Consider the following 57671-nt stretch of genomic DNA (forward strand, 5'->3'; position numbering starts at 1 on the left):
GACGCCGATCAACCAGCTGGCTTCGTTCTCCGTGCCGGAGCCGCGCATGGCGGTCGTGACCCCGTTCGACAAGAGCGCGCTGCGCAACATCGAGCAGGCGATCCGCGACTCCGACCTGGGCGTCAACCCGAGCAACGACGGCAACATCATCCGGGTGGTGTTCCCCGAGCTCACCGAGGAGCGCCGCCGCGACTACATCAAGGTCGCCAAGGGCAAGGGCGAGGACGCCAAGGTGTCCATCCGCGCGGTCCGCCGCAAGGCCAAGGACGCGATCGACAAGCTCATCAAGGACGGCGAGGTCGGCGAGGACGAGGGCCGTCGTGCGGAGAAGGAGCTCGACGACACCACCGCGAAGTACGTCACTCAGGTGGACGAGCTCCTGAAGCACAAGGAATCGGAGCTGCTCGAGGTCTGATGAACGACTCTTCCTGGGGCTCACCGCCACACACCGGGTCGCGGGCCGGGTACTGGGGGCCCGTCGACCAGGGGCCTGTCCAGGGCGCTGCCCCGGCGGGTTCCGCGTACGATGCGCCTGAGGCGCAGCAGACTCGCCCCATGCCCGTCGTCCCCGACGTATCCACACACGGCGGTCACCAGGATGACGACCGGGGGGCCGCTCGGCTGGGCGGCCCCTTGTTCCGAGACGAGACCTACGGCGGCGCCCACGCCGGCGCCGCCCATGGTGACGACACCCCGTCGGCACGGCCCCCTGCGGCAGTGCCGCAGAATCCGGAGCCCATGCCCGACGCCCCTCACCCGGCGCCCGCACCGAAGAAGAGTGCGGGCCGAGACCTGGGCGCGGCCATAGGGGTCGGGGTCGGGCTCGGTGTGGTGATCGTCGCGTCGCTGTTCGTCGTCAAGGCCGTGTTCGTCGGGGTGATAGCGGTCGCCGTCGTCGTGGGTCTGTGGGAGCTGACCAGCAGACTGCAGGAGCGCAAGGGCATCAAGGCGCCGCTCGTGCCGCTCGCGGTCGGCGGCGCGGCGATGGTCGTCGCCGGCTACGTCCGGGGGCCCGAGGGCGCCTGGGTCGCCATGGCCCTCACCGCGCTCGCCGTGCTGGTCTGGCGGATGACGGAACCGCCCGAGGGCTACCTCAAGGACGTCACGGCCGGCGTCTTCGCCGCGTTCTACGTCCCGTTCCTGGCCACCTTCGTCGCCCTGATGCTCACCGCCGACGACGGGGCGTTCCGCGTCATGACGTTCCTGCTGCTGACGGTCGTCAGCGACACGGGCGCGTACGCCGTCGGCTGGCGCTTCGGCAGGACCAAGCTCGCCCCGCGCATCAGCCCCGGCAAGACCCGCGAGGGTCTGCTCGGCGCGGTGTCGTTCGCGATGGTCGCCGGCGCGCTGCTCATGCAGTTCGTGATCGACGACGGGACCTGGTGGCAGGGTCTGCTGCTCGGCTTCGCCGTCGCGGCCAGCGCCACGCTCGGCGACCTCGGCGAGTCCATGATCAAGCGGGACCTGGGCATCAAGGACATGGGCACACTGCTCCCGGGCCACGGCGGCATCATGGACCGGCTGGACTCGCTGCTGCCCACGGCTCCGGTCGTATGGCTGCTGCTCGTGCTGTTCGTGGGTTCCGGCTGATTCAGACTGATCCGGGCTGATCCGGGCTGATCCGGGCTGATCCGGGCTGATCCGGGCTGATCCGGGCTGATCCAGGCTGATTCCGGCTGACCCGGCGCGTTCTTCGGCTTGTGCGGGCCCCCGTCCTGACCTCAGGGCGGGGGCCCACTGCCGTGGCCGCGGGGGCGGTCGAGTGGGACGATTTCTGGTGAGGGCCCTCAGGGGGGATTTCCCTGGAAGGGGGCGGGCTTCATGTCCGACTTCCGTGATTCGATCGACGTCGACCGCAGCCCCGAGGACGTCTGGGCGTATGTCATCGACCCGTCCCATCTGCCCGAGTGGCAGCAGAGCGCCGTCTCGGCGGAGCCGCTCGACCCCGGGCCGCTGGGAGTGGGCTCCCGGCTGCGGATCACCCGTCACGTCGGCCGCCGGGACGTGCCGATGACCATGGAGTACACCGAGTACGACCCACCGCGCGCCTGGGGTCTGCAGGGCGTCGACGGCCCCATCCGCGGCCATGTCCACGGCGAGATCACTCCGCTCGACGACGGCCGCCGCTCCCGGGTCACCATGGAGCTCGACTTCGAGGGCAAGGGCGTCGGCAGGGTCCTCGTGCCCCTCGTCGTCCGCCACCAGGTCCGCAAGGAGCTCCCGCACAACGAACAGCTGCTGAAGGACCGGCTGGAGCACGGGATGGCGTAGCCCCGCCGCGATCAATGGAACTCCCGGCTGTGTGTCCCCCTCTCACTGTGTGAAGGGGGACACACATGAAGTCGATGACTCGGTACGCATCCGTCGCCGTGGTGCTTGCCTTCTGCTGCCTGCCGCTGACCGCCTGCGGTACGCAGCACGCCGGGGAGCGAACGGCTGTCACATCCGGACCGGGATCGTCCGCGACGGACGAAACGAGCGACGACGGCCAAGGCAGCCTTCCGGACGAGACCAGCGACGACCAGGGCAGTCTTCCGGACGAGACCACCGACGACGGCCAGAGCAGTCTTCCCGACGAGACCAGCGACGACCAGGGCAGCCTGCCCGACACCACCAGCGACGACCAGGGCGGTCTTCCGGACGAGACCAGCGACGACCAGGACACCGACGACCCTGCGAGCGGTCCGCACCGCTGGTTCCCGATGCTCCGCGAATTCCGTGCCTACCTCACGACGGACGCCCCGAAAGCGGATGCCTCCCTCGCCTCCCACGTGACGAGCGTCCACATCCGGGTGCCCGCGGACAGCGCCCGCAGCGTGGCCGTGGTCCGGGTCGACTTCGGGGTGGGAGAGCAGGAGAGCGCGGACCGCACCGCGAAGGTGTTCGGCGACTGGCGGCGCGCCCGGTACGGCGATCACGGCCACGTGGAGGTCCTCGGCCCGGCGAAGACCACCGCCGAACGGAACTGGTAGCCGCCCCGCACCCGGATCCGGGCGGCCCGGGCCACCCGATTCGATCTGCGACACTGGTATGGCCATGCCTAAGCCCGGAGAACTCACTTTCGTCGCCCCCCGCGGAGCCAAGAAGCCGCCGCGGCACCTCGCCGACCTCTCGCCCGCCGAGCGGAAGGAGGTCGTGGCGGAGATCGGTGAGAAGCCGTTCCGTGCCAAGCAGTTGTCGCAGCACTACTTCGCGCGCTACGCGCACGACCCGGCGGAGTGGACGGACATCCCCGCCGGTGCGCGCGAGAAGCTGCGGGAGGCGCTGCTGCCGGACCTGATGTCGGTCGTCCGGCATCTGTCGACGGACCAGGGGACCACGCGCAAGACCCTGTGGCGGCTGTTCGACGGCACGCTCGTGGAGTCGGTGCTGATGCGCTACCCGGACCGGGTGACCATGTGCATCAGCTCGCAGGCGGGGTGTGGGATGAACTGCCCGTTCTGCGCCACCGGGCAGGCGGGGCTCGACCGGAATCTGTCCACCGCCGAGATCGTGCACCAGATCGTCGACGGGATGCGGGCGCTGCGGGACGGGGACGTGCCCGGGGGGCCGGCCCGGCTGTCCAACATCGTCTTCATGGGGATGGGTGAGCCGCTCGCCAACTACAAGCGGGTCGTCGGCGCCATCCGCGCGCTCACCGACCCGGCGCCGGACGGGCTCGGGATTTCGCAGCGGGGCATCACCGTGTCGACGGTCGGGCTGGTGCCCGCCATCCACCGGTTCTCCGACGAGGGCTTCAAGTGCCGGCTCGCGATCTCCCTGCACGCGCCCGACGACGAGCTGCGCGACACCCTCGTCCCCGTGAACACGCGGTGGAAGGTGCGGGAGGTGCTGGACGCCGGGTTCGAGTACACCGAGCGCTCTGGGCGTCGGCTGTCCATCGAGTACGCGCTGATCCGCGACATCAACGACCAGGCCTGGCGCGGTGACCGGCTCGGGCGGCTGCTGCGCGGCAAGCCCGTGCACGTCAACCTCATCCCGCTGAACCCGACCCCGGGCTCGAAGTGGACGGCCTCCCGGCCGGAGGACGAGAAGGCGTTCGTCGAGGCGATCGCCGCGCACGGCGTCCCGGTGACCGTCCGGGACACCCGTGGTCAGGAGATCGACGGGGCGTGCGGTCAGCTCGCGGCCACCGAGCGGTAGTCTTTAGGCCGTACACATATCTTCATATTCCGACAGGGGAGCGCCACAGCGCTGAGAGTGCGGCATCCAGGCCCGCAGACCCTCTGAACCTCGCCCAGGTCATTCTGGGTAGGAAGTTCGGTCATCACTCGAGCTGTTGCGCCCTGCCCGGCGTCCGTTCCGTGCGGACCCGGGCAGGGCCGCGTCTCTTCCTGGTCACCCCCAGGAGGAAGTCCAGTGCAGAACAAGACCATCGTGGCCGTGGCCGTCGGGCTCGGCCTGCTCACGCTGTCCGCGTGCGGGTCGACGGACGGCGGCGGGGGAGCGACGGAGTCCAAGACCGTGACCCTCGTCAGCCACGACTCGTGGGCCGTCTCCAAGAGCGTGCTCGCCGACTTCGAGAAGCAGTCTGGCTACAAGGTGAAGGTCCTCAAGGACGGCGACGCCGGGCAGGCCGTCAACAAGGCCATCCTCACCAAGGACAACCCGCAGGGCGACGTCTTCTTCGGAGTCGACAACACTCTCCTGTCCCGCGCCCTCGACAACGGGCTGTTCCAGCCGTACGAGGCGAAGGGGCTCGCCCAGGTCGACGCCCGCTTCCAGCTGGACGCCGACAAACACCGGGTCACGCCCGTCGACTACGGCGACATCTGCGTCAACTACGACAAGAAGTACTTCGCCGAGCACAAGCTGAACCCGCCCGCCTCCTTCGACGACCTGGTGAAGCCCGCCTACAAGAACCTCCTCGTCACCGAGAACGCCTCCACCTCCTCGCCCGGCCTCGGCTTCCTGCTCGGCTCGGCCGCGAAGTACGGCGACGAAGGCTGGGAGGGCTACTGGAAGAAGCTCAAGGCGAACGGTGTGAAGGTCGTCGACGGCTGGGAGCAGGCCTACAACGAGGAGTTCTCCGGTTCGGCCGGTGGCAGGAAGGCGGGAGCGGACCGGCCGCTCGTCGTGTCGTACGCCTCCTCGCCGCCCGCCGAGGTGATCTTCGGCGATCCGAAGCCGACCACCGCTCCGACGGGCGTCGCGACCGGCACCTGCTTCCGCCAGGTCGAGTTCGCGGGGCTGCTGGACAACGCGGCCAACGGCAAGGGCGGCAAGGCGCTGATCGACTTCCTGATCAGCAAGAAGTTCCAGGAGGACATGCCGCTCAACATGTTCGTCTACCCGGTGGTGAAGGGCGCGGCCGTGCCCGCCGAGTTCACCCGGTACGGTCCCGCCGCCAAGGACCCCGAGACCATGGACCCGGCGAAGATCGCCGACCGCCGCGACCAGTGGGTCAAGTCATGGACCTCGCTCGTACTGAAGTAGCCCTGGAGAAGGGGCCCCCGGGGAAGCGCGCTCCCGGGAAGCGCGCCCCCGGGAAGGGCGCCAAGGGGAGCGCGGCGGCGCGGCTCGGTCTGATGACCGTGCCCGTCGCGTTCTTCGCGGTCTTCTTCGCCTACCCGGTCGCCGCGATCGTCGCGCGCGGCCTGAAGACGGACGGAGGCTGGCAGTTCGGGCGGTTGTGGGACGTGCTCGCGCAGTCCGACATCCGGCATGTGCTGTGGTTCACCACCTGGCAGGCGCTCGCGTCCACCGCGCTCACGCTCCTGGTCGCGCTGCCGGGCGCGTATGTGTTCGCGCGGCTGGACTTTCCGGGCAAGCAGGTGCTGCGAGCCGTCGTCACCGTCCCGTTCGTGCTGCCGACGGTCGTCGTCGGCACGGCGTTCCTCGCGCTCGTCGGGCGCGGCGGACTGCTCGACGAGCTGTGGGGCGTACGGCTGGACACCACCGTGTGGGCGATCCTGCTCGCGCATGTCTTCTTCAACTACGCGGTCGTCGTACGGACCGTGGGCGGGCTGTGGGCGCAACTCGACCCGCGGCAGGAGGAGGCGGCGCGGATGCTGGGCGCGTCCCGGCTGCGGGCCTGGCGCACGGTCACGCTGCCGGCCCTCGGGCCCGCTGTCGCCGCCGCCGCACTGATGGTCTTCCTCTTCACCTTCACCTCCTTCGGTGTGGTGCAGATCCTCGGCGGCCCCACCTTCTCCACCCTCGAGGTGGAGATCTACCGGCAGACCTCCGAGATCTTCGATCTGTCGACGGCCGCCGTCCTCACGATCGTCCAGTTCGTGGCCGTCGGCGCGATCCTCGCCGTGCACGCCGCCGCCGTACGACGGCGGGAGACCGCGCTGCGGCTCGTGGACGCCTCCGTGACGGCGCGCCGGCCGCGTGGGGCCGGGCAACGGGCGCTGCTGGCCGGGGTGCTCGCCACGATCGCCGTGCTGCTGGTGCTGCCGCTGGCGGTGCTGGTGCAGCGCTCGCTCGACGCGCCCGACTTCGCCTACTACCGGGCGCTGACCAGCGACGACGGCAATGTCTTCCTGGTCCCCCCGATCGAGGCGATCGGCAACTCCCTGCAGTACGCCGTCGCCGCGACCGCCATCGCGGTGCTGATCGGCGGGCTGGCTGCCGCGGCCCTCACCCGCCGGGACGCCGGGCGGCTGGTCCGTGGCTTCGACGCGCTGCTGATGCTGCCGCTCGGCGTCTCCGCCGTGACCGTCGGCTTCGGGTTCCTGATCGCGCTGGACGAGCCTCCGCTGGACCTGCGCGGTACGTGGATCCTGGTGCCGCTGGCGCAGGCGCTGGTCGGCGTGCCCTTCGTCGTACGGACCATGCTGCCGGTGCTGCGGGCGGTGGACCAGCGGCTGCGGGAGGCGGCGGCCGTGCTCGGGGCGTCGCCGTGGCGGGTGTGGCGGGAGGTGGACCTGCCGATGGTGCGACGGGCGCTGCTGGTCGCGGCCGGGTTCGCCTTCGCGGTGTCGCTGGGGGAGTTCGGGGCGACCGTGTTCATCGCACGGCCCGACAACCCGACGCTGCCGGTCGCCGTGGCACGGCTGCTCGGGCGGGCCGGTGAGCTCAACTACGGCCAGGCGATGGCCCTTTCGACGATTCTGATGATCGTGTGCGCGGTGGCCCTGCTGGTGCTGGAGCGGCTGCGGACCGACCGGACGGGGGAGTTCTGATGCGGCTGCTCGAACTGGAGCGTGCCACCGTGCGGTTCGGCGGACGGGCGGTGCTGGACGCCGTCGATCTCGCCGTCGCCGAGCATGAGGTGGTGTGTGTGCTCGGGCCCAGCGGCAGCGGCAAGTCGACGTTGCTGCGGGGGGTGGCCGGACTGCAACCCCTGGACTCCGGGCGGGTGCTGCTCGACGGACGCGACCAGGCGGGCGTGCCCGCGCACCGGCGGGAGCTCGGGCTGATGTTCCAGGACCATCAGCTGTTCCCGCAGCGGGACGTGGGCGGCAATGTGGCCTTCGGGCTGCGGATGCGGGCGGCCTCCCGGCAGGAACAGGCCGACCGGGTGAAGGAGTTGCTCGACCTCGTGGGGCTGCCCGGCGCCGCTCGGCGGGCGGTCGCCGCGCTGTCCGGCGGGGAGCAGCAGCGGGTCGCGCTGGCCCGGGCGCTCGCGCCCCGGCCCCGGCTGCTGATGCTGGACGAGCCGCTCGGCCAGCTCGACCGGTCGCTGCGGGAGCGGCTGGTCGTCGAACTGAGGGAACTCTTCGGCCGGTTGGGGACCACGGTCCTCGCGGTGACGCACGACCAGGGCGAGGCGTTCGCGCTCGCCGACCGGGTCGTGGTGATGCGGGACGGGCGGATCGCCCAGTCCGGTACGCCTCTTGAGGTGTGGCAGCGTCCGGCGGATACGTTCGTGGCCCGCTTCCTCGGCTTCGACAACGTGGTGGAGGCGACCGTCGCCGGGGAGGTCGCGGTCACGCCGTGGGGCAAGGTGCCGGTGCCGGCCGGGTCCGGGCAGGGGGCGCGCACGCTGCTCGTCCGGCCCGCCGGGGTGCGCCTGGTGGGTGCGGAGGAGGGCCTGCGCTGCACGGTCGCCGCCCGCACCTTCCGGGGCACCCATGTCGCCGTGCACCTCCAGCCGGAGGGCGCACCGAGGCTGGAGGCGGCGTGCGCGCTGCGGGACGCGCCGGAGGTCGGGGGCGCCGTGGGGGTGTCCTTCGACTCGGCCGAAATCGTCGTGCTGGACTGACCGGCCGACCCCTAGGGTGTTACGTATGACCCTTCTCGCACATGACCGCTACTGCGACGAAATCGCCCACCAGGTCGGCCTGTTGAGGGCCGTGGTGACCTCCGGGGCGGACCTCTCGGCCACCGTGCCGACCTGCCCCGACTGGTCGCTGGAGCAACTCGTGCGGCATATGGGCGGCGCCCTGCGCTGGGTGGACGCGCTGGTGCGGACACGGGCGCAGGAGGAGATCCCGGCGGAGTCGGTGCCGCTGTGCGGCGGTCCGGAAGGCGAGGGCGACCCGGCCGCGCTGGACGCCTGGCTCGCCGAGACCGGCGAGCTGGTCGTCGACGCGTTGCGGGAGGCCGGTCCCGACGCGAAGGTGTGGGGCTGGGCCGGGACGCTCGACTCCGGCTTCTGGGCGCGCCGGATGACCCACGAGATCACCGTGCACCGCGCGGACGCCGCCCTCGCCGCCGCACTGCCCTACGAGGTCGCGCCCGACGTGGCAGCCGACGCGCTGGACGAGTGGCTGCAACTCGTGGAGTGGGTGCAGCGGAACATGCCGCAGGCGGTGGACGACGAACTGCTCGTCCCGGGCCGCAGCATCCACCTGCACGCCACCGACACGACTGCTGACCTGAACGCCGAGTGGCTGATCGAGCTCACCGAGCGCGGGATCGTCTGGCGTCGCGGTCACGAGAAGGCGACGGTGGCCCTGCGCGGCCCGCTCACCTCCGTGCTGCTCGCCTTCTACCGCCGACTGCCCCTGGACAGCCCGGGGTTGGAGGTGCTCGGCGAGCGCGAGGTGCTGGAGCTCTGGCTGGAGAAGGCGAAGTTCGGCTGAGGGAGCCGGGCGCGGGCGGGCCGGCGGCCGAACATGCGGGTGGCCCGCCCCGGCGAAGGGACGGGCCACACAACGCGTGCTGTTCGTCGTGCGGGTCAGCGGTTGCTGGACCCACGGCGACGCATGCCGAAGAACACCGCGCCACCGCCGACGGCGACCAGTGCGGCCGCTATGCCGACGATCAGACCGGTGTTGGAGTTGGCGCCGGTCTCGGCGAGGTTGGACTCCTGGACGGCGGCCGACGGGGCGTTGCTCGCGGAGGGCGCGGGCGCGGCGCTGTCACTCGCCGAGTCGGACGGGCTCGGGCCGGCGGTGTCGGCCGGCGGCGAAGCGGTGTCCGACGGGGTCGAGGACGGAGTGCCGGAGGGGGTGCCGGACGGGGTGGTCGACGGCGTGGAGGTGTCGTCGGCCTTGCAGGCCTTGGCCGGGACGGACAGGTTCGGCGTGATGTCGGCGTTGACCTCCTTGCCGTTCTTGGGGGTGGCCTCGATGTGGACGCGGTAGACCGCACCCGGCTGCCAGTCCTCGGCGAAGGTGATGTCCGTGCCCTTGGCGGAGCCGGCCACGGTCTGGGCGGTGCCGACCTGCCGGACGTCGGCGTTGTTGTTCTCGAGGAAGACGGTGACCTTGGCCTCGACGCCGGTGGCGTCCTTGTCGGTCACGGTGATGACGCCCTTGGCGCCGTCACAGCCGGCGGCGGCGGAGAAGTCGCCGATCTTGCAGGCCATTGCGTTGCCCGCTGCGCTGAACGCGAGGGCGGCGGCGGCGGTGGTGACACCGAGCATGCGCACCGAACGGGCGGCGGTACGGCGGGAAAGGGACACGTTTGTCCTTTACGGGATGCGCAACTGCGGGGGGTGGAGGGGGAGATGGCGCCCCCGGTGAGCCGAGTGCGTCACCATCCCCAGCAGGCTCACAGGTCTATAAGCGTTTCATAAGCAGTGTCAATGCGGGGACGCTTCTGAGCGGCCGACTTTGCCCGCTTATTAAGCATCGAGACGTTTCAACGCCTCCGGCGCCTCCTCGATCCGGTCAACGAGGGCGATACGGGACTCCATCGACCGCTCCCGGGCGAGTGACCGCAAGAGCGGCCAGGCGGGCAGGCGTTCGGTCCAGTGCTCCCGGTTCACGAGCACCATCGGCGTCGGCTCGCCCCGCGACCCGTAGTAGTTGGGCGTCGCGTTGTCGAAGATCTCCTGGACGGTCCCGGCGGCGCCCGGCAAAAACACCACTCCGGCGTTGCAGCGGGCCAGCAGGCCGTCCTCGCGGGTGGCGTTGGAGAAGTACTTGGCGAGGTGCGCGGCGAAGGGGTTGGGCGGCTCGTGGCCGTAGAACCAGGTGGGGATGCCCACCGAGGGGCCGCCGCCGGGCCAGTTGGCGCGCACCTCGAAGGCGGCTCGCGCCCATTCGGTGATCGAGGGGGTGAACTTCGGCGCCTTGGCGAGGAGTCGCAGCGCGTCGGTCAGCATCTCGCCGTCGAAGGGGGCGGCGTACGCGCCGAGGTTCGCGGCCTCCATCGCGCCGGGGCCGCCGCCGGTCGCCACCGTGAGCCCGGTGCGGGCGAGTTCACGGCCGAGGCGGGCGGCGCCGGCGTACTCCTATGTGCCGCGCGCCATGGCGTGACCACCCATGACTCCCACCACCCGGGCGCCGACGAGGAGTTCGTCGAGCGCGTCCGAGACGGCGTCGTCGTGGATCGAGCGGAGCATCGAGCCGAATATGTCGCCGTCTGCCTTGGTCCGCTGGAACCAGGCGTACGTACGGGCGTCCGGGGTCGCCTCGTAGCCCTCGTCGAGGGACTCGAACAACTCGTCCGGCGTGTAGACGAAGCCGCGGTACGGGTCGAAGGACAGGCCCGGTACGGGCGGGAAGACCAGGGCGCCGGAGGCGCGGGACTTCGCGGCCGCCTCCGGGGCCATGGGGCAGCCGAGGAAGACGGCGCCAGAGGTGTCCAGGGCGAGCAGGGTGTCTGTACGGTCCGTCAGATCGACGGCTTGGACGCGGAAATGGGAGAGCGTGCCGTGAGTCCGGGTGACCTCGTCGAACTCGGCGAGGGACTCGATCTCACGGTCGTGGGAACCGTCGAACGGCTGGGCGGGTGTCGTCGGATGCACCCGCCCATGCTAGGCACTGCCGTGCGGCGGACCGGCCGGTTCCGGCATCGGCGCCGGTACCGGCCCGGGCATCGGCTTCGGTCAGCCCTGGACGGCCGACGGGTCCATCCAGATGACCTCCCAGGTGTGGCCGTCGAGGTCGTCGAAGGAGCGGCCGTACATGAAGCCCATGTCCTGCGTCCGACCGCTGGGCGAGCCGCCGAGGGCGAGCGCCTTGTCGACCAGTTCGTCGACCTTCTCGCGGCTCTGGGCGCTCAGGGCGATCAGGACCTCGCTGCTCTTCGTGGAGTCCGCGATCTCCTTGTCGGTGAAGGTCGAGTAGAACGGCTTGGTGAGGAGCATCGCGATGATCGTGTCGCTGATCACCACCGAGGCCGCCTTGTCGTCGCTGAACTGCGGGTTGATCGTGTAGCCGAGCTCCGTGAAGAACTTCTTCGAGGCGTCGAGGTCGCTCACGGGCAGGTTCACGAAGATCATCTGCTGGTAGGCCGGGGCGGTCATCTGGTCTCTCCCATCGGGTGGTGTGCTGTACGGCGGGGTAGACCGGGGGGTCGCGCGGAACTCATCGGTGAGCCGAGATCTTTTTTGGCGATGATCCGCCGAGGGTCGGTCAAGGGTCCGGCGGCGGGGCTCAGCCGGTCAGGGGGAGCGACGCGAGTTCGGCCACGACCAGGGTGAGCGGGACGAACAGGGCGAGGAGGGCGCCGGTGCGCAGGGCGGCGGCGCTGCGCAGCGTCTTGGCCGGGGCGCCCAGGCGGAGGAGGGCGGCGGTGGTGTCGGCGCGGGCCTGCCTCGCCTCCACGGCCGCCGTCAGCAGCGTGGCGACGGTGCAGCCCGCCACGACCAGCGCGCCCAGGGTGCTGAGCGGGCCGAAGGACGCGTCGGCCGGGTCGTACAGCGCGGCCATCGTGTACGCGCCGGAGGCCACCGCGCAGACCACGCCCAGCGGACGGCCGATGCGGGACGCCTCCTGCATCAGGCCGCGGCCGGCGAGGAGGCGGAGGGCGCCGGGGCGGGCCGACTGGAGCAGACGGCCGCAGAGAAGGGTGAGGCCGGGGCCGGCCAGGGCGAGGCCGACGGCGGTCAGGGTCCAGCCGAGGAGGACCGCGGCGGGGCCGGTGGGGAGGCCGCCGGGGAGGGGGAAGGTGCTCGGGTTCGCCGAGCGGTTCGCGTACGCCTCCACGGCCAGGCCGGCGGCGAGGACGGCTGCGCCCCAGGGGAGGGCGGTGGGGTTGGGGGGTGCGGTGAGGGCGGGGGGCGCGGTGAGGCCGGGGAGGTGGTCCGGCGTTTCCTGAGTGTCGCCGGTCGCTGCTGGTGCTGGTGCTGGTGCGGGTGCCGGTGCCGGGGGGTTGGCCGTGCCGTCCGGCGTTTGCGGGGTGCTGTCCTGCGTGGGCCGGGAGCCGCCCGAGGCGGTACGACTGCCCGCGGGCTGCGCCTGGAGGCGTGCGCCGAACCTGCCGTACTCGCCGAATCTCTCCCCTGTGCCCCTCCTTCCGTTCGCCCCGAAGCGGCCCAGCATTCTTGGGGTCGCCGGCGCTGCCACCCGGGTGTCTCTCGGGCGCAGTGTCCATGCGACGGCCAGGGACGAGGTGACCGGTACCAGGGAGAGCAGGGTCAGGGCTGCCGGGAGGGGGAGGGGCTGGTTCGCGGCCAGGAAGTCCCGTGCGGCTCCGTCGAACGGCATGCCGGTGAGGTCGCCGCGCAGGTGGAGGAAGAGGAGGAGGGCCAGCATCGAGCCGAGAAGGGTGGACAGGGCTGTCGTCGTCGCCGAGACGGCCATCAGACGGGTCGGGCCCAGGCCGATCGCCGCCAGGCCGGGGCGGGGGCGGGTGCCGGGGTCGGTGCGGGCGACGGCGAGGGCGAAGTAGACCGTCGCCGTCAGGGGAACCGTGCACCAGGCGAGGCGGAGCAGGGAGGTGGCCGAAGGCTCGGGGTGGGCGAGGGCCTGGCCGAGGGTGCTGAGCAGGAGGAAGCCGGTGCCCGCGGAGGCCGTCGCCACCAGGAGGCGGCGCAGCTGCACCGCGGGGTGGGCGCTGCGGGTCAGACGGAGAGCGAGCACGCGGCCCCCCGGCCTTCCTGCTCCGTGACCGGCGGCAGATGGACCGTCTTCACCCGGCGCCCGTCCAGCAGCGGCACCGTGCGGTCGGCGAGGGCCGCGGTCTCCGGATCGTGGGTGGCCAGCACCACGGTGATGCCGTGGGAGCGGGCCGCCGTCGTCAGGGTGCGCAGGACATGGGCCCGGTCCGCGCGGTGCAGGGGGGCCGTCGGCTCGTCCGCGAACAGAACGGAGGGCGCGGGGGCCAGGGCGCGGGTGATGCAGACGCGCTGGCGCTCGGCCTGGGTGAGTTCCAGCGGGCGGCTGTGGGACTTGTCGCCGATGTCGAGGCGCTCCAGCCACTCCAGGGCGGCGACCTTGGCCCGGCGGCGGCTGGTGCCGCGCAGCATCAGGGGGAGGGCCGCGTTCTCCCAGACGTTGAGTTCGGGGACGAGGACCGGCACCGGGTCGATCCAGCCGAAGCGGTCGCGGCGCAGCCGCTCGCGGGCCATCGGACCCATCGTGTGCACGGCGACGCTGTTGAACCAGACCTCGCCGCGCTGGGCGGGCACCAGGCCGGACAGACAGTGCAGCAGGGTCGTCTTGCCGCTGCCGCGCGGGCCGCTGACGGCGAGGATCTCGCCCTCCCGTACCTCCAGCGAGACCCCGCCGAGGCCGGGTGAGCCGTCGCGGTGCGTGAAGTGCAGGGAGCGTGCCCAGAGCACGTCGTTGTCCGGCGGGGCCTCCATGGGCGTACACCTCGGTTCAGATCTGTGGTTCCCGTGCCAATCCCCCGTGCGGGGGAACGAAGGCAGGGCCGATCGGTCACTGGCACGCTAAGGAGGCGAGAGCGGGCATCCGGACAGCACGCGGCCCCGGGTCGCCGTTTCTCACTCCGACGGCGGACACCGGGGCCGGTGTTGATCAGCTGATCAGGCTGACGTCACAGCTTCGTCCACGCCTCCGTCAGCGTGGCGCGCAGGATCTGCTCGATCTCGTCGAACGTCTCCTGGTTGGAGATCAGCGGCGGGGCGAGCTGGACGACCGGGTCGCCGCGGTCGTCGGCACGGCAGTACAGGCCGTTGTCGAACAGGGCCTTGGACAGGAAGCCGTACAGGACGCGCTCGGTCTCCTCCTCGTTGAAGGACTCCTTCGTCGCCTTGTCCTTGACCAGCTCGATGCCGTAGAAGAAGCCGTTGCCGCGGACGTCGCCGACGATCGGCAGGTCGTGCAGCTTCTCCAGCGTCGCGCGGAACGCGCCCTCGTTGTCCAGCACATGCTGGTTCAGGCCCTCGCGCTCGAACAGGTCGAGGTTGGCGAGGCCGACCGCCGCGGAGACCGGGTGGCCGCCGAAGGTGTAGCCGTGCAGGAAGACGTTGTCCTCCTTGTAGAACGGCTCGGCCAGCCGGTCGCTGACGATGCAGGCGCCGATGGGGGAGTAGCCCGAGGTCATGCCCTTGGCGCAGGTGATCATGTCCGGGACGTAGCCGAACTTGTCGCAGGCGAACATCGTGCCGAGGCGGCCGAAGGCGCAGATGACCTCGTCGGAGACGAGCAGCACGTCGTACTGGTCGCAGATCTCGCGGACCCGCTGGAAGTAGCCGGGCGGGGGCGGGAAGCAGCCGCCCGCGTTCTGGACGGGCTCCAGGAAGACGGCCGCGACCGTCTCCGGGCCCTCGAAGAGGATCTGCTGCTCGATCTGGTCGGCGGCCCAGCGGCCGAAGGCCTCCGGGTCGTCGCCGAAGATCGGGGCGCGGTAGATGTTGGTGTTCGGGACCTTGTGCGCGCCCGGGACGAGCGGCTCGAAGGGGGCCTTCAGGGCCGGCAGGCCGGTGATGGACAGGGCGCCCTGCGGGGTGCCGTGGTAGGCGACCGCGCGGGAGATGACCTTGTACTTGGTGGGCTTGCCGGTGAGCTTGAAGTACTGCTTGGCGAGCTTCCAGGCGGTCTCGACGGCCTCGCCGCCGCCGGTGGTGAAGAAGACCTTGTTGAGGTCGCCGGGCGCGTGGTGGGCGAGACGCTCCGCCAGCTCCACGGCCTTGGGGTGGGCGTAGGACCACACCGGGAAGAACGCGAGCTCCTGCGCCTGCTTGAAGGCGGTCTCGGCCAGCTCGGTGCGACCGTGACCGGCCTGGACCACGAACAGACCCGCGAGACCGTCGAGGTAGCGCCTGCCCCTGTCGTCGTAGATGTAGGTGCCCTCGCCCCGGACGATCGTCGGGACCGGGGAGTTCTCGTACGAGGACATGCGGGTGAAGTGCATCCACAGGTGGTCGTACGCGGTGCGGCTGAGGTCCTTGGTGCTCACGGTTATCGGGTCCTCACGGTTATCGGGTTCCCCACATGTAGGTCTGCTTCTTCAGCTTCAGATAGACGAAGCTCTCGGTGGAGCGCACACCGGGCAGGGCACGGATGCGTTTGTTGATGACGTCCAGCAGATGGTCGTCGTCCTCGCAGACGATCTCGGCGAGGATGTCGAACGAGCCCGCCGTCATCACCACGTACTCGACTTCCGGCATGTCGGTCAGCGCATCCGCGATGGACTCGACGTCGCCCTCGACGTTGATCCCGACCATCGCCTGCCGGCGGAAGCCCACGGTGAGCGGGTCCGTGACGGCGACGATCTGCATCACGCCCTGGTCGAGCAGCTTCTGGACGCGCTGACGCACCGCCGCCTCGGAGAGGCCGACGGCCTTGCCGATCGCGGCGTACGGCCGGCGGCCGTCCTCCTGGAGCTGCTCGATGATGGCGAGGCTGACGGCATCGAGGTGAGGGGTGCTGCCGTTCCTGGACTCGCGGGAGTCCCTGTGCTCTGCGCTTCGACTGGCCACGGCCTCACTGTGCACGACGTCTCGACAGTTCCGCAAGGCCGATGCGATGAAATTCGTTGTTTACGTGAGCGAGATCTGCGGATTCCGCAGTCGACGCGGCGGCGGGGGTGTTGAAAACGTGGGCGGGCGGATTAGGGTGGGTGTCTCAGTCCATGGACACCCCCAGCAGTCAAGAAACCGACAGGAGGCCGGCAGTGAGCACCGAGCTGCGTCGTCTGCGCAACTACATCGACGGTGAGTTCCGCGACGCCGCCGACGGACGGACCACCGAGGTGGTCAACCCCGCGACGGGCGAGGCGTACGCGACCGCGCCGCTGTCCGGCCAGGCGGACGTCGACGCCGCGATGGCGGCCGCGGCCCAGGCCTTCCCGGGCTGGCGCGACACCACCCCGTCCGAGCGCCAGAAGGCCCTGCTGAAGATCGCGGACGCGTTCGAGGAGCGCGCCGAGGAACTCATCGCGGCCGAGGTGGAGAACACGGGCAAGCCGATCGGGCTCACGCGGTCCGAGGAGATCCCTCCGATGGTCGACCAGATCCGCTTCTTCGCGGGCGCGGCCCGGATGCTGGAGGGGCGCTCGGCCGGCGAGTACATGGACGGGATGACGTCGATCGTCCGCCGTGAGCCGGTCGGCGTCTGCGCGCAGGTCGCGCCGTGGAACTACCCGATGATGATGGCCGTGTGGAAGTTCGCCCCGGCGATCGCCGCGGGCAACACGGTGGTGCTCAAGCCGTCGGACACGACGCCCGCCTCCACCGTCCTGATCGCCGACATCGTCGGCTCGATCCTGCCCAAGGGCGTCTTCAACGTCGTCACCGGCGACCGTGACACCGGCCGGCTGATGGTCGAGCACCCGACCCCGGCGATGGCCTCCATCACCGGCTCGGTCCGCGCCGGCATGTCCGTCGCCGAGTCCGCGGCCAAGGACGTCAAGCGCGTCCACCTGGAGCTGGGCGGCAAGGCGCCGGTCGTCGTCTTCGAGGACACCGACATCGCCAAGGCCGTCGAGGACATCTCCGTGGCGGGCTACTTCAACGCCGGCCAGGACTGTACGGCGGCCACCCGCGTCCTCGTCCAGGAGTCGATCCACGACGAGTTCGTCGCCGCGCTCGCCAAGGCCGCGTCGGAGACGAAGACCGGGCAGCCGGACGACGAGGACGTGCTCTACGGCCCGCTGAACAACCCCAACCAGCTCAAGCAGGTCTCCGGCTTCATCGAGCGGCTGCCCGCCCACGCCAAGGTCGAGGCGGGCGGTCAGCGGGTCGGCGACAAGGGCTACTTCTACGCCGCGACCGTCGTGTCCGGGCTGAAGCAGGACGACGAGATCATCCAGAACGAGGTCTTCGGACCGGTCATCACCGTCCAGTCCTTCACCGACGAGGACCAGGCGGTTCAGTGGGCCAACGGCGTCGAGTACGCCCTCGCCTCCTCCGTGTGGACCAAGGACCACGGGCGGGCGATGCGCATGTCCAAGAAGCTGGACTTCGGCTGCGTGTGGATCAACACCCACATCCCGCTGGTCGCCGAGATGCCCCACGGCGGCTTCAAGAAGTCCGGCTACGGCAAGGACCTGTCGGCCTACGGCTTCGACGACTACACGCGCATCAAGCACGTGATGACGTCCCTGGACGTGTAGGAGGCGGGCCAGCGCAGCGAGGGGCGGGCCACCGCAGCGAGGGGCGTGCCGCGCGCACGCCCCTCGCCTTTCGACGCTCCCTTCTGGGCCGATCGGCTCAGACGCGGCGCGCCTCGGCCACGAGGGCGGCCGCCGGTGGACGATCGGTGGACGATCGGTGCGGAGGCGGCCTCGGGACCGCCGTCCCCCGGCACCGTCCCAGCGCGCGAGAGGCCCGGCCATGAAACCGTTCGACGACGACACCCTCGGCGTCGCACCGACGGCGACGTGAGCGCCGCTCCACCCGGGGGCGCACCGGGCGACGGCCGTTACGGCGAAACCGTCTTCGGCCCCGAACGTGCGGGTGAGGGCGAGCGCATCGACTTCGGCGCCCTCGCCTACGACGACTTCACCATGACGCGGCTGCGGGCCCTCGGGGCCGGCCCGGGATGGCGGTGCCTCGACGTGGGCGCCGGTACGGGCACGGTCTCCCGCCGACTGCTGGACGAGGCCGGGGTGGCGAGCGTCCTCGCCGTGGACCGCGACGTACGTTTCCTCACCGAGCGGGCCGTGCCCGGGCTCGACGTGCTGAAGGCCGACATCACCGCCCCGCACTTCGCCCCCGGCCGGTTCCGGCTCGTTCACGCGCGCTTCGTGCTGATGCATCTGCCCGAGCACGGCCGTCTGATCACGCACCTCGCCGAACTCGTCGCGCCCGGCGGTGTGCTGGTGCTCAGCGACGCGGTCGACCTGACGAGCGAGGGGACGCCCGGCACGCCGTACACCGCGGTGATGCGGGCGATGTGGCAGGGGCTGGGGGCCGCCATCGGCACCGATGTCTCCTGGGTGCCGTCGTACCCGCACCTGCTGCGCGGGGCGGGGCTCGCGTCAGTCGCCGCCGAGATCCATGTGCCGCCGTTGCTGCCGGGCAGTCCCATCAGCCGTTTCTGGGCGGACACCTGGGAGCGGAGCAGAGCGGCGATCCTCGCCACCGGCCTGGTCGACGAGCCGGCCGTCGAGGAGGCGATCCGGTACCTGGACTCCGACGAATGCGCCGCGCTGTCGGCCGGCATGCTCACCGCCTGGGGAAGGAAGCCCGAGTAGGCCGCCTGGCGCCGATCCGCCTGCGCCCCTCTCCCGGCCGGGACCCCCGAATTTCCCGGCCGGGACCCCCGAAAGGGCTTTGCCATCTCTTTACAACCTGCTCCCGGGCTGCCTCGTCTCTTCGCTCGATCCGTCAACGGACCGATGAAAGAGAGCGATTCATGCGACTCATGCCCCGAACGGGCTTCGCCGCCCTGGCAGTTGCCGGCGCCGCCCTGCTGGTGGGCGCGGCCCCCGCACTCGCCGACGGCACGCCGACCCCCGTCCCCAGCGCCGCCACCCCGGCGGCGAGCGAGGCTCCGGCCGACCCCTCCACCGCCCCGAGCGCCGAGCCCGCGGCTAGCACGGCCCCGAGCGCCGTGCCGAGCCAGGTGAGCGTCGTGCCCAGGGGAGCGGCCGACACCGGTGTCGCGGAGCCCTCCGAGAGCCACACCGGAGTGATCGGCGGCAGCGCGGCCGCGGCGCTCGCGACGGCCGGCGCGGCCTTCTACGTCGTACGGCGCCGGAGGGCGACCGGCGCATGAGGGCGCTCTCCAGGCGCGCCCCGGCCCTGACGGCCCTGGCGGTGCTGCTGCTCACGGGCTGCGCCGGCCACGTGGCCGACGACGACCCGGCCGCCTCCGCCGACCCGGTCGCCACGACCGCCGCACGGACCCCGGGGGCGTCCTCGACCCCCTCCGGCCGGGCGGCGCGTCCCCTCGCCCGCTCGGCGCCGGTCGGGCTGCGGATTGCGGCCATCGGGGTCGACACCCGGGTCATGCGGCTGGGGCTGGCCGGCGACGGCAGCGTGCAGGTGCCTCCCGTCGAGAAACACGACCGGGCGGGATGGTACGAGCACTCGCCGACACCGGGGCAGACCGGACCGTCGGTGATCCTCGCCCATGTCACGGTCGGCCGGTACGGCGACGGAGTCTTCCGGCACCTCGACCGGCTGCACCGGGGCGACCGGATCGAGGCGCGCCTGGAGAACGGCACGACGGCCGCGTTCGCCGTCACCGAGGTACGGACCGTCGACAAGGCGCGGTTCCCGACCGACGAGGTCTACGGGAACGTGGACCGGCCCGAACTGCGTCTCATCACGTGCGGCGGGCCCCGTACCGGCGACGGATACCGCGACAACGTGATCGTCTTCGCCGCGCTGAGCACCGATTCCGGTGCCGCGTCGAGTTCCGCGGGAGAACGTTGAAACGGTCACGCGCGAGCGAGAGGGCGGCGTCCGAGCTGTTCGCCGCCCTCTACCCACGCCTCGCCGGCTGGTGCCGCCGTCTCGTCGACGACGACGAGACGGCGCACGAGATCGCCTCGGAGGCGTTCACCCGGCTCTGGGCCCGCTGGACGAGCGTGGCCGAGCCCCAGGGCTTCCTCTTCGTCACCGCTGCCAACCTGGTCCGCGACCACTGGCGCAAGCTCGAACGGGAGCGCCGGGCCATGCGCCGGGCCACCTTCGAGGCCGCCGTCGCCCCGCCCGCCGAACCGGCCGACCCGTCGGTGCGGCTGCTCGTGCAGTCGCTGCCCGACCGGCTGCGCGTCCCGATCCTGCTGCACTACTACGCTGACATGCCGATCAGGGAGGTGTCCGTGCTGACCGGGCGCAAGGAAGGAACCGTCAAGGCAGACCTGCACGCGGCCCGCGAACTGCTCCGCGCCCACCTGAGGAGAAGCCTTGATCACACCCGCTGACGACTTCGACGACGGCCCGGACCTCGACCCCGACGACCCGCTCACCGTCATCCTGCGCCCCACCCCCGGCCACCTCGGCCCGCCGCCCGGCCGGTACGAGGAGATCCGTCGCGGCGCGGCCCGCCGCCGGGTGCTGCGCGCTGCGGCAGGCGTCGGCGCGACCTGCGCCGTCGCCGCGCTCGCCGTCCTGCTCCCGCTGCGCCTGACCGCGTCCGACACGCCCGCCCGCCCGACGGTCCCGCTCGCCCCGCCCCCGATGAGCAGCCCCCCGACGGCGCCCACGCCATCAGCCTCCGTGCAGTCGTCGTCCATGCCCTCGCCGCCCACGCCCTCGCCGTCCGCCGTGCCCGGCACCGAGCGCCCTACGCAGGGGGCCGCCACCCCCGCCCCGGGCCCCCTGCCCTCGACTGCCCCCGTCGGCACCGCTGTCCCGGATACCGCTGACACCCCCGTGGGCCGGCCGAGCCCGTCCGTGCAGCAGGCGACCCCGTCCGACCCGAGCACGCCGTCACTCTCGCCGTGAAAGGGGCTCCGGCTGTGGCGGTGGTGGCGCCGACGGTGGTGGCGTCGGCTACTTGAGTGCCGCCAGGGCGATGCGCTTGGCCACCGGGTTCATGTCCTCGCCCTTGGCGTCCGTGGAGTTGACCGAGTAGACGAGGGTCCGGCTCAGGTCCCGCGTCCCGGCGAGCACCGCGTTGTAGCCGTACCGGCCGCCCGACTTGAGCCAGTACACCTTCCCCTCCAGCTCGAAGCGCTGCAGGCCCGCACTGTAGGTGGCGCCCTTGATGCCCGCCGGGACCGTGAACATCTCCTCCAGCTGCGGCCCGGGCACGATCCGGCCCCGGAAGAGGGCGGTGAGCAGCCGCTCCAGATCGGCGGTCGTGGAGATCATGTCGCCGGCCGCGAACCGGTCCGCCTGGTTCCACTCGGTCACGTCCACGAACTCCGTCGTCCCGTCGGCCTTCTTCACCGCCTGGTAGCCGCGGTTGTGCGGGCCGAGGATGCGCGGGTCGGCGCCCGGGAAGTACGTGTCCCGCATCCCGGCCGGCGCCAGCACCAGCCGGGTGGCCTCGGAGGCGTACGAGCGTCCGGTCACCTTCTCGATCAGCAGGCCGAGGAACGTGTAGTTGATGTTGAGGTAGTGCTGCTTCTCCCCCGGGCAGAACTCCGGCTTCTTCGCCCCCGCCGAGGCGGCGACCTGCCGCGGGGGCAGCGTGTCGAAGCGGTGCGCGTACACCTCCTCGAAGGAGTCGCCGAGGCCCACGCCCTCCGGGATGCCGCTGGTGTGGTTGAGCAGCTGCCGTACGGTGATCGGCCGGAACTGCCTGCCGAGGAGCCCGGGCAGATAGTGCTGGATCGGCGTGTCGAGGCCGACCCGCCCCTCGGCCGCGAGACGGAGCACGGCCGCCGCCGTCACCACCTTCGTCGTCGAACCGGCCCGGAAGCGGGCGTCGGGGTCGGCCGCCGCGCCGCTCGCCAGATCGTGCACGCCCGCGCTGCCGCGCCAGACGCCGTCGATGCCGCCGACCCGGACGAGCGCGGCGGTCGCGTCGGCGTCCGGGAGCCCGGCGAGCGCGGCGGTGAGGGCCTGGGTGTCGAGGCCGTCCGTGTGCTGTGCGGCTGCCGTCGCGTCAGCGGCGGCGGGCGTGGCGAAGGCCGGCGCGGCCAGCGGGCCGGCCGCCGTGAGGGCGAGGACGAGGGAGGCGGCCAGGACGGTGGTACGGCGGCGAAGAGGCATGCTGAGGACTCCTGGGAAACCGGCGAGGGCGAGGGCGAGGGCGAAGAGGGACGAGGGACGAGGGACGAGGGAAGAGGGACGGGGGACGAGGACGGGGGCGTCGGAAGAATCGTGATGATCGTCCGACGGGGCGGGATCGTTCCGGATCGTCGGCGGGGAGGGTGCCGGCCCCTGAAAGAACCCCGAGCAAGTCCCGTGCAGGATGGGGGAGTTGTGCGGGGCCTCCCCTACGGGTGCCGAAAAAGTGTTATCCCGGGGCCGTTCCGTTCGTCCCCACGGGTGTGATCTCCGACATTGCCAACAGCGGGGGCCCGGCTGAGAGGGTGCGGGCATGAGGACGTACGCCGACGCCGAGGCCGCGCACTGGCGTGCCACCATCGCCGACGCGCAGGCCGGAGACCGGCAGGCGCTCGACGAACTGGTCGCGGGCTGGCTGCCGCTCGTCTACAACATCGTCGGCCGCGCCCTGAACGGCCACGCCGACGTCGACGACGTCGTCCAGGAGACCATGCTGCGCGCCGTCGGCAACCTCGGCTCGCTGCGCGACCCCGACAGCTTCCGCTCCTGGCTGGTCGCGATCGCCATGCGGCAGATCCGGGACCGCGCGCGCCGCAGGACGACACAGCGCCTCGACGAGAGCGTGCCGCAGGACGGGGCCGCCGACTTCGCCGAACTCACCGTTCTCCGGCTCCAGTTGGAAGGCCAGCGGCGCGAGGTCGCGGAGGCGGTGCGCTGGCTGGACGACGAGGACCGGCAACTGCTGTCCCTGTGGTGGCTGGAGGTCGCCGGCGAACTCACCCGCCGTGAGCTGGCCGCCGCCGTCGGCATCAGCCGCCAGCACGCCGCGGTGCGCGTGCAGCGGGTGAAGGAGCGCCTGGAGGTGTCGCGGGGCATCGTGCGCGCCCTCGACGGGGCCTGCCCCGACCTGCGCGAGGTGACCGCCCGCTGGAACGGCCGCCCGGACTCCGTATGGCGCAAGCGACTGGCCCGGCACATTCGCGGCTGCGGCTACTGCGGCGACACCAGCGAGTCCGTCGTCCCGGCGGAACGGCTGCTCGTCGGGATCGCGCTGGTGCCGATCCCGGCCGGCTTCACGATTTCCCTGGCCCTCGGCGGCAAGACGGCCGCGGCGGCCACCGGCACGGCCTCCGTCGGCTGGTCCGCGAAGGTGCTGACCGCGCTGACCAAGCCGGCCGTCGCGGTCACGGCCGGCGCGACCCTCGCCGCGGGCGGCGCCTACGTCGTCGTACAGACCCCCGACGACCCGCCCCGGCGCGCGGCGGTCGTCCCCACGGCGGCGAGCACACCCGCCCCCGCGCCGCCCGCCGCTTCCCCCACCCCTTCCCCTTCCGCCTCGCCGTCGCCGTCCCCCTCGCCGTCGGTGACACAGGAGAAGACCGCGGTCTACGGCAGTGTCGTCGACGCCGTCGACGGCGCGCCCGCCCCGGACACCCCGCCCGCCGCCCTGCCGCAGCGGCCCGCGTCCGGTGTCACCAGCAGCGGCGGGGCGCACGCGACCATGAACCATCGCGGGGACGGCGTGACGCTCAGCGGGCAGGGCTATGTCCTCGTGCGCTGGCAGATACTGCCCCAGTACCGCCCCGGCAGCCTGGTCATGCCGAGCTGGACCGGCCTCAGGGGCAAGCTCTTCCACGTGGCCTCGGGCGGCGGCCACCGCATGGACGACCCCGTCGGCGACACGGACAGCACGGACACCGGCATGGGCAACAAGACCACCGGGTACACCGTGCTGCCGGCCGGCGCCCAGCAGATGTGGCAGAACGAGTACTTCTACCTCACCGGCAGTGTCACCCTCACCGTGAACGAGCGGGGCGCCGACTACAACCTCAACGTCTTCCCGACGACGTGGGACGCCGTGGAGAAGGACGTGACGACCGGCCCCGCCCAGGGCGTCCGGCGCTACGGCCTGGTCCGTGACACCGGCGGGGACGACACACCCGTCCCGCAGTACGTCACCCGCTCGACCCCGGCCGACCCGGCGACCGTGGCGCAGCGCTCACGCGTCTAGCCAGGACCTGTCCTGGCGGCCCGGGTCACCCCTGCTCGCGCAGGGCGGTCAGGACGTCGATGCGGTTGGTGGTGATGGAGTCGACGCCCAGGTCGATGAGCCGGCGCAGCGAACGACGGGTGTCGGGGGTCCAGACGGAGAGCAGGTAGCCGTCGTGGTGGACGCGCGCGGCCAGCTCTCGGTCGACCAGGGAGAAGCGGTAGTTGAGCCAGCGCGGCTTGACCGCGGTGAGCAGCGCCGGGCGCGGGGGCGCCAGGCTGGTGTGGGTCAGGGCGATCTCGGCGGACGGGTCGGCGGCGCGCACGGCGAGCATGGCGGTGGCGTCGGCGCAGTAGTACGCGCGGTCGGCCGCCCCCGCCTCCCGTACGACGTCCACGATCCGGCGGGCGGTCCGCGCCTCCCGGGTGCCCGGCAGGTCCAGCATCACCCGGCTGCCGTCGGTCGCCGCGAGGGCCTCCGCGAGCGTCGGCACCGCGCCCGCCGTCAGCCCGCGCACCTCGGCCGCCGACAGCGACCGCAGCGGCCTCTCCAGTTCCCACAGCCGCTTCAGCGTCTCGTCGTGCAGCAGCACGGGCACGCCGTCCCGGGTGAGGCGGACGTCGAACTCGACGGCGTCCGCGCCCCGGTCGAGCGCGGAACGCAGCGAGTCGAGCGTGTTCTCACGGAAGCGGTACGGGTCGCCGCGATGGGCCACGGCAGTGAGCGTCTGCATGGGCCCATTGTGACGTCAGGGGGCGAGCCATTCCGCCGTGTAGGCGTCGATCTCGTTCCGGAGCCGCCCCTTCCCCGCCCCGTCCAGGAAGGACGCCTCGACGGCGTTCGCGGCGAGGTCGGCGAGTGCGCGCTCGTCGAGGTCGAGAAGGCGGGCGGCGACCGCGTACTCGTTGTTCAGGTCGGTGCCGAACATCGGTGGATCGTCGGAGTTGATCGTGACGAGGACGCCGGCCTTCACGAACTCCTTGATCGGGTGCTCGTCGAGGGTGCGGACCGCGCGGGTGGCGATGTTCGAGGTCGGGCACACCTCCAGGGCGATGCGGTGCTCGGCGAGATGCGCGAGCAGCTTTCCGTCCTGCGCGGAGCTGGTGCCGTGCCCGATGCGCTCGGCGCGCAGGTGGGTCAGCGCGTCCCACACCGTCTCGGGGCCGGTGGTCTCGCCGGCGTGCGGCACCGAGCGCAGGCCGGCGGCGATCGCCCGGTCGAAGTACGGCTTGAACTGCGGGCGCGGCACGCCGACCTCGGGGCCGCCGAGCCCGAAGGAGACCAGTCCCTCGGGGCGGATCCGGTCGTCGGTGGCGAGCCGCGTCGTCTCCTCGGCGGCCTCCAGGCCGGCCTCGCCGGGGATGTCGAAGCACCAGCGCAGCATGGTCCCGAACTCCGCCTCGGCCGCCTTGCGGGCGTCCTCGATCGCGTCCATGAAGGCCCGTTCGTCGATGCCGCGCCGGGTCGAGGAGAACGGGGTGATGGTCAGCTCGGCGTACCGCACCTGCTGGCGGGCCAGGTCCCGGGCGACCTCGTACGTCAGCAGCCGGACGTCCTCCGGGGTGCGGATGAGGTCGACGACCGACAGGTACACCTCGATGAAGTGGGCGAAGTCCGTGAACGTGAAGTAGTCGACCAGGGCCTCGGGGTCGGTGGGCACCTTGGAGTCGGGGTGCCGGGCGGCCAGCTCGGAGACGATGCGGGGGGAGGCGGAGCCGACGTGGTGGACGTGCAGTTCGGCCTTGGGCAGCCCGGCGATGAAGGCGTGCAGGTCGCGGGCGCCGGCCACGGCGGGCGCGGTGGGACCGGCGGGCGCGCCGGAGACGGGGGAGCCGGGGGAGCCGGGGGTTGCGGCGGCGTCGAAACGGTCGGTCATGGGGTCCTCCCCGGGACGGCGCCCCGGGCCGAGCGGGCCTGACGGGACGCGGGTGATCGGCTGATCGATGAGTCGGGATCATCGTAGGCGGCGCTCTCCCGCGCCCGCCGCCCACATCCCCGAGCTGTGGGCCGTAGCATGACGGAGCGTACGCGGGACGGAACGGTGTTCGGATGACGGAACGCGCGCGCTTGGCAGAGGGTGACAAGAGGGGGGACTCACGCATGTCCGACGACGCGCCGACTCCGGCCGGTGACGCCGAGGCAGCCGGTCCGCAGGACGCGGTTCCCAGGGTGTCGTTGGGCAAGAACACGACGGACTCGGGCACGGCGGACTCGGGCACGGCGGACTCGGGCGCTACGGACTCGGGCTCCGCGGGCAGCGCTGCCGCTGCTGCCGGAGGCTCTCCGGTCGCGCCGAACCCCTGGGCCGCCCCGGGCGACGGCGCGCAGAGCGGCCCCGGCCACACCGTCGCCGCAAACGAACCCCTGGCCCCCACCGCCTTCCCGCCGTTCGCCCACGACCGGCGGACGGTCGGCTCGCTGCCCTCGGACGGCGCCGTCGGCGGCCCGCAGGCGAACGGTCCGCTCGGGTCGTTCCCGCCGCCCGATCCGGCGACCGCCGCCGGCGGTCCGCCGCCCAACCCCTTCGCGCCTCCCGCCCAGGGCGGTACGGTCCCCCCGCCGCCGATCGCACCCGACGGGCCCGGACAGATCCCGTATGGCTATCCCGGCGGCTATGGCTACCCCTCCCACCCCCACTACGGGGGCGGGGCTCCCGGTCCCTACGGCTGGGCCGGGCACGGGGCCGGGGAGAGCAACGGCATGGGCGTCGCCGGGCTCGTGCTCGGGATCATCTCGGCCGTCGCCTTCTGCCTGTGGCCGGTGGCGATCGTGCTCGGCATCCTGGGCGTCGTCTTCGGCGCGGTGGGCCGCGGCAAGGCCAAACGCGGCGAGGCCTCCAACCCCGGCCAGGCACTGGCCGGCATCATCTGCGGAGCCGCGGGCATCGTCCTGGCCATCGGCCTGGGCGTCCTGGTGATCGTGGCCCCCTGAGGGGAGCCCTACCGTCCTGGGCAGGACCCCGGCGTGAGGGGAAGACCTGGTGGATCTGCCAGCCAGGCCGAGTACGTGGCCGCGCCGGCTGCTGACCTGGCGCTCAAGCCGGCCGGTATCGACCATGTGCAGGCGGCCGGTGCGCCGATGGCCGTGCTGACGGCCTGGCAGTACCTGGTTGATCTCGGTCACGACGTGCCGTCTCCTTTCACCGGCCGGATGCACCAGCCGGTGCCGATCACGCCAGGGATGACCGTGCTGGTGAACGGGGCGGCCGGTGGGGTGGGCCACTTCGCGGTGCAGCTGGCCAAATGGAAGGGGGCACACGTCATCGCGGTGGCCTCGGGCCGGCACGAGCGGTTCCTGCGCAAGCTCGGCGCCGATGAGTTCATCGACTACACCACGACGCGGGCCGCGGACGTGGTCAGCGGCGTCGACCTGGTGATCGACGCCGTCGGTGGCCCGGCCGGCTCTCGCTTCCTGAGCGTGCTCAAGCGCGGCGGCACCATGCTTCCGGTGTTCTTCGCCGAGTACGACCCGGAAGAGACGGCGCGTCTGGGCATCACCGTCTCCACCATTCAGGTGCGTTCCAACGGCCCCCAGCTCGCCGAGATCGGGCGCCTCTTCGACGAGGGCAAGCTCCAGGTCGGGGTGGACAGCACCTACCCGCTGCCCGAGGCGGGCAGCGCACACACGCGAGCCGCGCAGGGCCACATCCAGGGCAAGATCGTGCTGACAGTGGTCTCGTGATCGCCATCCGTGACGGACATACGGCCCGGACCGGACATGGTGAGTGGCGGATCGCCGAGCTCACCCTGACGCCGGACAACGCCTTGTAGGGCGAGGCTCGACGACGAACAGCACGGTGGGTCGGGCTGGTCCCGGGCGGTTGGGTCAGGTCTGTGCTCTCAGCCGCTCTCGGGCCTCCATCAGGGCGAAGCCGAGGAGGTTCAGGCCTCGCCAGCGCTCCGGGTTCATCGCGGCCTCGTCGTCCGCCGCCAGGCCGATGCCCCACACGCGGTCCATGGGGCTCGCCTCCACCAGCACCCGCTCGCCGGTGCCCAGCAGGAACGCCCGCAGTCCGGCGTCCGAGGCGAACTTGTGGACGCTGCCCTCGACCACGATCCGGAACCGCTCCCGCTCCCAGACCGCCTCGTCGAAGCCGCGCACCAGCCGCCCCTCCTTCTTCGCCTGGGCGGGGGACCTGGCGGCCAGCGCCCGTCGCTCCGCCTCCGCGTCTTCGAAAAGTCGCGCCTTCTGGGCCATCATCCAGTGCTCGGCCGTCGCATACGTGACCCCGTCGACCACGAACGGTGACGGCCACCACTGGCTCAGACAGCTCGGCCCCACCTGGCCGTCCGGCCTCGGCCGGTGTCCCCAGAAGTGCAGGTACGTGATCCTCGCCCCCGCTCGGGCCTGCCTGACCAGGGCGTCCCGGCCGTCGATCGTCTCCATGCACGCCAGCATGGCAGGGGCCACCGACATCGCGTCCCGCCTTTTCCGTCCCCACTCGGCACCTGGTCGCCCCTCGGTCGACAGATTCCGTCGCGTAACCAAAAGGCAACAACGGAATCACTTGTTGGAGTGCCCTTGCTCTGTCAGGATCGGCAATCAAATCAGGCCGGAGCTACGCCACCCGCTCTCGCGCAGAGCGGGGCGAAGGCGGAGGAGAGCGACATGCAGGACCGGTTCCCCGCACAGGAACGTTTCGCGGACGGCGCTCAGTACATCGGGGGCCGTCTCACCCACGGCACGTCCGGCCCGACCCACGCCGTGATCGACCCCGCGACCGGCGAGGAGGTCTTCACCTACAGGCCGGCGAGCGCCGACAACGTGGACGCGGCCGTCGCCGCCGCCCGCGCCGCCTTCCCGGGCTGGTCAGGTGCCACGCCGGGCGAGCGTTCGGACGCCCTGCACCGGCTGGCCGCCGTCCTCGCCGACCGTGCGGAGGAATTCGCCCGTGCCGAGTCCCTCCAGTGCGGCAAACCGCTGAAGCTGACCCGCCAGTTCGACATCCCGGGGACGATCGACAACACCGCTTTCTTCGCCGGCGCCGCCCGCCACCTCGCGGGCCAGTCCGCGGGCGAGTACTCCGGTGACCACACCTCCTACGTCCGCCGCGAGCCCATCGGCGTCGTCGGCTCCATCGCCCCCTGGAACTACCCCCTCCAGATGGCCGCCTGGAAGATCCTCCCGGCGATCGCCGCGGGCAACACCATCGTGCTCAAGCCCGCCGAGCTCACCCCGCTCACCTCCCTCCTCTTCGCCCGGGCGGCGACGGAGGCCGGCCTGCCCGACGGTGTCGTCAACATCGTCAACGGGACCGGGAAGGAGGCGGGCGAACACCTCGTCGGACACCCCGATGTCGCCATGACCTCCTTCACCGGCTCCACCGCCGTCGGCAAGCGCGTCGCCGAGATCGCCACCGCGACCGTCAAGCGGCTCCACCTGGAACTCGGCGGCAAGGCGCCCTTCGTCGTCTTCGACGACGCCGACCTGGAGGCCGCCGCCAACGGCGCGGTCGCGGGCGCGCTCATCAACACCGGGCAGGACTGCACGGCCGCCACGCGCGCGTACGTGCAGCGGCCCCTCTACGAGGCGTTCGTCGAGCGGACGGCCGCCCTGATGGAGACCGTCCGGCTCGGCGACCCCTTCGCCCCCGGCACCGACCTCGGCCCACTGGTCTCGCACGTCCAGCGCGACCGGGTCGCCGCCTTCGTCGACCGGGCGCGTGCCTACGCGCGCGTGGTGACCGGCGGCGAGGCCCCGCAGGGAGAGCTCAAGAACGGCGCCTACTATCTGCCGACCCTGATCGCGGACGCGGCCCAGGACAGCGAGATCGTCCAGTCCGAGATCTTCGGGCCGGTCCTGGTCGTCCTGCCGTTCGACAGTGACGACGAGGGCATCGCGCTCGCCAACGACACCCCGTACGGGCTCGCGGCCTCCGCCTGGAGCCGGGACGTCTACCGGGCGAACCGGGCGACACGCGAGATCAAGGCCGGGTGCGTGTGGATCAACGACCACATCCCGATCATCAGCGAGATGCCGCACGGCGGCTACCGGGCGTCCGGCTTCGGCAAGGATATGTCGGTGTACTCGTTCGAGGAGTACACCCAGATCAAGCACGTAATGTTCGATAATACGGCGGTGGTTCGGAAGCCCTGGCACCGCACCGTCTTCGGGGACGCGTAAGCGACGACTGACAAGCGACGACGAACGGCCGCCGACCACGGCCGGACCTCCCGAAAGGGCACCACGCGCATGGAGCAGTACGAGCCCGACCGCCTGAGTCCGGCCCAAGTGGCCGCCATACGGCGCAGCTTCCGCAACGGCAGGGCGGCCATGACCCGCCGGTCGCTGCTGCGCGCCTCCGCCGGCGGCGCGCTCACCCTCGGCGGCCTCGGCGCACTGAGCGCCTGCGGGATCCCCGCGGCCGGCAAGTCCGGGGGCGGCACGTCCGCAGAGGACCACTCGGCGCAGGAGAAGACCGTGAACTTCTCCAACTGGACCGAGTACATGGACGTCGACGACAGCGGCAAGCACCACCCCACGCTCGACGCCTTCACCCAACGCACCGGCATCAAGGTCAAGTACACCGAGGACATCAACGACAACAACGAGTTCTTCGGCAAGATCAAGCCGCAGCTCGCCGCGGGCCAGGACACCGGCCGCGACCTCATCGTCCTCACCGACTGGCTGGCCGCCCGCCTCATCCGCCTCGGGTGGGTCCAGAAACTGGACGCCTCCCACCTGCCGCACGCCTACGCCAACCTGTCGCAGCAGTTCCGCAGCCCCGACTGGGACCCGGGCCGGGCCTACTCCTACCCCTGGCAGGGCATTTCCACGGTCATCGCCTACAACAAGAAGGCGCTGGACGGCGTCGAGGTGAAGTCGGTCTCCGACCTGCTCGACAATCCCAAGCTGAAGGGCCGCGTCGGCTTCCTCACCGAGATGCGCGACAGCATGGGCATGACGCTGCTGGACATGGGCAAGGACCCGGCGAAGTTCACCGGCGACGACTACGACGCGGCCATCGCCCGCCTGCAGAAGGCCGTCGACAGCGGCCAGATCCGCCGCTTCACCGGCAACGACTACACGTCCGACATCACCAGCGGCGACTTCGCGGCCTGCATCGCCTGGGCGGGTGACGTCGTCCAGCTCAAGGCGGACAGCCCCGACGTCGACTTCGTCATCCCCGACAGCGGCTATCTGACGTCCAGCGACAACATGCTGATCCCCAACAAGGCACGTCACAAGACGAACGCCGAGCGGCTCATGGACTACTACTACGAGCCGGAGCCGGCCGCCGAACTCGCCGCCTACATCAACTACGTCTGTCCCGTCGACGGAGTGAAGGACGCGCTGGCGAAGATCGACAAGGACGCGGCGGACAACCCGCTGATCATCCCCGACAAGGCCATGCAGGCGAAGTCGCACTCATTCCGCTCGCTGAGCGCGAAGGAAGAGACCGTCTACGAGGCGAAATTCGCGAAGCTCACTGGGGCGTGACGACGATGAAGACAACGGACAACGGCAGCGGCGACGTCCGCCTGGCCGGCATCGGCAAGACCTACGGCTCCTTCACCGCCGTCCACCCGCTCGACCTGACCGTCCCCCAGGGCTCCTTCTTCGCCCTGCTGGGCGCCTCCGGCTGCGGCAAGACCACCACCCTGCGCATGATCGCCGGCCTGGAGGAACCTTCCTCCGGGACGGTCCACCTCGGCGACCAGGACGTCACGGCCCTCCCGCCGTACAAGCGCCCGGTGAACACCGTCTTCCAGTCCTACGCCCTCTTCCCGCACCTCGACATCTTCGAGAACGTCGCCTTCGGCCTGCGCAGACGCGGTATCAAGAGCGTGAAGAAGCAGGTCGAGGACATGCTGGAACTCGTCCAGCTCGGCGAGCAGGCCCGCAAGAAGCCGCACCAGCTCTCCGGCGGCCAGCAGCAGCGCGTGGCCGTGGCCCGCGCCCTCATCAACCACCCCAAGGTGCTCCTCCTCGACGAGCCCCTCGGCGCCCTCGACCTCAAGCTGCGCCGCCAGATGCAGTTGGAGCTCAAGCGCATCCAGACCGAGGTCGGCATCACCTTCGTGCACGTCACGCACGACCAGGAGGAGGCCATGACGATGGCCGACACGGTCGCCGTGATGAACGCGGGCCGCGTCGAACAGCTCGGCTCGCCGACCGACCTCTACGAGAACCCGAACACCACCTTCGTCGCCAACTTCCTCGGCACGTCGAACCTGATCGAGGCCGAGGTCGACGCCAGGAGCGGCGACGACATCGTCCTGAAGGCGGGCGGCGGCAAGCTGGTGCTGCCCGAGGCGCGCTGCGCCGCGCCCACGACGACCGGCGGCAGGGTGCTGGTCGGCGTCCGTCCGGAGAAGATCTCCCTCACCCACGCCGACGACGCGGGCGAGATCCCCGAGGGCCGCAACCGCATCACCGGGAAGATCGCCAACTCCTCGTTCATCGGCGTCTCCACCCAGTACGTCATCGACAGCGCGGTCTGCCCCGAGTTCGAGGTCTACGCCCAGAACATCGACCGGGACGCCCGGCTGGTCCCCGGCGCCGACGTCGTCCTGCACTGGAGTCCGGCCCACACCTTCGGCCTGGACGCGTCCCAGGACATCGACGCGGGCATCCAGGAAGAGGCGGCGGTCTGACATGGCGACACTCGCCGAGGCGCCCCCGCCTCTCACCCCCACGGCCCCCGCGCAGAAGCCGCCCCGCAAGCGCGGGCGCCTCACGCCGTACTGGCTGCTGCTGCCCGGGCTGCTCTGGCTCTTCGTGTTCTTCGCGCTGCCGATGATCTACCAGGCCTCCACGTCCGTGCAGACGGGCTCCCTGGAGAACGGCTACAAGGTCACCTGGCACTTCGCGACCTACTGGGACGCGCTGAGCGAGTACTGGCCGCAGTTCCTGCGCTCCGTCCTCTACGCGGGCGCCGCCACCATCCTGTGTCTGGTGCTGGGCTACCCGCTGGCCTATCTGATCGCCTTCCGCGCGGGCCGCTGGCGGAACCTGATCATGATCCTGGTGATCGCGCCGTTCTTCACCAGCTTCCTGATCCGCACCCTCGCCTGGAAGACGATCCTCGCGGACGGCGGCCCGGTCGTCGGCGCCCTCAACACGCTGCACGTCCTGGACGTCACCAGCTGGCTCGGCTGGACCGCGGGGGACCGCGTCCTCGCCACACCGCTCGCGGTGGTCTGCGGTCTGACGTACAACTTCCTGCCGTTCATGGTCCTGCCGCTCTACACCTCGCTGGAGCGCATCGACGGGCGCCTCCACGAGGCCGCGGGCGACCTGTACGCTAGGCCGGTGACCACCTTCCGCAAGGTCACCTTCCCGCTCTCGATGCCGGGCGTGGTCTCCGGCACGCTGCTCACCTTCATCCCGGCCGCCGGCGACTACGTCAACGCCGAACTCCTCGGCTCGACCGACACCCGCATGATCGGAAACGTCATCCAGACGCAGTTCCTGCGCGTGCTGGACTATCCGACGGCTGCTGCCCTCTCCTTCATTCTCATGGCCGCGATCCTGCTCATGGTCACCTTCTACATTCGCAGGTCCGGGACGGAGGATCTGGTCTAAATGCCCTTCGTCAACTGGCTCAAGCGCCATTTCGTGGTCATCGCGGGACTTCTCACGCTCGGCTATCTCCTGCTGCCGAACATCGTGGTCACGGTGTTCTCCTTCAACAAACCGAAGGGCCGCTTCAACTACCAGTGGCAGCAGTTCTCCACGGACGCCTGGAAGGACCCGTGCGGGGTCGCCGGGCTGTGCGGCTCGCTCTCACTCAGCCTCCGGATCGCCATCTGGGCGACCCTCGGCGCCACGGTCCTCGGCACGATGATCGCCTTCGCGCTGGTTCGCTACCGCTTCCGCGCGCGGGGCGCCGTCAACTCGCTGATCTTCCTGCCCATGGCGATGCCCGAGGTCGTCATGGCCGCCTCGCTGCTCACCCTGTTCCTCAACCTGGGTGCACAGTTGGGATTCTGGACGATCCTCATCGCGCACATCATGTTCTGCCTCAGCTTCGTCGTGACGGCCGTCAAGGCACGCGTCATGTCGATGGACCCGCGCCTGGAACAGGCCGCCCAGGACCTCTACGCCGGACCGGCGCAGACCTTCCTGCGCGTCACCCTGCCCATCGCGGCCCCCGGAATCGCCGCGGGCGCGCTGCTCGCCTTCGCGCTCTCCTTCGACGATTTCATCATCACCAATTTCAACGCGGGCTCGACCGTCACCTTCCCCATGTTCGTCTGGGGTTCGGCCCAGCGTGGAACGCCCGTTCAGATCAACGTCATCGGCACGGCCATGTTCCTCGTCGCCGTACTGTTCGTCCTGATGTCGATGGTCATCGGAAACCGTCGCCGCAAACAAAAGGCATAAAGGCCTGTAAGGCAAAAAGCTCTGTAGGGAGTTGAAATCATGGCCCCAAGCGCCATGAACCGGTGGATCACTTCTCTTTCCGACGCCCAGCCGGTCCCGTACTGGCTGGAAGATCCCGGCAAGCCCCGCCCCGAGCCCGCGCTCACCGGCGCCGAGACCTGCGACCTGCTGGTCGTCGGCGGCGGCTACAGCGGACTGTGGACCGCGCTCGTCGCCAAGGAGCGCGAGCCGCGGCGGGACGTGGTGCTGCTGGAGGGCCGCGAGGTGGGCTGGGCCGCCTCGGGCCGCAACGGAGGCTTCTGCGCGGCCTCCCTCACCCACGGGCTGCCCAACGGGCTGGCCCGCTGGCCCGACGAGATCCACCGGCTGCAGGAGCTGGGCGGGCGCAACCTCGACGAGATCGAGGCGGCGATCGCCCGGCACGGCATCGACTGCGACTTCGAGCGCACCGGCGAGATCGACGTCGCGACGCAGCCGTACCAGGCGTGGGAGCTGCGCGACTGGTACGAGGAGCTCGACCGCAAGGGCCTCGCCGAGGGCCTGGAGTTCCTCGACGCGGACGCGGTCCGCGAGCAGGTCGCCTCGCCCACCTTCGAGGCGGGCCTGCACGACCGCCGGGGCGTGGCCATGCTGCACCCCGCCAAACTGGCCTGGGGACTGAAACAGGCCTGCGCCCGCCTCGGCGTCCGCGTCTACGAGCACACCCCCGCCCTGAACCTGAAGCCGTACGGCGCGGGGATGGCCGTACGCACCCCCTACGGGTCGGTCCGCGCCCGGCAGGTCGCCCTCGGCACGAACGTCTTCCCGAACCTGGTCAAGCGGGTGCGGGCGTACACCGTCCCGGTCTACGACTACGCGCTGATGACCGAACCGCTGACCCCCGAACAGCTCGACTCGGTCGGCTGGAAGAACCGCCAGGGCCTCGGGGACAGCGCCAACCAGTTCCACTACTTCCGCCTGTCCGCGGACAACCGCATCCTCTGGGGCGGCTACGACGCGATCTACCCGTACGGCGGCCGGGTGCGCGCCGAGTACGACGACCGGCCGGAGACCTACGCCAAGCTCGCCGGCCATTTCTTCGGCTGCTTCCCGCAGTTGGAGGGCGTCCGCTTCACCCACGCGTGGGGCGGCGCGATCGACACCTGCTCGCGCTTCTCGGCGTTCTTCGGCACGGCCCACCAGGGCAAGGTGGCGTACGCCGCCGGCTACACCGGCCTGGGCGTGGGGGCCACCCGGTTCGGCGCCGAGGTGATGCTGGACCTGCTGGCGGGGGAGAGCACCGAGCGGACGTCCCTGGCGATGGTCCGCAAGAAGCCGCTGCCCTTCCCGCCCGAGCCGTTCGCCTGGACGGGCATCGCCCTCACCAAATGGTCCCTGGCCCGCGCCGACGCACACGCCGGCCGCCGCAACCTGTGGCTGAAGACGATGGACCGACTGGGCCTGGGCTTCGACAGCTGACCCCTGCTGACGGGGTGTGAGCCGGTTCACCCCCACGGGGCGCCGGAACCCGCGTAATGCTCGCCGTGGACCTGCCTCTCCCTCGTGAACGCGCTCGTGTTCACGAGGGAGAGGCAGGGCTTCACATGGCTGGGGCGAAGACGGCGGTCGAGTGGCTGGCATCCGCCGCACCGGATCCCGAGGCATGCCGGTGGGAGTGGGAGCGCAGCCCTCTGGGGGTGGTGCTGCTGCCCGCGGGCAGGGCCTGGGACGTACTCATCCTGCCGGGGGAGCTCGGCTATCCCACCCTCGACGTGCTGACCCGGATCCTCGACCGGCCGGGCCCCGTGCTCGTCGACTTCGGGGACGACCGCATGGGGTTCTTCGTGGCGCCGGGCACGGCCGCCCGCTGGCTCGGCACCGGCATCCGCTCGGCAGGGGCCGGCACCTGGATCGTCGTGCCGTATCCGGGGCGCTCGACCGGGAGCGTCCGCTGGCTGGTCCTCGAACTCGCGATGCACGAGGCTGCCGCCGGCTTGGCCGAATAGGAGGTGCCGGGGGCTGTTATGAGCCACTGCCGCGAGTTTTATCTCCCGGTCACCGGCCTGGTCTCGTTTCTCGGACTCGATGGGACCAGATTCGGCCATCACTTCCCTGTCCGAGCGGTCGGAGACTATCGCGGATTCCGATGGACACGAGGGGTTCTGCTGGTGACGGCGAGACTCCAGGGATAAGATATCGCGCGCTGCTCGCGATGGCGGTCGGGGAGGCCGGGGTGGGGGAAGCACCGTGATTGAGCTGCACGAACACGCGACCCCGGGCGGCCCTGCCCGAGGTCGTGAACGCGCGTTTGCCTTTTCTGGCGTGCGGCGCTCACAACTCACCCGCAATATCCTCCAACGATCATCACAAAGCGGTCCACGCAACAGCGGTGGGCCCCTTTTCCTCATGAAGCGGGCGTGTGGCGAGAAGCGGGTGTTCCGTTTTCACGACAAGAGAAATATGGAGTGTGATGCCATGAACGGAGTTGGCAGAGAGTCGCGCCGATTAGCCTCGAGCCTTGTGGGGCCGTCGGCGCGCATCGGGTTATCCGTTCTTCTGCTGGCGGGCGGCGCCGTGGGAGCGACGGCTGGAGCGGCCGCCGCCTCGGCCGCCGACGGCACGCTGACGGTCGAGGTGCTGCGCGACTTCTTCGGCACCGGAGTGATCAACACGACGATGGACGTGCCGCAGCGGGGCATGAAGGTGGAGGTCTCCGACCCCGCCGGGCACCATGTCACCGGTGTCACGGATGCCACCGGAAAGGTCGTGGTGTCGCCGTCGGAGGTGCTGAGCGGCGGCAAGTACCGCGTCGACGTCAGCGTCCCGAAACCGTACAGCGACTATCTGCGGGCGGCGCCCGCGTCGACGGCGGAGAGCCACTTCGACAGCTTCACGTCGTTCGTGGACGTGTCGGACGGAAAGAACGCCTCGGTGGTGACGGGGGTGTGGGATCCGGCCGACTACACACTGCCGGACTCGCGGTACTTCGTGCCGATCCACAACGGCCCCAAGGGGACCGACACCCGGGCGTTGGTGGCGTTCGGGACGAAGACCCGGGGCACGTGTCCCACCGATGTGGCCTGCCCGACCACGCTGGCCACACAGGCCCAGGTGGGCACGACGTTCGGGCTGGCGTACGACACGTACCGGACCCGGCTGTTCCAGAGCGCGTTCGCCCGCCGCTACGCCCCGTACGGGCCGCAGGGCGGGGGCGCGATCTACACGGTGCCGGTCAACGGCTCGGCTGCGCCGCAGCTGTTCGCGCGGGTGCCGGACGCCGCGGTGACGCCGCACGACACCGCCAACATGATCAAGGATGCCGGGTTCACCGACGCGCCGGGCAAGGAGAGCATCGGTGGCCTGGCCCTGTCGGAGGACGGCTCCACGCTGTACGCGGTGAACCTGCGGACCCGCAGCCTGGTGAGCTTCGACGCGACAGGGGCCACCGCCGCGGCGCCCAGGTCGACGGTCCCCATCCCGGACCCGGGGTGCGCGAGCCCCGACGACTGGCGGCCGTTCGGTCTCCAGGCCCACAACAACACGCTGTACGTCGGCGGTGTGTGCAGTGCGGAGAGCACGCAGCAGCGCGCGGACCTGAAGGCCGTCGTCTCCACCTACGACGGCAAGCGGTTCACCACGGTGCTGAGCCACCCGCTCACGTACGCACGCGGCAGCGTCTTCGGTGCCGGCGACAAGGCCACCCACTGGAACCCGTGGAACACCGGCCTGGACACGTGGGACGACCGGAAGTCGGGCAACGTCTACATCGATCCGCAGCCGGAGCTGTCCTCCCTGGCCTTCGGCCGCGACGGCTCGATGATCCTGGGCTTCCGCGACCGGTTCATGGACGTGCTGAGTTGGGGAGGGCTGGGCCCCCGCCCGACCGACACGCAGCAAAACGGCATGTCCGGTGGTGACATCACCATGGTCTGCGCCACGCCCACCGGTGAATACCAGTGGGAAGGCACCGGAAGCTGCCCCAACCACGCCACCCCCGCCAACAACGGCGGCCAGCCCGCCGATGTCGTCGAGTACTTCCCGGGCGACACCTACGCCAACGCGCACCAGGAGACCGCGCTGGGGTCGGTGGCCTACATCCCGCGGGAGCAGTGGGTCGTCAGCACGGAGTTCGACCCGGTCGCCGACGTCGCGACCTCGGGCACCGGGTACCACGACATCACGACCGGTCAGGGCCCGGGCAACGACCCGAAGGCCAACGGGTTCCAGTTCGTCAGCCGGGAACAGGGCGGGTTCGGCAAGGCCGGCGGGCTCGGTGACATCGCTTACGCGGCGGCGAACGCGCCGATCCAGATCGGCAACGTCGTGTGGTTCGACGGCGACCACAACGGGATCCAGGACCCGGGGCACGTGCTGCTGCCGGGGGCGACGATCAACCTGCTGGACGCGGACGGCAAACAGGTCGCCACGACCAGGACCAATGCCGCCGGCGAGTACTACTTCGGCGGTGTGGGCGCCGCGTACGAGCTCACGCCGGGCGCGAAGTACACGGTGCAGTTCGACGTGTGCACCGCGGACACCGGCCAGGTGCCCGAGCAGCCCCCGGCGAGCGAGCTGAGGTTCACGCTCCCGCGGGCCGGCGCCGACCGTGCGCACGACTCCAATGTGACCCCGCCGACCACCGGACCGCTGTGCAACGGCTCCGCGCCTGTCACGGCGCCGGCCAAGCCGGGCGGGGTCGATCACACGATCGACGCCGGGGTGTACATCCCGAAGGAGACGCCGACCCCGACGCCGACTCCCACACCGACTCCGACGCCGCCCGCGGCCTCCACGCCGCCTGCCAACCACCCGGCCCCGGCCGGTGGAGGCGGTGGTTCGCTGGCGAGCACCGGTACGTCCGGGCTGGCGGAGATGATCGGCCTCGTCGGTCTGCTGGTGGGTGCGGGCCTGGTCATCGCGTTCGTGACCCGGAATCGTCGCGCCCGGCACCACTGAACGAACCGCAGGGCGGTGATCTGCCCGTCCGCGATCCGGACGGCGCGGACGGGCAGATCACGTCCCGGCGGGCCCACGAGGGCCGGCCGGCGTGGCGATCGAAAGGATGAAGCGGAGAGTGTCAGCGTCGAACCGCGTGCGGAGCGTGAGAATCCGGCAAGCCCCACCGGGTCGTCCGGCCGGCCGGCGCCGATGGCCGCGGTCGCGCCGGGCCGCGGCCGTCATCGGCATCGCGGCCGTCGGGGCGGCCGCGGTGGCCGCTGTGGTGGCGTTCCTGGTCGTCGACCGCGGCTCCGACACCGGCGGTCCGCGCCCGCTGACGACGGATGAGGCGAACCGGCTGGCGATCACGCGATTCCTCAACTACCAGGCGCAGGGCCGCGCGGTGACGATCACCGTGCCGGGCGCCGCCGGCGGGCTCACCGTCACCGGGTCCGTCGACTATCGGCGCAAGGTCGGTTACGGCGTGGTGCACGGCACCGGGCGCGACAGGTCCAGCGACGGGCTGATCCAGTGGACGCCCACCTCGGTGCACGTCCGCCCGATGACGGACGCCCCGGCGCACGCACCCGCGTCGCCGCCCCGTTCGGGCTGGTACGACCGTCCGCTGCTGTCGTCCGGCAGCGCGCTGGACACCTCCCTGTCCATCGCGCTCGGTCTCGGCGGCGACCGGCCGGACAACGCCGCACTGCTGCCGCAGAACGGCGCCGCCTGGTGGGGGCGGGAGCAGGTGGACGGGCGGCGCGTGGACGTCATGACCGGGCCGTCCTCGCCCGGCCGCTCGGGTACGGCGGGCAACGTGCGCTACTGGATCGGCCCTGACGGCACGATGTACCGGGTCCGCGTCAGCGTGGGTTCACAGCCGGAGCCGGTGGTCATCGATTTCGACACCCACACGTACGTTCCGGTCGAGCCGTTACCCGGAACCACCCCGACACCCGGAACCACCCCGACCCGGTAGCCGCTGTTCAGGACGTCCGCACCCGCGCGTTCGCGGCGAGCAGGGAGGCCGGCGGCAGCCGGATGTCCTCCGTCCTCGGCAGGACCGGGACCGGCGGGACAGCGGTGGCGCCCGCGGTGGCGGCGTCGGGGAACTGCGGCTGCGGAGCAGGCGCGGCGACCTCGGTGAACGGGATGCCACCGGGTGCCGTCGGCGCCGTCCAGGTGCCGGCCGGCGAGGACGACCCGGCCGGAAGCGGGCAGGCCGCAGTCGTCGCGAGCCGGGCGGGCACGGTGGTGCGCAGAGCGTTGCCCCGCAGGCAGTTGCCCCGTCCCCGCGTGGCGGTGGGGAACGTCCAGCCGACGTCGACGCCGTTGCCGGTGAAGGTGTTGGCCAGGATCTGGTTGCCGACCGGAGGTATGTCGACGGTCGCGGTGATCACCAGCCCGGCGCTGCGGTTGCCGGCGATGCGGTTGCGGATGAACCGGTTGTCGCTGCCGCCGTCGATGCCGGCGCCGATGCCCCACCCGCCGTCGGCCTGCTCGGGGGTGGCCGTCTGCTGGTTGGCGGCGATCAGATTGCCCGCGATGACGGAGCCCTGCTGCGGGAGCAGTTTCTCCTGGTGGTCGGAGTTGGTGGTGAGTCCGACCCGGTTGCCGACCAGGCGGTTGCCGACCACGTACATGTCCCCGCTGGCGTTGGTGCCTTCGTAACCGACCGCGTTGAGTTCGGCGACGTTGTCCCGCACCACGATGTTGCAGGGCTTGCACTGGCCGACGTAGATCCCCGAGTCGGCGCCGCCCGACGCGTACGAGTTCGCGATGACACCGTTCTGGGCGGAGAACGCGTAGATGCCGTACAGACCGTTGCGGGTCGCGGTCACATGGGAGACCAGGAACGACTTCAGGAAGGTGACGGGCTCGTCCCCGGTGTCGTAGCCGCCGCTTCCCCCCGACAGGCCGGCTGCCGCCTTCGCCGAACCGGTGACCAGCACGCCGTTCTGCGTGTTGTTCTGCACGGTCAGGTTCTCCACGGCCACCCCGGGCGCCGAGACGACGACGCCGTTCGGCTGGCGCAACCGCCCGTCGATGACGACCTTGTCCCGGGACGAGCCGCGAAGAGTGACGCGCGCCGTGTCGAGCCTCACCGACTCGTGGTAGACCCCCGGAGCGACCAGCACCAGGTCACCGGGGCGGGCCAAGGACACCGCGGCCGAGATCGTCGGGGCATCGGCAGGCACGCGGATCGTCACCTGCGCACCGGCCGGACGCCGGCCTTCGCCCGATCCGCCGCCGTCACCGCCACAGCCGGCCACCAGTGTCACCGTGCCCACTACGGCCGCCAGCACGCGCAGAGCTAATCGAGGCATGATCCCAGTCTGGCATGATCCCGGTCCGGTACGACGCCCAATTCCCCGCCAGAATCGCGAAGTTGACCGGCACGTACGAATCGGGTGTGGCACTGTGCACACCATGCGCCGAGCCGATCACCACCCGTCCCGCCGCACGTTCCTCGATGTCGCCGGAGCCATGATGGCCGCCGGTCTGACCGCCGGGTGCACATCGGGCTCCGCCCAGCCAGGCCGGCACGCCCCTGCCCCGGGGGCCACGCCCACGCCCATGCCGGTTCCGGCCACGGGCCGCCATCAGGCAGGCATCACGCTCCCCCAGCCGGCCCAGCCCCACCTGCTCGCCGTGGTGGCCGACCTCGGCGCCACCGTGGCCCCCGGCCCGCTGCTGGCCGAACTCGGCCAGGCCATCCGCACCCTCACAGCCGGCACCGACCGGCGGCTGCTGGGCCTGCCGCCGGGCGACCTCACCGTGACCGTCGGCGTGGGCCCCCGGCTGGTGCGCACGGTCGACGCCGCACTGCCCGGCGCGGCCGACCTCCCGCGCTTCTCCCGCGAGCGGATCGCCCCGCAGGCACGCGGCGGTGACCTGCTGATACAGATCTGCGCCGGCGACCCGCTCCTCTTACCGATCGTCGCCGCCGCGCTCCTGGAGCAGGCCGGTGACCGCATCCGCGAACGCTGGCGCCAGTCCGCACGCCGCGGTGCGAACGTGTCCGTCGGCAACGGTCTCACCGCGCCACGCAACCCGCTCGGTTTCATCGACGGCATCGTGGGCCCGCACACGACCGCCGAACAACAACGCGACCTCTGGCTGGCGGGGCCCCCTGCGGTCGCCGGCGGCACCCTTGCCGTGCTGCGGCGTATGGAACTCGACCTGCCGCGGTTCGCCGCCCTGTCCGTGGCCGAACAGGAAGCGGTCTTCGGGCGGCGCCGGGCCAGCGGCGTCCCCCTCTCCGGCGGCACCGCCGCCTCGGGTCCGAAGCTCGGAGCCAAGACACCGGACGGGCGCTATCTCGTCCCCGCCGACGCCCACGTGCGCAGAGCGCACTCCACCGTGGTCGGGGTCGGCCTCATGCTCCGCCGCTCCTACGGCACCGACGAGCCCGCCCCCGGCCTGCTCTTCATCAGCTTCCAGAACGACCTGCGGACCTTCACCGCCACCCTCACCCACATGGACACCTCCGACGCGCTGCTGCCCTTCACCACCACGACAGCCAGTGCGACCTTCCTGATCCTCCCCGGCTTCGACCGGCAACACCCGCTCGGTTCCCACCTGTTCGGCTGATCACGATCAACTCGAGCGCAGTCTCCGTCGAGGCTCGGCGACCGGCCGGCCCCCCCCCGCTTTCGACCGCGGCCGTCCTAGTCCGAGGTCGTGGCCTTCAGCGCCAGCCACAGCTCCATCCGGACGTCCGGGTCGTCCAGTGAACGCCCGAGGATCTCCTCCACCCGCCGCATCCGGTAGCGCAGGGTGTGCCGGTGGACGCCCAGGTCGGCCGCCGCCGCGTCCCACTGGCCGTGGCGGGAGAGCCAGGCCCGCAGGGAGGCCACCAGGTCGCCGCGGCCGGTCGCGTCGTGCTCGTGCAGGGCGCGCAGCAGGCCGTCCGCGAACGCCTTCACCGCGTCGTCCGCGAGGAGGGGCAGCACGGAGCCCGCGGCGAGCTGCTCGTGCTCCACGAAGACCCGGCCTCGGCGCCGCGCCACCGACAGCGCCTGCTGGGCCTGCTTGTACGCCGCTGCCGCCGCGATCGGCCCGGCCGGCGCCGACAGGCCGACGACCAGCTCGTCCTCGTCCACGCCCTCGCCGGCCGCGCGCCTCGCCTCCAGCGACGCCGCGTACTGCGCACACGCCGCCACGGCCGCGCCCCCGTCCGTGGCCAGCGCCACCAGCTGCTCGCCCTGGGGCACCACGAGCACGGCCTCCCCGGCCCGCGCGGCCGCCGACTCGACGACTTCGGTGAGACCGCCGAAGCGGTCCTGGGCCGTCTCGGCGCCGACCGCCGGCCGGGCGTCGAACGACCCGCGCGCGTGCGCCCGCCCCTCGGCCGGCCCGTCCGCTGCCGTCGTCGCAGGCCCGCGCCCCTGACGCTCGGCGTGTGCCCGGGCGGCCGGTGCCGGCTCGGCGACGATCACCCGGAACGGGGCGTCGAGCAGGTCGCCGTACAGGTCCCCGGCGACGGCGCGCGCATGGTCCGGTTCGCCCGCCAGCAGCATGCGCAGCACCGCCGCGCCGATCCGCTGCTGCGCCTCCCGCAGGGGGCGGGAGCGTTCCGTGGCGAGGGTGAGCAGCGCGATCGCCGAGTGGACGGCGTACCGTTCGGCCGTGCCGAGAGCCGACGCCGTGCCGACGGCGAGCGCGGCGCGCGGGCGCCGGCCGGTGCCCAGGGAGTGCAGTTCGACCCGGTCGTCGTAAGTCTCGTCGGGCCCGGAGCGCTCCGGGTCGCCGGCGCCCCCGACGACCGCCGAGGCCGGCGCCGGCCGCTCCCGCAGCCGCTCCACCTCCGCCGTGAGCCGCGCGGCCCGCCGGCCCGCCCACTCCGGCGCGGCCGCCACGACGGCGCCCGAGGCGTCGTACAGCGCCGCCCACCCGTCGACCTGGGCGGCGAGCGCCCCGAGCAGCCCCTGCGGGCCGTCCGTCAGCGCCTGCTTCGTCAGCTCGCGCTGGGCCGCGAACCCGTCCGTCACCGCCCGGTACTGGTCGGCCGCGATCGCCGCCGACACCGCCTTGCTGATCGCGAGGAACGGGGTGCGGCGCGGTACCTCCAGCAGCGGCAGGCCTTCCTCCTCGGCCGCGTCCACCAGCGCCTTCGGGATCTCCTCGTAGGCGACGCCGACGGCGAAGCCCAGCCCGACCACCCCGGCCTTGGCGAGCCGCTTCACATAGCGCCGCATGGCCTGCGGGTCCTCCGCGTCCAGCTTGAGCGCGGTGATCAGCAGCAGCTCCCCGCCCTCCATGTACGGCACGGGGTCCGCGAGTTCGCTGACGTGCGCCCAGCGCACCGGCACGTCCAGACGGTCCTCGCCCGCCCGCACGGTCAGCTTCAGCGCGGAGTGGTGGACGAGCGAGGCGAGCGTGGGAGGCATGGGGCCTTCAGGTCGGGGAGCGAACGACAGCGAGGGATGAGGTGATCTTTTGTCCGCCGCGTATGAACGGCCTCCCCCGATTCTGCCTCACTGTACGGACCGCAGGTCCACCAGCAGCGGCGGCGCGTGCTCGCCCGCCACGCTCGTCAGGGACAGCACCGCGTGCCCGGGCGGCACCTCGTGCGCCAGCCGGGACGCCGACCACCGCTCCCGCTCGACCTGGCGCACGGTCACCGCGTCCGTGGTCACCGCCTTGCCGGTCACCAGCTTGCGCAGGGCGTGGATGGCGCGGGTCATCGGCTGGTCGGCGAAGACGGTGTGCTTGGCGACCTCCGTGGTCTCCACCCACTCGGTGCCCCAGGTCTGCGCGAACCTGCTGCCGTCCCAGGTGGTGATGCCGGAGAACGCCATCCGGCAGCCGACGGCCCCGTACAGCGGCCCGTGCAGCGCCTCGGGGACGTCGCCGATCGTACGCAGGGCCAGTACCACGCCCGCGTTCTGCGAGCGCAGCCGCTGCAGCCGGCGCACCGACCCGTCGGTGACCGCCCCCGTCGCGTCGTCCAGGACCAGACAGACGAAGTGGTCGCGCCGCTCCCGTACGACGGTGTGGAACTGGGCGAGGACCAGCCGGGTGATCAGCCGGGCGGCCTCCTCGTGGCCCCGCTCGGGCAGGTCGACGCGGACCCGCAGCGGGTGGTGGGCGACGGCGCGCAGCGAGAACGCCCGGTGCGCGTTGCCGCCCGCGCCGAAGAACTCCGCGAACACCGGCCGGTTCAGCAGCGCCAGCCGGTCGGCGAGGGCTCGGCCGACGTCGCCCGGCGTGCCCGTCTGCCGGATGCGCGCCTCCAGCTCACGGCGCATCATCTCGTCCCCGGCCACCGCCGTCCGCAGCGCGGCCAGCGCGCCCGGCTCGCCCTCCAGCAGCTCGCGCAGCTCCGGGAGGGTGGGGAAGCAGCCGTGCACGCTCCGGTACGGGCCGAGCAGCTGGGCGAGCGCGGTGGCCGCGCCCTGGCCGCTCACCGTGTCGAGATCGCCGACCAGCGCCTCGGCGAGGATCGCGGCGGCCTCGTCCGGGTCGTCGGACTCGGCGTAGGGGTCGAGGTCGTGCACGGACGACGGATCGCCGATCCGGACGATCACGTCGAAGGCGGAGTCGGCGCCGAGCGGACCGCTGCCGGGCGAGGACACCGCGACCACGGCACACGAGCCGGTGAGCGCCTGCAGGGCCAGCGCCTCGGTCAGCGGCTCGATCAGCGTGCGCGTCTTGCCCGAGCCGGACGGCCCGACCGCCAGCAGCGAGGTGCCGAGCACCTCCGGGCCGAGCGCGGCGCCCGCGTCGTGGTAGCTCGCCGGCGTGCGCTCGGCGGCCACCCAGCGACCGATGCGCACCTGTCCGGCGAGCAGATCGTGGCGGGCGGTGCGCCGGGGCAGGTCGCGGGCGCCGGAGGGATGCGTCCAGGCCGCCCCGCCGTGGCGCAGCACGGTCTCCCGGAAGTCGGGCAGCCCCGCCGTCCAGGCCCGCCGCACCCGCGTGCAGTCGACGTCGTTCATCCGCCCGGCGGCCACCTCACCGGTCAGCAGCTCGGCCGCCTCGTACTGCCCGGCGTCCCGCAGCTCGGGCCACTGGGCGCGGGGCCGCTCCACGGCGGGGGCGGCCGCCGGGCGCTCACGGGAGGCGCGCCGTTCCCTCAGATACGGCAACCAGCCCCCGAACCGGGCGAACGGCCACACCACGAGCAGCGTGATGACCGCGTACAGCGCGTTCGTGAACAGGGGGGAGGCGAACAGCTCGTAGCTGCCGGAGATCAGCACGATGAGCGAGAACAGCGGGTCGACGACCGGCAGCGCGTCCCAGCCGACCCCGAAGGCGTCGGGGAAGACGAAGCTCAGCGTGGCGAGCGCGCCGAGCAGGGCGAGCAGGGCACGGGCGGGCTGCGGGCGGCGGCCGACGAAGTGGCGTACGACGTGCGGCCAGCTGCCCAGCCGGCCCATGGCGTAGACGAGGACGGCGAAGAACACCCCGTCGTAGACGACCCGCGCCTCGGCGCCCTCCATGGTCTTCGGGGAGGCGATCGTGCCGCCCCACCACCAGCCGTCCGGGGTGAACAGCCGCAGCACGGTGAACTGGTACGGCATGCTGCCCCGCCGCCACAGCGACCACGCGACCAGCGCCACCACCAGCGGGACCAGCATGCCGACGACGGTGACGGGCGCGAGCCGCTCCACCGTCGCCCGCGCCGCCTTCGGCAGCCGGTATCCGAAGCGCCAGATGCCGGGCTTCGCGGCGGGCCGCTCCTCGTCGAGCCACTCGGCGACGGCGGACGAGTCCGGCGGGGCATGTTCCGGCGCAGGTGGGACACCCGGCGCCCGGGCCGGGCGCGGCGGCGTCGAGGGCGCCCGCGGCGGCCCCGCCGGGCGCGGCACGGGATTCGCATGTGTGCCCCGCGCGTCCTGCGTCCCGTCGCTGTCCATCGCCCCTGCCCCCTGACCAGCCGTTCCGTCCACCATCAGCGAGTCAATCTAACGCGCCCGCAAGGGGAGTTCACCGTTTACACGGCCGGGCCCGCGACGATCACCGTCCAGGGCGGCGTCGCCGGCACTGTCCACGGCGGACAAGCGGCCTCGCCGACACCGCCCACATGGAGCATGCCCACCCTCCGTTCCCCGTCCTAGCCTGCGAGAAAAGAAGGCAAGCGTCCGCAACGCCCCGTTCCCCGCCGTTCCCCCGTTCGCAGAACCACAGGAGCCCCTCATGACCGCCCTTCCGCAGGAGCGCCGCGTCGTCACCGCCATCCCCGGCCCGAAGTCGCAGGAACTGCAGGCCCGCCGTACCGCCGCGGTCGCGGCCGGGGTGGGTTCGGTGCTCCCTGTCTTCACCGCGCGTGCGGGCGGCGGCATCATCGAGGACGTCGACGGCAACCGCCTGATCGACTTCGGCTCCGGCATCGCCGTGACCTCCGTCGGCGCCTCCGCCGAGGCCGTCGTGCGCCGGGCCGCCGCCCAGCTCGCCGACTTCACCCACACCTGTTTCATGGTCACCCCCTACGAGGGCTATGTGGCGGTCGCCGAGGCCCTCGCCGAGCTCACCCCGGGCGACCACGCCAAGAAGTCGGCGCTGTTCAACTCCGGCGCCGAGGCCGTCGAGAACGCCGTCAAGATCGCCCGCGCCTACACCAAGCGCCAGGCGGTCGTCGTCTTCGACCACGGCTACCACGGCCGGACCAACCTCACCATGGCCCTGACCTCGAAGAACATGCCGTACAAGCACGGCTTCGGCCCGTTCGCCCCCGAGGTCTACCGTGTCCCGGTCGCCTACGGCTACCGCTGGCCCACCGGCGCCGAGAACGCGGGCCCCGAGGCCGCCGCGCAGGCCATCGACCAGATCACCAAGCAGGTCGGTCCGGACAACGTGGCCGCGATCATCATCGAGCCGGTGCTCGGCGAGGGCGGCTTCATCGAGCCCGCCAAGGGCTTCCTCCCGGCCCTCAGCAAGTTCGCGTCCGACAACGGCATCGTCTTCGTCGCCGACGAGATCCAGTCGGGCTTCTGCCGCACCGGCCAGTGGTTCGCCTGCGAGGACGAGGGCATCGTCCCGGACCTGATCACGACGGCCAAGGGCATCGCGGGCGGGCTGCCGCTCGCCGCCGTCACCGGCCGCGCCGAGATCATGGACGCCGCGCACGCGGGCGGCCTCGGCGGCACCTACGGCGGCAACCCGGTCGCCTGCGCCGGTGCGCTGGGCTCCATCGAGACGATGAAGGAGCTCGACCTCAACGCCAGGGCGAAGGCGATCGAGGCGACGATGAAGTCCCGCCTCGCCGCCATGGCCGAGAAGTTCGACGTCATCGGCGACATCCGGGGCCGCGGCGCGATGATCGCCATCGAGCTGGTCAAGGACCGTACGACGAAGGAGCCGAACCCGGAGGCCACGGCCGCGCTCGCCAAGGCCTGCCACCAGGAGGGCCTGCTGGTCCTGACCTGTGGCACCTACGGCAACGTGCTGCGCTTCCTGCCTCCGCTGGTCATCGGCGAGGATCTCCTCGCCGAGGGCCTCGACATCATCGAGCAGGCTTTCGCGCGCATCTGAGCATGGGCGTCGCACAGCTGATTCCCACCGGCCGCAAAGGGTGTGAAGAAGGTGTGCGGGGAGGATGGCGGGACGGAATGGGGCCTGTCGTACCGCCTGTCCCTGCCGTAGGTTCTACCGAGATGAGAGATACACCCCGCCCACAGGGGACTGTGGGCGGAACCCAGGCCGGGGCCTCCCCAGCTTCGACCTGGTCGTGCCCTCGCGCACACAACCGGAGCATCCGGCTTCGGATCTCCACACCGATCGGACGGTCGCCCGCCCCAAACCCCCCGGGGCGGCCGGCGTTTCCGGTCCGGACGGCCACCCCGGAACCACCCCCCCTGTTCCGGGGTGGCCGACCTCCTTCTCTGCTGCGGACCACTGAAAGCGGACCCCGGATTCGTTCCGGGGTCTTTTTTTCGTGTCGGCTGCGACACCGGTGCCGGACCACACCGCCCGGGCCCCCGTCCACGGAGCGGGGGCTCCTGACAAGCTGGGGCCCATGTCGTTCCGCGTCCGCCCGCAGACTCTGCTGGGCCTGCCCGCCCTGCTCTTCGTGCTGATCACCTGGCAGGTCGCCGCCGACGGGCCCCTTCTGCGCCTGGACGAGCGCCTCAGCCGTGCCCTCGTGCACCCCGACCGGGCCTGCGAGCTGCTGTCCGACCTGGGCAATGTGCAGGTCGCGGTGCCGGCCCTGCTGCTGGCCGCGGCGTATGCGGCCTGGCGGGGGAGAGCGGCCGGCGAGGCACGCTGGTGGATGCCGTCCGCCGCCGCGGTCGCACTGATGGTGCTGGCGCCGCTGATCATCGTCCCCCTGAAGGAGTGGACCGACCGGCCCGGCACGCCCGCCGTGCCGCCGGCCACTGGCTACTACCCCTCCGGGCACACGGCGACGGCGGCGATCGCCTACGGCTCGGCGGTGATGATCCTGCTGCCGTGGCTGCGCACGGCACTCGCCCGCCGGGCGGCCGTCGCCACGGGCGCTCTGCTCGTCCTGGCCGTCTCGTTCGGGCTGGTCCGGCGGGGCTACCACTGGCCGCTGGACGTCGTGGCGAGCTGGTGTCTGTGCACGGTGCTGCTCGGTGCGCTCCGGATCTTCCTGACCCGGAACCCGGTACGGGAGCAGGGCCGACCGTGCCAAACCGGCGCACCGCCGCCGCCCACCCGTACGACTCGGACAAGCGACCCCCGTGCTTCGCGCCCCTACCGTGGAGCACGGAAACCTCAGGACACCCCCTAAGCGGAAGGGCCGGGACTCGCACATGCCCCAGGAAAAGAACGTGGGGGCCACCCACGCCTTCTGGCTCGCCGGCCGCCAGGTCACCGGCGAGGACACCTTCGACGTCACCTCCCCGTGGGACGGCCGCCTCGTCGGCAAGGCGAGCGTGCCGACCGACGCGCAGGTCGAGGAGGCCGTGGCCGCCGCGTACGCCGTACGGGACGAGTTCGCCGCCACCCCCGCCCACGTCCGCGCCGCCGCCCTCGACCACGTGAGCCGTCGCCTCGTCGAGCGCACCGAGGAGATCGCGCAGCTCATCTCCGCCGAGAACGGCAAGCCGGTCAAGTGGGCGCGCGGCGAGGTCGGGCGCGCGGTCTCCGTGTTCCGGTTCGCCGCCGAGGAGGCCCGGCGGTTCAACGGCGGCGAGGCCCAGCGCCTCGACACCGACCTCGGCGGTCAGGGCCGGCTCGCCCTCACCCGGCGCTTCCCCAAGGGCGTCGTGCTCGGCATAGCGCCGTTCAACTTCCCGCTGAACCTGTGCGCCCACAAGATCGCCCCGGCGATCGCGGCCGGCGTGCCGATCATCCTGAAGCCCGCCCCGGCGACCCCGCTGTCCGGTCTGGTCATCGGCGAGCTGCTCGCCGAGACCGAGCTGCCCGCCGGTTCCTGGAGCATCCTGCCGGTCGCCAACGACCGCATGGCCGCCCTCGTCCAGGACGAGCGGCTGCCGGTCATCTCCTTCACCGGCTCCGAGAAGGTCGGCTACGCGATCATGGACTCGGTGCCGCGCAAGCACTGCACCCTGGAGCTGGGCGGCAACGGCGCGGCCGTCGTCCTCGGCGACTACGCGAGCGACGCCGACCTCGACTGGGCCGCGACCCGCATCGCGACCTTCTCCAACTACCAGGGCGGCCAGTCCTGCATCTCCGTGCAGCGGGTCATCGTGGACGCCTCCGTCCACGACCGGCTGCTGCCGCGCATCGTCGCCGCCGTCGAGGCCCAGGTCACCGGCGACCCGTCCGACGATGCGACCGACGTCGGGCCGCTGGTCAGCGAGGACGCGGCCAAGCGCGTCGAGACGTGGGTGGACGAGGCCGTCGCGGCCGGCGCCTCGCTGCTCGCGGGCGGCAAGCGCGACGGCGCCTCCTATGCGCCGACCGTCCTCACCGACGTACCGGCGGACACCAAGATCGCCTGCGAGGAGGTCTTCGGGCCGGTCCTCACCGTGCAGAAGGTGCACGGCGAGAGCGAGGCCTTCGCGGCCGTCAACTCCTCCAAGTACGGCCTCCAGGCGGGCGTGTTCACGCACGATGTGCAGGCCGCATTCCGCGCCCACCGCGCGCTGGAGGTCGGCGGCGTCGTCGTCGGCGACGTGCCCTCCTACCGCGCCGACCAGATGCCGTACGGCGGGGCCAAGCAGTCCGGGGTGGGACGCGAGGGCGTGCGCTTCGCGATGGAGGACTACACCTACGAGCGCGTCCTGGTCCTGACCGGGCTCGCCCTCTGACCCGAGCCCACGCCCTCTAGCTAATGGGAACCATTTTCAGATAGTCTCGGGGCGGCGCGAAAACGCCGTCCCCCGAAGGGGCCCGGCACCGATGCCTTCCGGTGCCGGGCCCCTTCATCGTGTCGGCGCTCCAGCCCCTCAACCGGAGAAGCCGACGTGCGCGAGCCGCAGTGGGCCACGCAGTCTGAGGTGCAGGTCGTGGACGCCCTCGGCGGTGAAGGGCGCCTCGACGTCGAGATAGTCGTACCGTCCCGGCGTGGGCGTGGCGACCGTCACCGTCGCCAGGGCCGGGCCGCCGCCGAGGGACAGTTCGACCGTGCCCGCCCCCGCCACCGTCACCGTCACGCGCGTGGCGCCCCCGCCGAAGTCGCAGGCGCGGTAGACCAGTTCGCCCGTTCCGTCCGCCGTCCCCGGCGCCGGCGTCACCGCGTCGCCCGACACCTTCGTGCGGTCGACGATCTCCGTGCCGCTCTGCTCGTCGAAGTCGGCCGCCTCCAGACCGAGCCGGCGGACCGGCCGCGGGGCGGACGGCTCGCCCTCCAGCGTGACGGACCCGCGCAGACGGACGTCCGCGCTCGACGCGCCGGCCAGGAGGTCGTAGGGGCCGGACTCCAGCCGCCACCGGCCGTGCGCCACGTCCCAGAACGCGAACGCGGACAGCGGGACCTCGAAGGACAGCTCCGCCTTCGCGCCGGGGGCGAGCCGCACCCGACGGTGGCCGAGCAGCTCGCGGCGCGGCCGGGTGACCGACGGGTCCACGGCCCGGGTGTACAGCTGGGCGACCTCGTCGGCCGTCATATCCCCGGTGTTGGTGACCGTGAAGGCCACGTGCACCGCGCCGTCCTCCACGCGCACCGCCAGGTCGGCGTACGAGAACGACGCGTACGACAGGCCGTGCCCGAACGGGAACAGCGGGGCGCCCTCGAAGTAGAGATACGTCTGACGGGCGCCGATCACGTCGTAGTCGAGGAGATCGGGCAGGTCGGCGTCGTCGGCGTACCAGGTCTGGGGGAGCCGGCCGGCGGGGGAGACGTCACCCGCCAGGACCCGTGCCAGGGCGGTGCCGGCCGCCTGGCCGCCGTGCGCGGTCCACAGCACCGCGGACAGCGGACCCGGCTGGAACGCGTACGGGTACGCCGACACCAGCGCCAGCACCGTGTGCGGGTTCGCCGCCCGGGCCGCCGCCAGCAGCCGCTCCTGATGGGCGGGGAGCCGCAGGGTGGTGCGGTCCTCGGTCTCCCGCCCGTTGAGGTGCGGGTCGTTGCCCGCCACGACCACGACCACATCGGCCTCGGCCGTGACGCGGGTCACTGCGTCCTCGCCGCTTTCGACGACGATGACCTCGACGACCTCGGGATTGTCCTCGGCAACCCGCACGCCGTCGGCGGCGACACTGACGTGGCGACCCGTACCCAAGTGCCGGAGGAGGTGACCGTTCTCATGGGGTTCGAGGCGGAACGTCTCCTGGACGATCCAGCCGCCGGGCTGGTCGGCGGAGGCACGCAGGAAGCCGTCCTCGGCGACGGAGACATAGCGGCCGTCGGGGGCGCGGAGCGTCAGCACGTCATCGCCCCAGTCGACGAGCGCGAACTCCGTGCCGGCCACGCCGTCCGTGGTGAGCGGGGGCAGGTCCGTGCGGCCGGCGAGCAGCGCCGGGTCCAGGGCGCCCTCCGCGCCGCGCGCCTCGTCGGCGGCCCCGGGGGCCGCCGGGACCTTCAGAAACGTTCCCGCGGAGGTCTTCAGCAGGACCCGGTCCACACCCTCCGCGAACTCCACCCGCTCGGCGCCGAACCGCTCGTACAGCCCTTCCAGGGGTGTGGAGCGGTGGATCAGTGTGCCGCTGTACCAGTCGAGCTTGCACTCGTCGGCGAGCAGACCCACCACCGCGATCCGGGTGTCGGCGGCCAGCGGCAGCACCCCGTCGTTGCGCAGCAGCACGATCGCCTGCTCGGCGGCCTCCTCGGCGAGGGCGCGGTGCGCCGGGGTGTCGAACTCGCCGGTTTCCGCGTGCGGGTCGTAGTGCGGGTCGAACTCGCCCAGCCGGAAGCGGACCGACAACTGGCGGCGCACCGCCGTGTCGACGTCGGCCTCGGTCAGCAGGCCCTGCTCCAGAGCGCCCCTGACCCGGGCGACGATCGTCGAGCCGTCCGTGCCGTGGTCGGTGAAGCTGTCCACGCCGGCGACCAGCGAGGCCGCCGTCGCCTCCTCGTGGGTGTCGAAGTAGTGCTCGGAGTCGACCAGGTTGGAGGGCGCGCCCGCGTCCGAGCAGACCAGCAGCTCCTCGTCCGTCCAGGCCCGCAGTTGCTCGCGCAGATACGGCGAGACATGGTTGGGGCGGCCGTTGACCAGGTTGTACGCGGGCATCACCCCGGCCACCGCACCCGCCTCGACGGTGTCCTTGAAGGCGCGCAGGTCGTACTCGTGCAGCACGCGCGGGCGGACCGAGGAGGACGTGACGGACCGGTCGGTCTCGTTGTTGTGGGCCAGCCAGTGTTTGAGCACCGGGGCCGTGCGCCAGTACGTCGGATGGTCACCGCGCAGACCGTGGGTGTAGGCGGTGGCGATGGCCGAGGTGAGCTTCGGATCCTCGGAGTAGCCCTCCTCGTTACGGCCCCACAGCGGGTGGCGCAGCAGATTGACCGTGGGCGACCAGACGTTGAGGCCGACGCGCTCGTCGCGGGCGCGCATCGCCCTGACCTCCTTGGACACCGCCTCGCCGACCCGGCGCACCAGCTCGGTGTTCCAGGTCGCGCCCAGCCCCACGGCCTGCGGGAACACCGTCGCCGGACCCATCCAGGCGACGCCGTGCAGCGCCTCCTGGCCGGTGCGGAACCCGGCGATGCCGAGACGGTCGACGGCGGGGGCGAACTGGTGGAGGAAGGAGACCTTCTCGTCCAGGGTCAGCCGCGACAGCAGATCGTCGATGCGCTTCGCGAAAGGCAGCTGAGGATCGCGGAAAGGCGGCGTGGGCGTCGGGTGTGCGGTCACTTGAGGATCCCTTTGCGGTGGAGCGGGAAGACTCTTTCGAAGCGCTTCGATGCTCATTCGACGTATGGGCGGGTGTCAAGGGCATCTCGCCGCTATTTCAAGCAGCGCATGCGAACAGGTCGCCCGTGATGGCTCGGAGGAATGTTTGAAGCGACCCTTGTGCACCCCCGGGTGTTCACTTAACCTCGCAGCAACATCGAAGCGCTTCGACTGAAAATCACCGTGACAGTGGTCGGAGTATCCGCTTCAGCTCAGCCAGTTCCACTCGAGACACCGCAGCCGACGGCCACCGCCGGGTGTCCTGGTGCGCCACGAAGGGTTGACGCAATGACGCCGAACGCCGCTTCCGCCTCCTCCGGACCCAGCCGGAGAAGCTTCCTCGCCTCCACGGCGGTCGCCACCGCAGCGGTGGCGGGAGGAATGCCGTTGCTGGCCGCCTGCGGAGGCACGGACAGCGGCTCGCGCGAGGGCACCACGTCGGGCAAGGACGCGAAGAAGATCCTCCCCGCCTTCGTGGCCAGCAACGTGGTGACGCCGGACATCCCGTCGAAGAACGGTTCCTCGGTCGGCTTCACCAGCAAGCTCGACCTCGCCACGCTGAAGACCTCGGTGCCGAAGAAGCTCGGCAAGGGCAGCAAGGTGACGATCATGTCGCCGTTCTGGGGCTCGCCGCCGAAGGGCGACAACGCCTACTACACGGCGATGAACGCCCTCATCGGCGTCGACGTCGCCTGGCAGAACCAGGACGGCAACACCTACGACCAGAAGCTCGGCGCCGTGCTCGCCTCCAGCGATGTGCCGGACGTGGTGGTCGTCCCCGGCTGGAACATGGGCGGCAAGATACCCAGCGCGATCCTCAGCAAGTTCGCCGACCTGGGCCCGTACCTGTCCGGCGACAAGGTCAAGGACTACCCGAACCTCGCGGCGATCCCGACCGACGCCTGGCAGCGCTCCCTCTTCGGCGGCAAGCTGCGCGGTCTGCCGATGCCGTCCTCCTACGTCCCCAACATCGTGCCCTTCTACCGCAAGGACCTCTTCGACAAGCACGGCTACACGGTCCCGAAGACGACGGACGAGTTCATGGCCCTGGCCAAGGAGATCACCAACGCCAAGGCGAAGGTGTGGGCCTGCGGCGACATGAAGTGGACCGCGTTCAACAGCTTCGGGGTCCCTTCCGGCGGGGAGAAACCGCTCGGCTGGATCCTCGAAGGCGGCAAGCTGGTCAACCGCATCGAGCTGGACTCCTACCTCGAGGCGCTGGAGTGGACGCGCAAGCTGTTCGCCGCCGGTTACGTGCACCCGGACTTCAAGCTGGGCAAAAGCCAGGCCGTCGACCCGAGCACCAAGTTCGCCGCCGGTGAGTTCCTCATCTACAACAACGACATCTCCAGCTGGTACGGGCAGCAGGCCTCGCAGGCCACCCAGAACCCCGCCTTCCAGATCTGGGGCATGGACATCTTCGGCCACGGCGGCGCCACCCCGGTCATCTACGCCACCCAGCCGGCCAACATCTTCGCCTTCGTCAACAAGAAGGCCTCCGAGGCCGTCATCCGCGATGTGCTGGCCGTCGCCAACGTCACCGCCGCCCCGTACGGCACCAAGGAGTACATGCTCACCAACTACGGGGTGGAGGGCACGCACTACAGCGTCAAGGACGGGGTGCCCGTCAAGAACGACAAGGGCAACCAGGAGGTCCTGAACGCCTTCGTGATGGTCGCGAGCCCGGCGTCGACCATCGCCCACCCCGACTTCCCGGCCATAGCCAAGGGCCAGGTCGAGTGGCAGCAGCGGATGGGCGCCTTCACCAAGAAGTCGGCCTTCTACGGCATGCAGATCACCGAGCCCAGCCGCTGGACCAACCTCTCCAACGACTTCGAGCAGCTGGAGGACGACATCGTCCGCGGCCGCAAGAAGATCAGCGACATGCAGGCGGCCGTCTCCGACTGGAAGAAGAAGGGCGGCGACGAGCTGCGCGCCTGGTACCAGAAGCTGCTCGACGACAACGGCACGGCGGCGAGCTGACCGGCGGCGAGGCGAGGAGAACGGCCGTGTCGCACAGCACGGTGCCTCGGAACAGGGCCGAGGCCGACGAGACGGGAAAGACCCCGGTGGCGCCCGGCGGCCCCACCCGCCCCCAGAGGAAACGGTCCTCCGGGAAGCTGGGTCTGCGGGTCAGGTTCAGACGGGACCGCGTCCTGCTGCTGATGACGCTCCCGGCGGTCGCCCTCGTCCTGCTCTTCAACTACGTGCCGATCCTCGGCAACGTGGTCGCCTTCCAGGACTACGACCCCTACATCAGCGACAACGGAGTCGTCTCCATCCTGCACAGCCCCTGGGTGGGCCTGGAGAACTTCCAGCGGCTCTTCGAGGACTCGGCCTTCTGGGAGGCCGTCCAGAACACCCTGGTGCTGTTCTTCCTCCAGCTGGTGCTGTACTTCCCGATCCCGATCATGCTCGCGCTGCTCATCAACAGCGTGGTCAGGCCCCGGGTGCGGGCGGTGTCGCAGGCGATCCTCTACCTGCCGCACTTCTTCTCCTGGGTGCTGGTCATCGCCGTCTTCCAGCAGCTGTTCGGCGGCGCGGGGCTCCTCTCGCAGCTGCTGCGCCAGCACGGGTACGACGGCATCGACATCATGACCGACCCGGACACCTTCAAGTTCCTGATCACCGCGCAGAGCGTCTGGAAGGACGCCGGCTGGGGCATCATCGTCTTCCTCGCCGCGCTGGCCTCGGTCAATCCGGACCTCTACGAGGCCGCCGCGATGGACGGCGCCAACCGCTGGCGCCGGATGTGGCACGTGACCCTTCCCGCCCTGCGCCCCGTCATCGCGCTGCTGCTGGTGCTGCGGGTGGGGGACGCGCTGACGGTCGGCTTCGAGCAGATCCTGCTCCAGCGCGACGCGGTTGGACCAGGGGCGTCGGAGGTCCTCGACACCTTCGTGTGGTGGAACGGCGTCCGCAACCAGGACTTCGGCTACGCGGCCGCCGCCGGCCTGATCAAGGGCGTCATCAGCCTCGGCCTGGTGCTCGTCGCGAACAAGGTGGCCCATCTCATGGGCGAGCAGGGGGTGTACAAGAAGTGACCGCCGTCATCGACAAACCCGTGCGCACACCCGGCCGGTGGGCCGCGCCGCCGCGACCCGTGTGGGAG

General features: G+C 71.4%; 47 protein-coding genes and 3 pseudogenes (2 of these 50 running past the window's edge). 35 read left to right on the top strand and 15 right to left on the bottom strand.

Annotation, left to right across the window (positions count from 1 at the left end):
• The 9 genes from frr to ACZ5SK_RS24865 all read left to right on the top strand — a co-directional run.
• Positions 1–415, top strand: the 3' portion of a protein-coding gene (gene frr / locus ACZ5SK_RS24825; protein WP_334576873.1) for a ribosome recycling factor. The gene continues 143 nt to the left of window position 1, outside the view; the window shows 415 of its 558 coding nt (coding positions 144–558); its start codon lies off the left edge, out of view; it ends in the stop codon at positions 413–415.
• A complete protein-coding gene (locus ACZ5SK_RS24830; RefSeq protein WP_361705075.1) occupies positions 415–1590 on the top strand; it encodes a phosphatidate cytidylyltransferase in 1176 nt (391 codons plus the stop codon). The genes frr and ACZ5SK_RS24830 overlap by 1 nt, the downstream gene beginning before the upstream one ends.
• A gap of 231 nt (positions 1591–1821) precedes the next feature.
• Positions 1822–2271: an SRPBCC family protein gene (locus ACZ5SK_RS24835; protein WP_334576871.1), complete on the top strand. Its 450-nt coding sequence runs from the start codon at positions 1822–1824 to the stop codon at positions 2269–2271.
• A 65-nt stretch (positions 2272–2336) separates the two neighbouring features.
• Positions 2337–2972, top strand: coding sequence for a hypothetical protein (locus ACZ5SK_RS24840; protein WP_334576869.1), 636 nt, complete (start codon positions 2337–2339; stop codon positions 2970–2972).
• Between the two features lie 64 nt (positions 2973–3036).
• Positions 3037–4143, top strand: coding sequence for a dual-specificity RNA methyltransferase RlmN (rlmN, locus tag ACZ5SK_RS24845; RefSeq protein ID WP_020128683.1), 1107 nt, complete (start codon positions 3037–3039; stop codon positions 4141–4143).
• A gap of 216 nt (positions 4144–4359) precedes the next feature.
• On the top strand, positions 4360–5436 hold the full coding sequence (locus ACZ5SK_RS24850) for a thiamine ABC transporter substrate-binding protein (protein WP_334576866.1): 1077 nt from the start codon (positions 4360–4362) through the stop codon (positions 5434–5436).
• Positions 5412–7130 carry an ABC transporter permease gene (locus ACZ5SK_RS24855; protein ID WP_457494172.1) on the top strand — a complete coding sequence of 573 codons (1719 nt, stop codon included), beginning with the start codon at positions 5412–5414 and terminating at the stop codon, positions 7128–7130. Before ACZ5SK_RS24850 ends, ACZ5SK_RS24855 begins: the two co-directional genes overlap by 25 nt.
• Positions 7130–8152 carry an ABC transporter ATP-binding protein gene (locus ACZ5SK_RS24860; protein ID WP_468157248.1) on the top strand — a complete coding sequence of 341 codons (1023 nt, stop codon included), beginning with the start codon at positions 7130–7132 and terminating at the stop codon, positions 8150–8152. Before ACZ5SK_RS24855 ends, ACZ5SK_RS24860 begins: the two co-directional genes overlap by 1 nt.
• Positions 8153–8177: 25 nt before the next feature.
• The gene (locus ACZ5SK_RS24865) at positions 8178–8975 is read left to right on the top strand and encodes a maleylpyruvate isomerase family mycothiol-dependent enzyme (RefSeq protein WP_334576862.1); all 798 of its coding nucleotides are present in this window, start codon (positions 8178–8180) and stop codon (positions 8973–8975) included.
• A 95-nt stretch (positions 8976–9070) separates the two neighbouring features.
• Here the strand turns inward: ACZ5SK_RS24865 and ACZ5SK_RS24870 are convergent, their stop codons facing one another.
• From ACZ5SK_RS24870 to ACZ5SK_RS24900, 7 genes and pseudogenes are all read right to left on the bottom strand, one after another.
• Complete coding sequence (locus ACZ5SK_RS24870) at positions 9071–9799, bottom strand: LAETG motif-containing sortase-dependent surface protein (RefSeq protein WP_334576860.1); 729 nt, start codon at positions 9797–9799, stop codon at positions 9071–9073.
• Positions 9800–9961: 162 nt separating this feature from the next.
• Positions 9962–11089 (bottom strand): annotated as a pseudogene (locus tag ACZ5SK_RS24875) (LOG family protein).
• Between the two features lie 81 nt (positions 11090–11170).
• Complete coding sequence (locus ACZ5SK_RS24880) at positions 11171–11590, bottom strand: VOC family protein (RefSeq protein ID WP_334576856.1); 420 nt, start codon at positions 11588–11590, stop codon at positions 11171–11173.
• Between the two features lie 130 nt (positions 11591–11720).
• Positions 11721–13148 (bottom strand): hypothetical protein, encoded by a 1428-nt coding sequence (locus ACZ5SK_RS24885; protein WP_457494171.1) that lies wholly within the window; start codon positions 13146–13148, stop codon positions 11721–11723.
• Positions 13130–13873 (bottom strand): ABC transporter ATP-binding protein, encoded by a 744-nt coding sequence (locus ACZ5SK_RS24890; RefSeq protein ID WP_361705061.1) that lies wholly within the window; start codon positions 13871–13873, stop codon positions 13130–13132. The genes ACZ5SK_RS24885 and ACZ5SK_RS24890 overlap by 19 nt, the downstream gene beginning before the upstream one ends.
• A 194-nt stretch (positions 13874–14067) precedes the next feature.
• Positions 14068–15432, bottom strand: a complete 1365-nt coding sequence (locus ACZ5SK_RS24895; protein WP_334576850.1) for an aspartate aminotransferase family protein — start codon at positions 15430–15432, stop codon at positions 14068–14070.
• A gap of 19 nt (positions 15433–15451) precedes the next feature.
• Positions 15452–15970 (bottom strand): Lrp/AsnC family transcriptional regulator, encoded by a 519-nt coding sequence (locus tag ACZ5SK_RS24900; RefSeq protein WP_334576849.1) that lies wholly within the window; start codon positions 15968–15970, stop codon positions 15452–15454.
• A gap of 179 nt (positions 15971–16149) precedes the next feature.
• On the opposite strand from ACZ5SK_RS24900, the gene ACZ5SK_RS24905 reads away from it, so the two are divergent.
• From ACZ5SK_RS24905 to ACZ5SK_RS24930, 6 genes are all read left to right on the top strand, one after another.
• On the top strand, positions 16150–17589 hold the full coding sequence (locus tag ACZ5SK_RS24905; RefSeq protein WP_457494170.1) for a gamma-aminobutyraldehyde dehydrogenase: 1440 nt from the start codon (positions 16150–16152) through the stop codon (positions 17587–17589).
• 267 nt (positions 17590–17856) lie between these two features.
• Complete coding sequence (locus tag ACZ5SK_RS24910; protein ID WP_334576846.1) at positions 17857–18672, top strand: class I SAM-dependent methyltransferase; 816 nt, start codon at positions 17857–17859, stop codon at positions 18670–18672.
• A 170-nt stretch (positions 18673–18842) separates the two neighbouring features.
• Positions 18843–19196: a sortase-dependent protein gene (locus tag ACZ5SK_RS24915; RefSeq protein ID WP_334581153.1), complete on the top strand. Its 354-nt coding sequence runs from the start codon at positions 18843–18845 to the stop codon at positions 19194–19196.
• A complete protein-coding gene (locus tag ACZ5SK_RS24920; RefSeq protein ID WP_468157242.1) occupies positions 19193–19858 on the top strand; it encodes a class F sortase in 666 nt (221 codons plus the stop codon). The genes ACZ5SK_RS24915 and ACZ5SK_RS24920 overlap by 4 nt, the downstream gene beginning before the upstream one ends.
• Positions 19855–20352 (top strand): RNA polymerase sigma factor, encoded by a 498-nt coding sequence (locus ACZ5SK_RS24925; protein WP_361705054.1) that lies wholly within the window; start codon positions 19855–19857, stop codon positions 20350–20352. Before ACZ5SK_RS24920 ends, ACZ5SK_RS24925 begins: the two co-directional genes overlap by 4 nt.
• Positions 20336–20875, top strand: a complete 540-nt coding sequence (locus ACZ5SK_RS24930; protein WP_457494167.1) for a hypothetical protein — start codon at positions 20336–20338, stop codon at positions 20873–20875. Before ACZ5SK_RS24925 ends, ACZ5SK_RS24930 begins: the two co-directional genes overlap by 17 nt.
• Before the next feature lie 48 nt (positions 20876–20923).
• Here ACZ5SK_RS24930 and ACZ5SK_RS24935 read toward each other — a convergent pair whose 3' ends face one another.
• Positions 20924–22090, bottom strand: a complete 1167-nt coding sequence (locus ACZ5SK_RS24935) for a serine hydrolase domain-containing protein (protein ID WP_457494166.1) — start codon at positions 22088–22090, stop codon at positions 20924–20926.
• A gap of 331 nt (positions 22091–22421) precedes the next feature.
• Between ACZ5SK_RS24935 and ACZ5SK_RS24940 the strand changes: the two genes are divergently transcribed.
• Positions 22422–24119: an RNA polymerase sigma factor gene (locus ACZ5SK_RS24940; RefSeq protein ID WP_334576837.1), complete on the top strand. Its 1698-nt coding sequence runs from the start codon at positions 22422–22424 to the stop codon at positions 24117–24119.
• A 25-nt stretch (positions 24120–24144) separates the two neighbouring features.
• Here the strand turns inward: ACZ5SK_RS24940 and ACZ5SK_RS24945 are convergent, their stop codons facing one another.
• Positions 24145–24831: a glycerophosphodiester phosphodiesterase gene (locus ACZ5SK_RS24945; RefSeq protein ID WP_334576835.1), complete on the bottom strand. Its 687-nt coding sequence runs from the start codon at positions 24829–24831 to the stop codon at positions 24145–24147.
• A 15-nt stretch (positions 24832–24846) separates the two neighbouring features.
• Positions 24847–25974, bottom strand: a complete 1128-nt coding sequence (locus ACZ5SK_RS24950) for an adenosine deaminase (protein ID WP_443041221.1) — start codon at positions 25972–25974, stop codon at positions 24847–24849.
• A 224-nt stretch (positions 25975–26198) separates the two neighbouring features.
• On the opposite strand from ACZ5SK_RS24950, the gene ACZ5SK_RS24955 reads away from it, so the two are divergent.
• Together ACZ5SK_RS24955 and ACZ5SK_RS24960 are read left to right on the top strand one after the other, a co-directional pair.
• A complete protein-coding gene (locus tag ACZ5SK_RS24955; protein WP_468576605.1) occupies positions 26199–27029 on the top strand; it encodes a DUF4190 domain-containing protein in 831 nt (276 codons plus the stop codon).
• A 63-nt stretch (positions 27030–27092) separates the two neighbouring features.
• Positions 27093–27779 (top strand): annotated as a pseudogene (locus tag ACZ5SK_RS24960) (NADP-dependent oxidoreductase); the annotation flags it as partial.
• Positions 27780–27923: 144 nt separating this feature from the next.
• Here ACZ5SK_RS24960 and ACZ5SK_RS24965 read toward each other — a convergent pair.
• On the bottom strand, positions 27924–28514 hold the full coding sequence (locus tag ACZ5SK_RS24965) for an NADAR family protein (protein ID WP_334576831.1): 591 nt from the start codon (positions 28512–28514) through the stop codon (positions 27924–27926).
• A 192-nt stretch (positions 28515–28706) separates the two neighbouring features.
• On the opposite strand from ACZ5SK_RS24965, the gene ACZ5SK_RS24970 reads away from it, so the two are divergent.
• The 9 genes from ACZ5SK_RS24970 (at position 28707) to ACZ5SK_RS25010 (ending at position 40323) form a co-directional block, all read left to right on the top strand.
• Positions 28707–30221, top strand: coding sequence for a gamma-aminobutyraldehyde dehydrogenase (locus tag ACZ5SK_RS24970; protein ID WP_334576829.1), 1515 nt, complete (start codon positions 28707–28709; stop codon positions 30219–30221).
• Between the two features lie 69 nt (positions 30222–30290).
• The gene (locus ACZ5SK_RS24975) at positions 30291–31538 is read left to right on the top strand and encodes an ABC transporter substrate-binding protein (protein WP_334576827.1); all 1248 of its coding nucleotides are present in this window, start codon (positions 30291–30293) and stop codon (positions 31536–31538) included.
• Complete coding sequence (locus tag ACZ5SK_RS24980) at positions 31535–32695, top strand: ABC transporter ATP-binding protein (protein ID WP_334576825.1); 1161 nt, start codon at positions 31535–31537, stop codon at positions 32693–32695. The genes ACZ5SK_RS24975 and ACZ5SK_RS24980 overlap by 4 nt, the downstream gene beginning before the upstream one ends.
• A 1-nt stretch (position 32696) precedes the next feature.
• On the top strand, positions 32697–33626 hold the full coding sequence (locus tag ACZ5SK_RS24985; protein WP_334576823.1) for an ABC transporter permease: 930 nt from the start codon (positions 32697–32699) through the stop codon (positions 33624–33626).
• Positions 33627–34427 carry an ABC transporter permease gene (locus tag ACZ5SK_RS24990; RefSeq protein ID WP_334576821.1) on the top strand — a complete coding sequence of 267 codons (801 nt, stop codon included), beginning with the start codon at positions 33627–33629 and terminating at the stop codon, positions 34425–34427.
• Positions 34428–34466: 39 nt separating this feature from the next.
• The gene (locus tag ACZ5SK_RS24995) at positions 34467–35885 is read left to right on the top strand and encodes an NAD(P)/FAD-dependent oxidoreductase (RefSeq protein WP_361705037.1); all 1419 of its coding nucleotides are present in this window, start codon (positions 34467–34469) and stop codon (positions 35883–35885) included.
• 125 nt (positions 35886–36010) lie between these two features.
• Positions 36011–36412 carry a bifunctional DNA primase/polymerase gene (locus tag ACZ5SK_RS25000; protein WP_334576817.1) on the top strand — a complete coding sequence of 134 codons (402 nt, stop codon included), beginning with the start codon at positions 36011–36013 and terminating at the stop codon, positions 36410–36412.
• Positions 36413–36980: 568 nt separating this feature from the next.
• On the top strand, positions 36981–39362 hold the full coding sequence (locus ACZ5SK_RS25005) for an SdrD B-like domain-containing protein (protein WP_334576814.1): 2382 nt from the start codon (positions 36981–36983) through the stop codon (positions 39360–39362).
• A 262-nt stretch (positions 39363–39624) separates the two neighbouring features.
• Positions 39625–40323: a hypothetical protein gene (locus tag ACZ5SK_RS25010; protein ID WP_334581152.1), complete on the top strand. Its 699-nt coding sequence runs from the start codon at positions 39625–39627 to the stop codon at positions 40321–40323.
• Between the two features lie 7 nt (positions 40324–40330).
• Here ACZ5SK_RS25010 and ACZ5SK_RS25015 read toward each other — a convergent pair whose 3' ends face one another.
• The gene (locus ACZ5SK_RS25015; RefSeq protein WP_334576812.1) at positions 40331–41671 is read right to left on the bottom strand and encodes a right-handed parallel beta-helix repeat-containing protein; all 1341 of its coding nucleotides are present in this window, start codon (positions 41669–41671) and stop codon (positions 40331–40333) included.
• Positions 41672–41774: 103 nt separating this feature from the next.
• Between ACZ5SK_RS25015 and ACZ5SK_RS25020 the strand changes: the two genes are divergently transcribed.
• Positions 41775–42938, top strand: coding sequence for a Dyp-type peroxidase (locus tag ACZ5SK_RS25020; protein WP_334576810.1), 1164 nt, complete (start codon positions 41775–41777; stop codon positions 42936–42938).
• A 77-nt stretch (positions 42939–43015) separates the two neighbouring features.
• Here the strand turns inward: ACZ5SK_RS25020 and ACZ5SK_RS25025 are convergent, their stop codons facing one another.
• Complete coding sequence (locus tag ACZ5SK_RS25025; protein ID WP_334576808.1) at positions 43016–44737, bottom strand: PucR family transcriptional regulator; 1722 nt, start codon at positions 44735–44737, stop codon at positions 43016–43018.
• An 87-nt stretch (positions 44738–44824) separates the two neighbouring features.
• On the bottom strand, positions 44825–47209 hold the full coding sequence (locus ACZ5SK_RS25030; protein WP_361705030.1) for a type IV secretory system conjugative DNA transfer family protein: 2385 nt from the start codon (positions 47207–47209) through the stop codon (positions 44825–44827).
• A 280-nt stretch (positions 47210–47489) separates the two neighbouring features.
• Between ACZ5SK_RS25030 and gabT the strand changes: the two genes are divergently transcribed.
• The 4 genes and pseudogenes from gabT (at position 47490) to ACZ5SK_RS25050 (ending at position 51532) form a co-directional block, all read left to right on the top strand.
• Entirely contained in the window at positions 47490–48824 is a 1335-nt protein-coding gene (gene gabT, locus ACZ5SK_RS25035; protein WP_334576804.1) for a 4-aminobutyrate--2-oxoglutarate transaminase, read from the top strand.
• Between the two features lie 122 nt (positions 48825–48946).
• Positions 48947–49164 (top strand): annotated as a pseudogene (locus ACZ5SK_RS25040) (phosphatase PAP2 family protein); the annotation flags it as partial.
• A gap of 144 nt (positions 49165–49308) precedes the next feature.
• Positions 49309–50046 (top strand): phosphatase PAP2 family protein, encoded by a 738-nt coding sequence (locus ACZ5SK_RS25045; RefSeq protein ID WP_361705027.1) that lies wholly within the window; start codon positions 49309–49311, stop codon positions 50044–50046.
• Between the two features lie 40 nt (positions 50047–50086).
• On the top strand, positions 50087–51532 hold the full coding sequence (locus ACZ5SK_RS25050) for an aldehyde dehydrogenase family protein (RefSeq protein ID WP_334581151.1): 1446 nt from the start codon (positions 50087–50089) through the stop codon (positions 51530–51532).
• Between the two features lie 138 nt (positions 51533–51670).
• On the opposite strand, the gene ACZ5SK_RS25055 is transcribed toward ACZ5SK_RS25050, so the two are convergent.
• A complete protein-coding gene (locus tag ACZ5SK_RS25055) occupies positions 51671–54520 on the bottom strand; it encodes a glycoside hydrolase family 3 C-terminal domain-containing protein (RefSeq protein ID WP_334576800.1) in 2850 nt (949 codons plus the stop codon).
• A 327-nt stretch (positions 54521–54847) separates the two neighbouring features.
• On the opposite strand from ACZ5SK_RS25055, the gene ACZ5SK_RS25060 reads away from it, so the two are divergent.
• The 3 genes in view from ACZ5SK_RS25060 to ACZ5SK_RS25070 are tightly spaced (at most 26 nt apart) and all read left to right on the top strand, a layout consistent with a single transcriptional unit that may run on beyond the window.
• On the top strand, positions 54848–56542 hold the full coding sequence (locus ACZ5SK_RS25060; protein WP_334576798.1) for an extracellular solute-binding protein: 1695 nt from the start codon (positions 54848–54850) through the stop codon (positions 56540–56542).
• Between the two features lie 26 nt (positions 56543–56568).
• Positions 56569–57603 carry an ABC transporter permease gene (locus ACZ5SK_RS25065; RefSeq protein ID WP_361705024.1) on the top strand — a complete coding sequence of 345 codons (1035 nt, stop codon included), beginning with the start codon at positions 56569–56571 and terminating at the stop codon, positions 57601–57603.
• Positions 57600–57671: the start of a carbohydrate ABC transporter permease gene (locus ACZ5SK_RS25070; protein ID WP_334576794.1), read on the top strand. Its footprint extends 864 nt past the window's final position; the window shows 72 of its 936 coding nt (coding positions 1–72); its start codon is at positions 57600–57602; the stop codon falls past the right edge of the window. Before ACZ5SK_RS25065 ends, ACZ5SK_RS25070 begins: the two co-directional genes overlap by 4 nt.

The sequence above is a fragment of the Streptomyces sp. NPDC031474 genome (genome assembly GCF_055581185.1).

What these genes read in the sequence shown, in the direction of transcription:
- ACZ5SK_RS24950 (WP_443041221.1), bottom strand. Translation starts at nt 25,974, where the DNA reads ATGACCGACCGTTTCGACGCCGCCGCAACCCCCGGCTCCCCCGGCTCC.
- ACZ5SK_RS25060 (WP_334576798.1), top strand. Translation starts at nt 54,848, where the DNA reads ATGACGCCGAACGCCGCTTCCGCCTCCTCCGGACCCAGCCGGAGAAGC.
- ACZ5SK_RS24945 (WP_334576835.1), bottom strand. Translation starts at nt 24,831, where the DNA reads ATGCAGACGCTCACTGCCGTGGCCCATCGCGGCGACCCGTACCGCTTC.
- ACZ5SK_RS24985 (WP_334576823.1), top strand. Translation starts at nt 32,697, where the DNA reads ATGGCGACACTCGCCGAGGCGCCCCCGCCTCTCACCCCCACGGCCCCC.
- ACZ5SK_RS24890 (WP_361705061.1), bottom strand. Translation starts at nt 13,873, where the DNA reads ATGGAGGCCCCGCCGGACAACGACGTGCTCTGGGCACGCTCCCTGCAC.
- ACZ5SK_RS24940 (WP_334576837.1), top strand. Translation starts at nt 22,422, where the DNA reads ATGAGGACGTACGCCGACGCCGAGGCCGCGCACTGGCGTGCCACCATC.
- rlmN (WP_020128683.1), top strand. Translation starts at nt 3,037, where the DNA reads ATGCCTAAGCCCGGAGAACTCACTTTCGTCGCCCCCCGCGGAGCCAAG.
- ACZ5SK_RS25015 (WP_334576812.1), bottom strand. Translation starts at nt 41,671, where the DNA reads ATGCCTCGATTAGCTCTGCGCGTGCTGGCGGCCGTAGTGGGCACGGTG.
- ACZ5SK_RS24995 (WP_361705037.1), top strand. Translation starts at nt 34,467, where the DNA reads ATGGCCCCAAGCGCCATGAACCGGTGGATCACTTCTCTTTCCGACGCC.
- ACZ5SK_RS24865 (WP_334576862.1), top strand. Translation starts at nt 8,178, where the DNA reads ATGACCCTTCTCGCACATGACCGCTACTGCGACGAAATCGCCCACCAG.
- ACZ5SK_RS24915 (WP_334581153.1), top strand. Translation starts at nt 18,843, where the DNA reads ATGCCCCGAACGGGCTTCGCCGCCCTGGCAGTTGCCGGCGCCGCCCTG.
- ACZ5SK_RS24970 (WP_334576829.1), top strand. Translation starts at nt 28,707, where the DNA reads ATGCAGGACCGGTTCCCCGCACAGGAACGTTTCGCGGACGGCGCTCAG.
- ACZ5SK_RS25030 (WP_361705030.1), bottom strand. Translation starts at nt 47,209, where the DNA reads ATGGACAGCGACGGGACGCAGGACGCGCGGGGCACACATGCGAATCCC.
- ACZ5SK_RS24920 (WP_468157242.1), top strand. Translation starts at nt 19,193, where the DNA reads ATGAGGGCGCTCTCCAGGCGCGCCCCGGCCCTGACGGCCCTGGCGGTG.
- ACZ5SK_RS24830 (WP_361705075.1), top strand. Translation starts at nt 415, where the DNA reads ATGAACGACTCTTCCTGGGGCTCACCGCCACACACCGGGTCGCGGGCC.
- ACZ5SK_RS25000 (WP_334576817.1), top strand. Translation starts at nt 36,011, where the DNA reads ATGGCTGGGGCGAAGACGGCGGTCGAGTGGCTGGCATCCGCCGCACCG.
- ACZ5SK_RS24935 (WP_457494166.1), bottom strand. Translation starts at nt 22,090, where the DNA reads ATGCCTCTTCGCCGCCGTACCACCGTCCTGGCCGCCTCCCTCGTCCTC.
- ACZ5SK_RS24955 (WP_468576605.1), top strand. Translation starts at nt 26,199, where the DNA reads ATGTCCGACGACGCGCCGACTCCGGCCGGTGACGCCGAGGCAGCCGGT.
- gabT (WP_334576804.1), top strand. Translation starts at nt 47,490, where the DNA reads ATGACCGCCCTTCCGCAGGAGCGCCGCGTCGTCACCGCCATCCCCGGC.
- ACZ5SK_RS24840 (WP_334576869.1), top strand. Translation starts at nt 2,337, where the DNA reads ATGAAGTCGATGACTCGGTACGCATCCGTCGCCGTGGTGCTTGCCTTC.
- ACZ5SK_RS24860 (WP_468157248.1), top strand. Translation starts at nt 7,130, where the DNA reads ATGCGGCTGCTCGAACTGGAGCGTGCCACCGTGCGGTTCGGCGGACGG.
- ACZ5SK_RS25045 (WP_361705027.1), top strand. Translation starts at nt 49,309, where the DNA reads ATGTCGTTCCGCGTCCGCCCGCAGACTCTGCTGGGCCTGCCCGCCCTG.
- ACZ5SK_RS24835 (WP_334576871.1), top strand. Translation starts at nt 1,822, where the DNA reads ATGTCCGACTTCCGTGATTCGATCGACGTCGACCGCAGCCCCGAGGAC.
- ACZ5SK_RS25020 (WP_334576810.1), top strand. Translation starts at nt 41,775, where the DNA reads ATGCGCCGAGCCGATCACCACCCGTCCCGCCGCACGTTCCTCGATGTC.
- ACZ5SK_RS24975 (WP_334576827.1), top strand. Translation starts at nt 30,291, where the DNA reads ATGGAGCAGTACGAGCCCGACCGCCTGAGTCCGGCCCAAGTGGCCGCC.
- ACZ5SK_RS24855 (WP_457494172.1), top strand. Translation starts at nt 5,412, where the DNA reads ATGGACCTCGCTCGTACTGAAGTAGCCCTGGAGAAGGGGCCCCCGGGG.
- ACZ5SK_RS25025 (WP_334576808.1), bottom strand. Translation starts at nt 44,737, where the DNA reads ATGCCTCCCACGCTCGCCTCGCTCGTCCACCACTCCGCGCTGAAGCTG.
- ACZ5SK_RS24965 (WP_334576831.1), bottom strand. Translation starts at nt 28,514, where the DNA reads ATGTCGGTGGCCCCTGCCATGCTGGCGTGCATGGAGACGATCGACGGC.
- ACZ5SK_RS24990 (WP_334576821.1), top strand. Translation starts at nt 33,627, where the DNA reads ATGCCCTTCGTCAACTGGCTCAAGCGCCATTTCGTGGTCATCGCGGGA.
- ACZ5SK_RS24880 (WP_334576856.1), bottom strand. Translation starts at nt 11,590, where the DNA reads ATGACCGCCCCGGCCTACCAGCAGATGATCTTCGTGAACCTGCCCGTG.